Origin of the sequence: Chromohalobacter sp. 296-RDG (assembly GCF_029889885.1) — a bacterium.
In the GTDB taxonomy this organism is placed as follows: domain Bacteria; phylum Pseudomonadota; class Gammaproteobacteria; order Pseudomonadales; family Halomonadaceae; genus Chromohalobacter.
The window spans coordinates 1-56,806 of record NZ_JARANY010000007.1 but is presented as its reverse complement, the minus strand read 5'-3'; the positions used below and the strand labels follow the sequence as shown (position 1 = coordinate 56,806).

The 56,806-nt window shown below is 61.6% G+C and carries 52 protein-coding genes, 1 other RNA gene and 2 pseudogenes (1 of these 55 cut by a window edge); 23 read left to right on the top strand and 32 right to left on the bottom strand.

Annotation, left to right across the window (positions count from 1 at the left end; all coding sequences use genetic code 11):
• On the bottom strand, positions 1-1,247 hold the 5' portion of the coding sequence (dnaK, locus tag OP495_RS04795; protein WP_280567584.1) for a molecular chaperone DnaK. It extends 688 nt beyond the left edge of the window; only the first 1,247 of its 1,935 coding nucleotides appear in the window; its start codon is at positions 1,245-1,247; the stop codon falls past the left edge of the window.
• A gap of 130 nt (positions 1,248-1,377) precedes the next feature.
• The gene (gene grpE, locus OP495_RS04790; RefSeq protein WP_280562603.1) at positions 1,378-2,010 is read right to left on the bottom strand and encodes a nucleotide exchange factor GrpE; all 633 of its coding nucleotides are present in this window, start codon (positions 2,008-2,010) and stop codon (positions 1,378-1,380) included.
• Positions 2,011-2,195: 185 nt separating this feature from the next.
• On the opposite strand from grpE, the gene recN reads away from it, so the two are divergent.
• Positions 2,196-3,869, top strand: coding sequence for a DNA repair protein RecN (recN, locus tag OP495_RS04785; RefSeq protein ID WP_280567581.1), 1,674 nt, complete (start codon positions 2,196-2,198; stop codon positions 3,867-3,869).
• A 107-nt stretch (positions 3,870-3,976) separates the two neighbouring features.
• Here the strand turns inward: recN and fur are convergent, their stop codons facing one another.
• Positions 3,977-4,429, bottom strand: coding sequence for a ferric iron uptake transcriptional regulator (fur, locus tag OP495_RS04780; protein ID WP_280562601.1), 453 nt, complete (start codon positions 4,427-4,429; stop codon positions 3,977-3,979).
• 78 nt (positions 4,430-4,507) lie between these two features.
• Here fur and OP495_RS04775 point away from each other — a divergent pair, with 78 nt between their 5' ends.
• Positions 4,508-4,939 carry an outer membrane protein assembly factor BamE gene (locus tag OP495_RS04775; RefSeq protein WP_280562600.1) on the top strand — a complete coding sequence of 144 codons (432 nt, stop codon included), beginning with the start codon at positions 4,508-4,510 and terminating at the stop codon, positions 4,937-4,939.
• 16 nt (positions 4,940-4,955) lie between these two features.
• Here OP495_RS04775 and OP495_RS04770 read toward each other — a convergent pair whose 3' ends face one another.
• Together OP495_RS04770 and OP495_RS04765 are read right to left on the bottom strand one after the other, a co-directional pair.
• Complete coding sequence (locus OP495_RS04770) at positions 4,956-5,273, bottom strand: RnfH family protein (protein WP_280567579.1); 318 nt, start codon at positions 5,271-5,273, stop codon at positions 4,956-4,958.
• Positions 5,260-5,700, bottom strand: coding sequence for a type II toxin-antitoxin system RatA family toxin (locus OP495_RS04765; protein ID WP_280567576.1), 441 nt, complete (start codon positions 5,698-5,700; stop codon positions 5,260-5,262). The genes OP495_RS04770 and OP495_RS04765 overlap by 14 nt, the downstream gene beginning before the upstream one ends.
• A 137-nt stretch (positions 5,701-5,837) precedes the next feature.
• Between OP495_RS04765 and smpB the strand changes: the two genes are divergently transcribed.
• Both smpB and ssrA read left to right on the top strand, forming a co-directional pair.
• Complete coding sequence (gene smpB / locus OP495_RS04760; protein ID WP_280562598.1) at positions 5,838-6,311, top strand: SsrA-binding protein SmpB; 474 nt, start codon at positions 5,838-5,840, stop codon at positions 6,309-6,311.
• Between the two features lie 122 nt (positions 6,312-6,433).
• Positions 6,434-6,813, top strand: a transfer-messenger RNA (tmRNA) gene (gene ssrA, locus OP495_RS04755).
• Between the two features lie 201 nt (positions 6,814-7,014).
• Here ssrA and OP495_RS04750 read toward each other — a convergent pair.
• Positions 7,015-7,134, bottom strand: a pseudogene (locus tag OP495_RS04750) (IS30 family transposase); the annotation flags it as partial.
• 211 nt (positions 7,135-7,345) lie between these two features.
• Here OP495_RS04750 and OP495_RS04745 point away from each other — a divergent pair.
• Both OP495_RS04745 and ybiO read left to right on the top strand, forming a co-directional pair.
• The gene (locus OP495_RS04745; RefSeq protein ID WP_280567574.1) at positions 7,346-8,503 is read left to right on the top strand and encodes a cation diffusion facilitator family transporter; all 1,158 of its coding nucleotides are present in this window, start codon (positions 7,346-7,348) and stop codon (positions 8,501-8,503) included.
• 685 nt (positions 8,504-9,188) lie between these two features.
• Positions 9,189-11,582, top strand: coding sequence for a mechanosensitive channel protein (gene ybiO / locus OP495_RS04740; RefSeq protein WP_280567572.1), 2,394 nt, complete (start codon positions 9,189-9,191; stop codon positions 11,580-11,582).
• Positions 11,583-11,667: 85 nt separating this feature from the next.
• On the opposite strand, the gene OP495_RS04735 is transcribed toward ybiO, so the two are convergent.
• The 5 genes from OP495_RS04735 to hemC all read right to left on the bottom strand — a co-directional run bounded on the left by OP495_RS04735 (position 11,668) and on the right by hemC (position 17,768).
• Entirely contained in the window at positions 11,668-13,029 is a 1,362-nt protein-coding gene (locus OP495_RS04735; protein WP_280567570.1) for an NCS2 family permease, read from the bottom strand.
• A 199-nt stretch (positions 13,030-13,228) separates the two neighbouring features.
• Positions 13,229-14,458, bottom strand: a complete 1,230-nt coding sequence (locus tag OP495_RS04730; RefSeq protein WP_280562582.1) for a heme biosynthesis HemY N-terminal domain-containing protein — start codon at positions 14,456-14,458, stop codon at positions 13,229-13,231.
• Positions 14,455-16,026: a uroporphyrinogen-III C-methyltransferase gene (locus OP495_RS04725; protein ID WP_280567568.1), complete on the bottom strand. Its 1,572-nt coding sequence runs from the start codon at positions 16,024-16,026 to the stop codon at positions 14,455-14,457. Before OP495_RS04725 ends, OP495_RS04730 begins: the two co-directional genes overlap by 4 nt.
• Before the next feature lie 45 nt (positions 16,027-16,071).
• Entirely contained in the window at positions 16,072-16,827 is a 756-nt protein-coding gene (locus OP495_RS04720; protein WP_280567565.1) for a uroporphyrinogen-III synthase, read from the bottom strand.
• Positions 16,824-17,768 carry a hydroxymethylbilane synthase gene (hemC, locus tag OP495_RS04715; protein ID WP_280562579.1) on the bottom strand — a complete coding sequence of 315 codons (945 nt, stop codon included), beginning with the start codon at positions 17,766-17,768 and terminating at the stop codon, positions 16,824-16,826. The genes OP495_RS04720 and hemC overlap by 4 nt, the downstream gene beginning before the upstream one ends.
• Before the next feature lie 182 nt (positions 17,769-17,950).
• Between hemC and argH the strand changes: the two genes are divergently transcribed.
• From argH to OP495_RS04680, 7 genes and pseudogenes are all read left to right on the top strand, one after another.
• Entirely contained in the window at positions 17,951-19,354 is a 1,404-nt protein-coding gene (argH, locus tag OP495_RS04710) for an argininosuccinate lyase (protein ID WP_280567563.1), read from the top strand.
• 14 nt (positions 19,355-19,368) lie between these two features.
• Positions 19,369-19,464: pseudogene (locus OP495_RS04705) on the top strand (lipoprotein); the annotation flags it as partial.
• 119 nt (positions 19,465-19,583) lie between these two features.
• The gene (gene lysA, locus OP495_RS04700; RefSeq protein WP_280567561.1) at positions 19,584-20,840 is read left to right on the top strand and encodes a diaminopimelate decarboxylase; all 1,257 of its coding nucleotides are present in this window, start codon (positions 19,584-19,586) and stop codon (positions 20,838-20,840) included.
• Entirely contained in the window at positions 20,840-21,673 is an 834-nt protein-coding gene (dapF, locus tag OP495_RS04695) for a diaminopimelate epimerase (protein ID WP_280562576.1), read from the top strand. The genes lysA and dapF overlap by 1 nt, the downstream gene beginning before the upstream one ends.
• Positions 21,674-21,748: 75 nt before the next feature.
• The gene (locus OP495_RS04690) at positions 21,749-22,468 is read left to right on the top strand and encodes a DUF484 family protein (RefSeq protein WP_280567559.1); all 720 of its coding nucleotides are present in this window, start codon (positions 21,749-21,751) and stop codon (positions 22,466-22,468) included.
• Complete coding sequence (locus OP495_RS04685; protein WP_280567556.1) at positions 22,452-23,348, top strand: tyrosine recombinase XerC; 897 nt, start codon at positions 22,452-22,454, stop codon at positions 23,346-23,348. Before OP495_RS04690 ends, OP495_RS04685 begins: the two co-directional genes overlap by 17 nt.
• Before the next feature lie 39 nt (positions 23,349-23,387).
• On the top strand, positions 23,388-24,113 hold the full coding sequence (locus OP495_RS04680; RefSeq protein WP_280567554.1) for an HAD family hydrolase: 726 nt from the start codon (positions 23,388-23,390) through the stop codon (positions 24,111-24,113).
• Here the strand turns inward: OP495_RS04680 and yihA are convergent.
• Entirely contained in the window at positions 24,110-24,739 is a 630-nt protein-coding gene (yihA, locus tag OP495_RS04675; RefSeq protein WP_280562572.1) for a ribosome biogenesis GTP-binding protein YihA/YsxC, read from the bottom strand. The genes OP495_RS04680 and yihA overlap by 4 nt on opposite strands.
• A 267-nt stretch (positions 24,740-25,006) precedes the next feature.
• Between yihA and OP495_RS04670 the strand changes: the two genes are divergently transcribed.
• Both OP495_RS04670 and OP495_RS04665 read left to right on the top strand, forming a co-directional pair.
• Positions 25,007-25,639 carry a thiol:disulfide interchange protein DsbA/DsbL gene (locus OP495_RS04670; RefSeq protein WP_280562571.1) on the top strand — a complete coding sequence of 211 codons (633 nt, stop codon included), beginning with the start codon at positions 25,007-25,009 and terminating at the stop codon, positions 25,637-25,639.
• Positions 25,632-26,450 carry an endonuclease/exonuclease/phosphatase family protein gene (locus OP495_RS04665; RefSeq protein WP_280562570.1) on the top strand — a complete coding sequence of 273 codons (819 nt, stop codon included), beginning with the start codon at positions 25,632-25,634 and terminating at the stop codon, positions 26,448-26,450. The genes OP495_RS04670 and OP495_RS04665 overlap by 8 nt, the downstream gene beginning before the upstream one ends.
• Positions 26,451-26,483: 33 nt before the next feature.
• On the opposite strand, the gene nuoN is transcribed toward OP495_RS04665, so the two are convergent.
• The 13 genes from nuoN to ndhC all read right to left on the bottom strand — a co-directional run bounded on the left by nuoN (position 26,484) and on the right by ndhC (position 41,582).
• Positions 26,484-27,917 (bottom strand): NADH-quinone oxidoreductase subunit NuoN, encoded by a 1,434-nt coding sequence (gene nuoN / locus OP495_RS04660; protein WP_280562569.1) that lies wholly within the window; start codon positions 27,915-27,917, stop codon positions 26,484-26,486.
• Entirely contained in the window at positions 27,914-29,455 is a 1,542-nt protein-coding gene (gene nuoM, locus OP495_RS04655; RefSeq protein WP_280567552.1) for an NADH-quinone oxidoreductase subunit M, read from the bottom strand. The genes nuoN and nuoM overlap by 4 nt, the downstream gene beginning before the upstream one ends.
• Positions 29,456-29,532: 77 nt before the next feature.
• Complete coding sequence (gene nuoL, locus OP495_RS04650) at positions 29,533-31,386, bottom strand: NADH-quinone oxidoreductase subunit L (RefSeq protein WP_280567548.1); 1,854 nt, start codon at positions 31,384-31,386, stop codon at positions 29,533-29,535.
• Entirely contained in the window at positions 31,383-31,691 is a 309-nt protein-coding gene (gene nuoK, locus OP495_RS04645) for an NADH-quinone oxidoreductase subunit NuoK (RefSeq protein ID WP_075369724.1), read from the bottom strand. Before nuoK ends, nuoL begins: the two co-directional genes overlap by 4 nt.
• Complete coding sequence (gene nuoJ, locus OP495_RS04640; RefSeq protein ID WP_280562566.1) at positions 31,688-32,299, bottom strand: NADH-quinone oxidoreductase subunit J; 612 nt, start codon at positions 32,297-32,299, stop codon at positions 31,688-31,690. The genes nuoK and nuoJ overlap by 4 nt, the downstream gene beginning before the upstream one ends.
• 33 nt (positions 32,300-32,332) lie before the next feature.
• Positions 32,333-32,869 (bottom strand): NADH-quinone oxidoreductase subunit NuoI, encoded by a 537-nt coding sequence (gene nuoI / locus OP495_RS04635; protein WP_348521297.1) that lies wholly within the window; start codon positions 32,867-32,869, stop codon positions 32,333-32,335.
• Positions 32,870-32,896: 27 nt separating this feature from the next.
• Positions 32,897-33,883: an NADH-quinone oxidoreductase subunit NuoH gene (gene nuoH, locus OP495_RS04630; RefSeq protein ID WP_280562564.1), complete on the bottom strand. Its 987-nt coding sequence runs from the start codon at positions 33,881-33,883 to the stop codon at positions 32,897-32,899.
• Positions 33,880-36,639: an NADH-quinone oxidoreductase subunit NuoG gene (gene nuoG, locus OP495_RS04625; RefSeq protein WP_280567547.1), complete on the bottom strand. Its 2,760-nt coding sequence runs from the start codon at positions 36,637-36,639 to the stop codon at positions 33,880-33,882. The genes nuoH and nuoG overlap by 4 nt, the downstream gene beginning before the upstream one ends.
• 34 nt (positions 36,640-36,673) lie before the next feature.
• On the bottom strand, positions 36,674-38,014 hold the full coding sequence (gene nuoF / locus OP495_RS04620) for an NADH-quinone oxidoreductase subunit NuoF (protein WP_280567545.1): 1,341 nt from the start codon (positions 38,012-38,014) through the stop codon (positions 36,674-36,676).
• 16 nt (positions 38,015-38,030) lie between these two features.
• Positions 38,031-38,543, bottom strand: a complete 513-nt coding sequence (gene nuoE / locus OP495_RS04615) for an NADH-quinone oxidoreductase subunit NuoE (protein WP_280562561.1) — start codon at positions 38,541-38,543, stop codon at positions 38,031-38,033.
• Position 38,544: 1 nt separating this feature from the next.
• Complete coding sequence (nuoC, locus tag OP495_RS04610; protein WP_280562560.1) at positions 38,545-40,323, bottom strand: NADH-quinone oxidoreductase subunit C/D; 1,779 nt, start codon at positions 40,321-40,323, stop codon at positions 38,545-38,547.
• A gap of 68 nt (positions 40,324-40,391) precedes the next feature.
• Positions 40,392-41,072, bottom strand: a complete 681-nt coding sequence (locus OP495_RS04605; RefSeq protein WP_280567543.1) for an NADH-quinone oxidoreductase subunit B family protein — start codon at positions 41,070-41,072, stop codon at positions 40,392-40,394.
• A gap of 93 nt (positions 41,073-41,165) precedes the next feature.
• The gene (ndhC, locus tag OP495_RS04600) at positions 41,166-41,582 is read right to left on the bottom strand and encodes an NADH-quinone oxidoreductase subunit A (RefSeq protein WP_280567540.1); all 417 of its coding nucleotides are present in this window, start codon (positions 41,580-41,582) and stop codon (positions 41,166-41,168) included.
• 458 nt (positions 41,583-42,040) lie between these two features.
• Here ndhC and thiD point away from each other — a divergent pair, with 458 nt between their 5' ends.
• From thiD to dtd, 3 genes are all read left to right on the top strand, one after another.
• Complete coding sequence (thiD, locus tag OP495_RS04595) at positions 42,041-42,874, top strand: bifunctional hydroxymethylpyrimidine kinase/phosphomethylpyrimidine kinase (RefSeq protein ID WP_280567537.1); 834 nt, start codon at positions 42,041-42,043, stop codon at positions 42,872-42,874.
• Positions 42,875-43,051: 177 nt separating this feature from the next.
• Positions 43,052-43,909 carry a universal stress protein gene (locus OP495_RS04590; protein WP_280567534.1) on the top strand — a complete coding sequence of 286 codons (858 nt, stop codon included), beginning with the start codon at positions 43,052-43,054 and terminating at the stop codon, positions 43,907-43,909.
• A gap of 27 nt (positions 43,910-43,936) precedes the next feature.
• Positions 43,937-44,374 carry a D-aminoacyl-tRNA deacylase gene (dtd, locus tag OP495_RS04585; protein ID WP_280567532.1) on the top strand — a complete coding sequence of 146 codons (438 nt, stop codon included), beginning with the start codon at positions 43,937-43,939 and terminating at the stop codon, positions 44,372-44,374.
• 51 nt (positions 44,375-44,425) lie between these two features.
• Here the strand turns inward: dtd and OP495_RS04580 are convergent, their stop codons facing one another.
• Positions 44,426-46,360: an ATP-binding cassette domain-containing protein gene (locus OP495_RS04580; RefSeq protein ID WP_280567530.1), complete on the bottom strand. Its 1,935-nt coding sequence runs from the start codon at positions 46,358-46,360 to the stop codon at positions 44,426-44,428.
• 65 nt (positions 46,361-46,425) lie between these two features.
• Here OP495_RS04580 and OP495_RS04575 point away from each other — a divergent pair, with 65 nt between their 5' ends.
• The 3 genes from OP495_RS04575 to OP495_RS04565 all read left to right on the top strand — a co-directional run bounded on the left by OP495_RS04575 (position 46,426) and on the right by OP495_RS04565 (position 49,104).
• The gene (locus OP495_RS04575; protein ID WP_280567527.1) at positions 46,426-46,941 is read left to right on the top strand and encodes a TIGR02444 family protein; all 516 of its coding nucleotides are present in this window, start codon (positions 46,426-46,428) and stop codon (positions 46,939-46,941) included.
• 208 nt (positions 46,942-47,149) lie between these two features.
• The gene (locus OP495_RS04570; protein WP_280567525.1) at positions 47,150-47,773 is read left to right on the top strand and encodes a TRAP transporter small permease; all 624 of its coding nucleotides are present in this window, start codon (positions 47,150-47,152) and stop codon (positions 47,771-47,773) included.
• Between the two features lie 47 nt (positions 47,774-47,820).
• Positions 47,821-49,104 (top strand): TRAP transporter large permease, encoded by a 1,284-nt coding sequence (locus OP495_RS04565; RefSeq protein WP_280562548.1) that lies wholly within the window; start codon positions 47,821-47,823, stop codon positions 49,102-49,104.
• Positions 49,105-49,239: 135 nt separating this feature from the next.
• Here the strand turns inward: OP495_RS04565 and dctP are convergent, their stop codons facing one another.
• Positions 49,240-50,265, bottom strand: a complete 1,026-nt coding sequence (gene dctP / locus OP495_RS04560; RefSeq protein WP_280567523.1) for a TRAP transporter substrate-binding protein DctP — start codon at positions 50,263-50,265, stop codon at positions 49,240-49,242.
• A 146-nt stretch (positions 50,266-50,411) separates the two neighbouring features.
• On the opposite strand from dctP, the gene OP495_RS04555 reads away from it, so the two are divergent.
• Entirely contained in the window at positions 50,412-51,149 is a 738-nt protein-coding gene (locus tag OP495_RS04555; protein WP_280567522.1) for an FKBP-type peptidyl-prolyl cis-trans isomerase, read from the top strand.
• A gap of 390 nt (positions 51,150-51,539) precedes the next feature.
• On the opposite strand, the gene OP495_RS04550 is transcribed toward OP495_RS04555, so the two are convergent.
• The gene (locus OP495_RS04550; RefSeq protein ID WP_280562545.1) at positions 51,540-52,031 is read right to left on the bottom strand and encodes a hypothetical protein; all 492 of its coding nucleotides are present in this window, start codon (positions 52,029-52,031) and stop codon (positions 51,540-51,542) included.
• 118 nt (positions 52,032-52,149) lie between these two features.
• Between OP495_RS04550 and OP495_RS04545 the strand changes: the two genes are divergently transcribed.
• A complete protein-coding gene (locus OP495_RS04545; RefSeq protein WP_280562544.1) occupies positions 52,150-53,064 on the top strand; it encodes an AEC family transporter in 915 nt (304 codons plus the stop codon).
• Positions 53,065-53,406: 342 nt separating this feature from the next.
• Here OP495_RS04545 and trmB read toward each other — a convergent pair whose 3' ends face one another.
• The 4 genes from trmB to OP495_RS04525 all read right to left on the bottom strand — a co-directional run.
• Positions 53,407-54,156, bottom strand: coding sequence for a tRNA (guanosine(46)-N7)-methyltransferase TrmB (gene trmB, locus OP495_RS04540; RefSeq protein ID WP_280567519.1), 750 nt, complete (start codon positions 54,154-54,156; stop codon positions 53,407-53,409).
• Between the two features lie 57 nt (positions 54,157-54,213).
• Positions 54,214-55,014: a thiazole synthase gene (locus tag OP495_RS04535; RefSeq protein ID WP_280562542.1), complete on the bottom strand. Its 801-nt coding sequence runs from the start codon at positions 55,012-55,014 to the stop codon at positions 54,214-54,216.
• 79 nt (positions 55,015-55,093) lie between these two features.
• Positions 55,094-55,294, bottom strand: a complete 201-nt coding sequence (thiS, locus tag OP495_RS04530; protein ID WP_280562541.1) for a sulfur carrier protein ThiS — start codon at positions 55,292-55,294, stop codon at positions 55,094-55,096.
• A gap of 56 nt (positions 55,295-55,350) precedes the next feature.
• The coding region (locus OP495_RS04525; RefSeq protein ID WP_348521296.1) for a sodium:alanine symporter family protein at positions 55,351-56,806 on the bottom strand (1,456 nt) is incomplete at its 5' end.

The window sequence follows — 56,806 nt, the reverse complement described above, 5'->3', positions numbered from 1 at the left end:
GTGTTCTTCTCGATCAGCGGCGTCATCACGCCACCCAGAGTTTCGATGCCCAGGGTCAACGGCGTGACGTCGAGCAGCAGCACATCCTTGACGTCGCCGCCCAGTACGCCGCCCTGGATTGCCGCGCCCACGGCCACGGCTTCATCCGGGTTGACGTCCTTGCGAGCGTCCTTGCCGAAGAATTCAGCCACCTTGGACTGCACCAGCGGCGTGCGCGTCTGGCCGCCGACCAGAATCACATCGTCGATCTCGGACGCAGACAGGCCAGCGTCGCTCAGCGCGGTCTTGCATGGCCCCAGCGACCGCTTGACCAGGTCTTCGACCAGCGACTCGAGCTTGGCCCGTGTAATCTTGACATTGAGGTGCTTGGGCCCAGTGTTATCGGCGGTGATGTACGGCAGATTGACCTCGGTCTGCTGCGCGCTGGACAGCTCGATCTTGGCCTTCTCGGCAGCTTCCTTGAGGCGCTGCATGGCCAGATTGTCGCCGGACAGGTCGATGCCACTGTCGGACTTGAACTGGTCGACCAGATAGTTGATCAACGCCAGATCGAAGTCTTCGCCACCCAGGAAGGTGTCACCGTTGGTGGCCAACACTTCGAACTGGGTCTCGCCATCGACATCGGCCACTTCGATAATGGAGATATCGAAGGTACCGCCGCCCAAGTCATAGACAGCGATGGTCTTGTCGCCACGCGACTTGTCCATGCCATAGGCCAGCGCCGCCGCCGTCGGCTCGTTGATGATGCGCTTGACTTCGAGACCAGCGATGCGACCGGCATCCTTGGTGGCCTGACGCTGGCTGTCGTTGAAGTACGCCGGCACGGTGACCACCGCGTCGGTGACTTCTTCCCCGAGATAGTCCTCGGCGGTCTTCTTCATCTTCTTCAGGACTTCCGCACTGACCTGCGGTGGAGCCAGCTTGCTGCCCTTGACCTCGACCCAAGCGTCGCCATTATCGGCCTCGGTGATAGCATAAGGCACCATCTTGATGTCTTTCTGGACGACATCGTCCTTGAACTTGCGGCCGATCAGGCGCTTGATCGCATACAGCGTGTTGCTGGGGTTGGTCACGGCCTGGCGCTTGGCAGCCTGGCCGACCAGCGTCTCACCATCGTCGGTGTAGGCGATGATGGAGGGCGTGGTACGTGTACCTTCCGCGTTTTCGATCACCTTCGCGTCGCCGCCGTCCAGGATGGCAACACAGGAGTTGGTGGTCCCCAAATCAATACCGATGATGCGTCCCATTGGAATACCTCAAAATCGTTGCTTGACTGTTTCGTGTTCGTCGGCGGCATTGCCGCCTCGTTGTTCGTCTATTTGGGGGGTGGGGTCACGCCTTTCAAGGGTATCGACGTCACATCCCTCCCCTGCCACATCAATTGGCGGCTTGGCTGACGACTACCATCGCCGGACGTACCAGACGTCCATTTAACAAATACCCCTTTTGCATGACTTCGATCACGGTGTTGGGCTCAACTTCAGGGTTGGGCGCCATGGTCATGGCTTCATGCACCTGCGGGTCGAACGGCTCACCTTGCGGATCGACAGCTTCCACGCCGAACTTGTTAAGCACGTCGAGCTGCAGCTTCAGGGTCATCGAGACCCCTTCGCGATGCACCTCGCTAGCGCCTTCCTGCATCGACTCCAAAGCCTTTTCCAGGCTGTCGATCACCGGCAGCAGTTCCTTGACGAATTTCTCCAGGGCGAACTTGCGTGCCTTTTCGACATCCTGCTCGGCGCGGCGACGCACGTTCTGCGCTTCGGCAGCGGCACGCGCTGCCTGATCCTTGGACTCCGTCAAGGCTTGCTCCAATTCTTCGACACGCACAGCCAGCGCGTCGGCTTCCGGGTTTTCGAGCGCCTCGGCACCGGCCTCACTGGCCTCGACATCCTCGACGACACCTTCGAGTTCGGTATCGTCTCCAGTGGTGTCGTCCGGCTGGGGTTCGGCATCACGCTCAGCGCGAGCCAGCTCTTCCTCGGTCGGGGTCTGCGGGTCTTTGGCCATGAGTTTCTCCTGACAGCTGGCGCGGCCCGAAGCCGCATCTAATAAGCGATTGCCTCCTATATGGGGATGAGATGAACGATCTCAAGCCACCCATACCGCTTGCGATGACTGGTAATTGAAGCCCTCACCCAACTACTGTATAAACACACAGAGATCAGCTTCGTTTCCGACACCCGGAGGTTTTCATGCTGATACAGCTTGCCATTCGCGACTACGCCATCGTCGAGCGCCTCGATCTAGACCTGCACGACGGTATGACGGCCATCACCGGTGAGACCGGCGCCGGCAAATCGATCATGCTCGGCGCCCTCGGACTATGCCTGGGAGAGCGCGCCGACGTGGGCAGCGTGCGCCACGGCTGTGAACGCGCGGATATCAGTGCGCGCTTCGAAATCGCCCAGCTCGCCGACGCCCGTGCCTGGCTCGCCGAACGAGAACTACCGCAAGACGAGTGCTTGCTGCGGCGCGTCGTCACCGCCTCGGGGCGCTCCAAGGCCTGGATCAACGGCCAACCGGTCACGGTGAGCGACCTGAGAACGCTCGGCGAGCACCTCATCGAGGTCCACAGCCAACACGCCCATCAAGCGCTCTTGCGCGAAGAAACTCACTTGCGCTTGCTCGACACCTATGCCGGCCAGACCGAGGCTGTGGCGACCCTTGGCGAGCACTTTCATCATTGGCGGGCACGCCACCGGCGACTGCGCGAGCTGCAAGAAAGTGGCAATGAAGTGCAGGCACGGCGTCAGCTACTGCGTTACCAGGTCGAGGAGTTGGATCAACTGGCGCTCGCCGAAGGCGAGCTCGAGACGCTGGAGGACGAACAAACCCAACTGGCCAACCTTGAGGAAGTCCTGGGGGACGCCCAGTTCGCCGCCGACTGTTGCGATCAGGACGAGCACGGAGCGCTTTCATTACTGCATCACGCCAACGCCCGCCTGGGAAGCGCCCCCGAAAAGACCCAACGCCAGCTTGCAGACGCCCTGGCCATGCTGGGCGAAGCGCAAATACAAATCGAGGAAGCGGCACGCGAACTACATCGCTTCGTCGACACCACCGAGCTCGATCCTCAACGACTGACGGAGGTCGATGCCCGCCTCGGCGAAGTGCATCGCATCGCACGCAAGCATCATGTCATGCCCGAGGAATTGCGCGACCTGCATCAGCGCCTGAGCGACGAACTGGCGAGTCTCGAAGGTGGTGAACATGACCTGGAAGCACTCACCGAAGAAGTGGAGCAGATCCGCGACACCTACAGACAGCAGGCACGTGCAGTCAGCGAAGCCCGCCTCGAGGCGGCACGCACCTTCGGCGAGGCCGTGCAGGCCCAACTGGCCTTCCTGGGACTGGGCAAAGCGACTTTCGAGGTTGCCATTTCGCCGCGCGAGACACCTCAGACCGAAGGGATCGACCAAGTCCGCTTCATGATCAGTGCCAACCCCGGTCAGCCAGCACGCCCCTTGAACAAGGTCGCCTCTGGCGGTGAGTTGTCGCGCATCAGTCTGGCGATCCAGGTCGTCGCCGCGCAGCACAGCACCGTGCCCAGCATGGTCTTCGACGAAGTCGATGTCGGCATTTCCGGCGCCACCGCCGAGATCGTCGGCCAATTGCTGCGCCGCCTCGGCGCACAAGGGCAGATCCTCACCGTAACGCACCGGCCGCAAGTCGCAGCCCAGGCGCACCACCACCTGCATATCGAGAAGCGCGCCGAGCGCGACACCACACTGACGCACATGGCGTTGCTCGACGACGCCGGCCGCGTACGCGAACTGGCCCGCATGCTCGGCGGCGTCAAACTATCCGACCGTACACTGGCGCACGCTCGCGAAATGCTCGACGCCAGCCAGCACGCCCAGCATTGAGCTAACCTGGCTCCAGCCCTATAGTCGTCCTCAATGATGAGGGGTACGAAACGACGAAACCGGCCATGAAGGCCGGTTTCGTCATTGGTGTACGCTAACTGCTCGGACTACTTCTTGCCAGGCCCCGAGCCTTCTTGACGCGTCACGCTAGAACCCTTGGGGCGTACGTACAGCACCAGCGCATGGTCGACGAGTTCGAAGCCGTGCTCCTCGGCGATCTCGCGTTGACGCCGCTCGATGGTGTCGTCGAAGAATTCGATAATCTCGCCGCTTTCCAGGCACACCATATGATCGTGATGCTCTTCCTGCGACAATTCGAACACGGCATGCCCGCCATCGAAATTGTGACGAATCACCAGCCCCGCCGTCTCGAACTGGGTCAAGACACGATACACAGTTGCCAGACCGACATCGTCACCTGCGTCGAGCAGAGCCTTATAGACATCTTCGGCGCTCAGATGGTGTTGGTCCTGCGTACTTTCGAGAATTTGCAGGATCTTGACACGCGGCAAGGTGACTTTTAGCCCCGCCTTGCGCAGTTCCTGGTTCTGATCGGCCATGGTTGCGGTTGCTCTTCGCAGTATCGTGGTAGGTCAGGTATGATCAATCCACGCAACGATAGTGAATGATAGGCGCAAATGCAAAACTTGATTAAAACAGTCACCTTTTCCGTCGCCCTGGTGCTCGTCAGCGGGTGCAGCTACGTAGGCGTTTACAAACGCGACCTGGCGCAGGGCAATCTCATCACCAAGGACATGGTCTCGCAACTCGAGACTGGCATGACCAAGGAGCAGGTGCGCTATGTAATGGGCAGCCCCTTGCTGCAAGGCCCGTTCGACAAGAATCGCTGGGACTACGTCTTCTACCTCGACGAAGCCTATGGCGATGTGGAAGAAAAACATGTGACGTTGACCTTCCAGAACGACAAGCTGGCCGACATCGAGCGTGAAGGCGACATTGAGGATAATGTCGACATCTCGACTCAGAGTGGCCCCGGCCCGGCAGTGGAAGGTTCCGGGCCAGGCGACGTCGCTCCCGCAGCGGGCCCCAGTTACGCTCCGGAAGAGTAAGCGCGTCACGCTATGCTCAGTCGCCTCCCCGAGCCCGCGCCAAACGCGCTTGCTTGGGGTCGACCGCCAATGGACGATAGACCTCGACGCGATCCCCTTCCACTAGCGTATGTCGTTCCGGTTCGCGCAATGCCTGCCCGTAGATTCCTAGTGGCGCATGACGGAAGAAGTCTGTCCCGCGTTCGGGGAACAGGGTCGGCAAGTCAGCCATCGCGACCACGTCGCGCGCTGAAGTCCCTGAGGGCACCGTGAGCGCGACGATATGCTGGCGATGAGGTTCCGCGAAGGCGACCTCAACGTTGATGTGCGTTTGCGCGATGTCACTGGTGACCATAAAGCGCATCCGCGCGACGCGTGAACGCGTCGACCAACTGGCCGGCAACTTGTTGAAAAAACTTGCCAAACGCCATTCCCAAAAGGCGATTGGAAAATTCAAACTCCATTTCCAGGCTCACCCGACAGGCCGACTCGCCCATCGGCGTGAAAAGCCAGCGGCCATTGAGACGTTTGAAAGGCCCCTCGGCCAAGGACAGCTCAATGCGCTCATAGGGATAGAGGTCGTTACGCGTGGCCAAGGTCTGTTCCACGTTCCCTTTACCCAAAGTCATTTCACCTATTAGATAGCGCCCCTCTTCGTGCTCGATGACCCGTGCACGACGGCATCCCGGCAAGAATTTAGGATAACTCTCGAAATCGTTGACCAGATCGAACATCGCCTTGCATGAATGTCTTACCAAGGCGGACCGGTTGACCGTAGGCATTCATCACTCCGCTGACTTTGTTGCGCCGTGCGCGTATGATGGAAGGTTAACATCAAGTCCTTGAATGATATCACGCCTTCCCCCATGTCATGGGGCTAGCAGATTCGGCGCATAGTGCATAGTAATGTAGAGGTTCCATGGCCAAGAAAAAGGGCAATATCGGCTCGAGCACCATCGCGCAAAACAAGAAGGCTCGCTTCGAATACCATATCGACGAGACCTTCGAGGCCGGCTTATCGCTGGCCGGATGGGAAATCAAAAGCCTGCGCGCCGGCAAGGCGCAGCTCACCGATACCTACATCCTGATCAAGAATGGCGAGGCATGGCTACTGGGCAGTCATATCACGCCACTCAACACCGTGAGTACGCATGTGGTGGCGGATCCCTCGCGGACACGCAAATTACTGCTGCATCGCAAGGAGATTGCCAAGATCTTCTCGCGCACCCAGAATAAGGGACACACCTGCGTGCCGCTGAAACTGTACTGGAAGAAAAACCTCGTCAAATGCGAGCTCGCGCTAGTACGCGGCAAGAAGATGCATGACAAGCGCGCCACGGAAAAAGCCCGCGACTGGGACCGTGAAAAGGCCCGCATCATGCGTGCTCACTAAACGCAGTAAGAGCGCATCGAGAAAGGCTCATCAAGAAAGAAGCGCCTGGCAACAAAAAACCGTCGCGACGGAGTTGAACTAGCCTCGGGCGTCCCAACCTGTTAAACTGCAGAAACGCTTACGGGGGCGACATGGCTTCGACGCCGGTGACAATCCCTGAGGTGCATGCCGAGAGCGTAACGTATCTCGTAAATCCAACGTTACGATAAAATAGTCGCAAACGACGACAACTACGCTCAGGGCGCGCTAGCAGCGTAACAACTGCTAGCTTCTAGTCCGGCCCGGAGGTGATGTGCCCATTCATCACCGATGGGATACGAGCTCAGACTGATGGGATCGCGGCTGGCTTTGTCCTCGCGTCAGCCGCTAAAACTTAGAGGAATCGCGTCGCTGGATCCTGCCCGTCGGAGCCAGAGGCGCTAAACTAAAAGACGGACCTAAGCATGTAGAGCCGATGGGTGAGTGTCGGCGGACGGGGGTTCAATTCCCCCCGCCTCCACCAAACACCGTTAAAAATCAAGCACCTACGGGTGCTTTTTTTCTTGTTTATAGGCCTGAAACGGCCTGTTTTTGCCTTGCCGGGGTCTCGTGTGACAGCGAGGCGCTTGTCGTTTTTGATAACCACTCACCCGCTTACCATTCCTACCACTGAAATGGAAAGGCGAATGCAGTTCCTGAGTGCAACAGATCAATGTAGCGAACCCGATGCGCCATTCATTTTGGCCAGAATCAGGTAGCCGGTGCTGAGCTCGACTAGAGTGCCAACGGCGGAGGCGTTGTTCATGCCCTTGATCAGACCGCCCTCCCAATGGCCCGGCATCACCACGCCATTATGAGCGTTCAGCATCTCCTTGCCACTCACCACGGCGTCGATGGTGGTGCCATGGAGGCCGATCTCGCTAACCCAACACCTGCCAACCAATCAATGGTGATACGTCTTCCAAGTCGCTGCCTTGTACCAATCTGTACCTTTTCGGTACCATTTCCTGCCATCTCATGGTGACCTGCACCATGAAACGCCTCAGGGAACGTTCATGCAGACCAATTTCGCGAAGCATCAGGCGACTCGACGCGTTACTTGCCTGTCCGCGGCGGTCAACGCCCTGCTGGGAGTGGCCAAGATCCTGGTCGGTTGGATCGTCGGCTCCGCTGCCTTAGTCGCCGACGGCATCCACTCTTTCTCTGACTTGGTGACCGACGGCTTTGTGCTTGCCGCATCTCACTATGGCCATCAGGGACCTGATCACGATCACCACTACGGCCACGGTCGTATCGAGACCTTGGCCACACTGTTCTTGGGCAGCATGCTGATCTTCGTCGCCGGTGGTATCGCTTGGTCGAGCCTCGAGCGCCTCATCTTTTCCGCCGAGATCCCGCCGCCCGGCTATTGGGCAATTCTGTTGACCGCTCTGGCGCTGCTATCCAAGGAGTGGCTCTTCCACCTGACTCGCCGGGTGGCACGGCGCATCGTCTCGAAGATGCTCGAGGCCAACGCCTGGCACCACCGCAGTGACGTACTCTCTACCAGCGTGGTGATGGTCGCCTTGGTTGGCAGCCAGTTCGGCGCTACCTGGATCGATACCGTTGCAGCAGTGATCGTCGGCCTGATGGTCGGCAAGGTGGGCTGGGATCTTCTGTGGGAGTCGGGCCGTGAGTTGGTGGATACCGCTCTGCCGGTGGCCACCCAGGAGAAGATGCGCCAGGTGGCGATAAGCGTGGCCGGCGTCGAAGGCATCCACGAGTTGCGTACCCGCCAGTCTGCCGGTCACACCATGCTCGACCTGCACGTGGTGGTGTCGCCGCGGATCAGCGTTTCCGAAGGCCACGAGATCGGCAACGAGGTGAGCCGCCGCCTGCGTAACGCTTTTCCCGCTCTCACCGACCTCACCTTCCATATCGATCCCGAGGACGACGCTGGTGAAGACGAGCCTAGCCGCTTCCCAGGTCTGCCACTGCGCCCCGAAGTCGAGACTGCCCTAACGGCGTGTTGGCGGCAGCTGGACGTCTGGGCGGCGATTCGCGAGATGGAGCTGCACTACCTGGAGGGGGCTGTCACGGTGGTGGTCTGTCTGGATGAACAGTCGCCCTTTGATAGCAACGCCGTGGCCCGACGCCTGGAGGGCTGTGCCCAGAACATTGACTGGCTTTCCCACGTCGAAGTGCGGCGCCTGGCAGATACACGATACGCCTGATGACAGGTGAAAAACGCTAATATCTCCATTTCTGTCACTGTTAGGCAGATAATCTGCTGAGCGCGGCTTATCTTGGTTCCTGCATGGCATCCAGCTGCCCTTTCATGCTGGCCGTCTGCTCGGCGGCTTCCACACGCTGCTGTGCCTGCTCCCGCGTCTGTTGTAGTTCTTGCCGGTGTACCGCCTGATCATCCTGACGGGCTTGCTGTACGTCGTCCGCTACCTTTTTCGTTGTCAGGCCCGAATGATATTGGCCATAAGCGGAGCGTTACGACTCTGGCGGCCACTTCTGGACCATGCCCTTATGTTCCTCGACTCACTGCTTGGCGTTTTCGTCGGGGTCGGATTTTTCTGCCTAGTTCATCAGCATGACTTCAAGCATGCCGAGAAGAGGTATGCGATGCAACTCGAAACGCCGCCGTGCATGAGACAACATCAACTGACCATGCATTGCTAAATCATTAAGCAGCAAAGATTCGTACAAGTATGGTACAAAAAAATACGAAGCCGTTATCATCATGCCAGCGATGGATTATATGCCTTCGTGACGCCTAGCCGTCAAAACGCTGCATGCATCGCTCGACGCTCGGCAATGAGCCACCTAGTGTTAGTATTGCCAGGCAAACTCATCATAAACGATGTGGCTGCATGCCACTCAGTTCATTCCATACAAGGAGGTTACCGCGTGCCGACTCTACGCCTCGATACGTGGCTCAGCCGCTGGTTGTTGCTGTGTCTGCTTTTCGTGATGGCGCCGGCCCTGGCTCAACAGGACACAACGCCCGCGAACGGCGACACCCCTGCCTATTCGAGCCTGGCCGACATGCTCGAAAACGAGCAGACACGCCAGACGATCATCGACCAACTACGCACCCAGGCGGCTCAGGAAGACGCTCTGGGCGTCGCAGGCGCATCCTCTCCCGCAGAAATCGCCGAGGAGGCGCCCAGCGGTCAGACGGCCGAAGAGGTTTCCTTTCCTCGCCGCCTAGCCGATGCCACCAGCCATATAGCAGGCGATCTCGGCGCTCAGTTCAAGGGCCTGGCCGCGGCCGTGGGTGGCTTGTTCAGCAGTAGCAACGCGAGCGCCAGCGGGCCGGGCTTCGATACCGGCGCGTTCCTGATTGCCACGCTCAACTTCGCGCTGGTGGTCATCGGGGCGTTCGTTGCGTTGTTCGTCCTGCGACGTATCGCGTCGCCGCTATTCCGCAAGCTTAGCCAATGGTCATCGCAGCGTACCGGGAAAAGCGCCTTGCTGCGCACTCTTGTCGCAGTCGTGCTAGCCGCTATCGTAGATGTAGCCGTCGTCATACTGGCCTATGTCGTCGGCAATCTAGTAGCGACCTTCGCTATCGGCGAGGCGGGCAGCATGGAGACGCGTTTCTCGCTGTTGCTGAACGCGTTCTTGATGATCGAGCTGTTCAAGGCTGCGCTGCGCATGCTGTTCTCATCGCATTATGATGGCCTGCGCTTGATGCCTATCGCCTCGCCACAGGCTTCGTACTGCAATCGATTCCTCGCACGCCTGGCCGGCTTCATCGGTTATGGCATGCTGGTGGTCGTGCCCATCATCAATTACAACCTGTCACCGGCACTCGGCCAGGGACTCGGCACGCTGATCATGCTGCTGGCGCTGATCTACGCCGCCACGGTGATCCTCCAACACCGCATACCGCTACGCGATGTCCTGATGCAACGCGCCGATAATGCCGACATGAGCGCCACGCGCTTCGTGCTGCGTCTGTTGGGACGCACCTGGCACCTCCTGGCCTTGGCCTACGCACTGGTGGTGTTCGCCGTCACCGTGCTGCATCCGCAGACGGCACTGCCTTTTGTATTACTGGCCACCCTCAAGACCGTTATCATCATCGGCATCGGCATGCTGGTATCGGGCGTCTTCACTCAGTTGATCGGCCGCCGCATTCGCCTTTCCGGGGATATCCAGCGTCGCCTGCCCCTGCTGGAAACACGAATCAACGCTTATGTACCGACTGCCCTCAAGGTAATCCGTGCAATTATCTTGATCGTCGTGGCAATGTGCGTGCTCAGCGCCTGGCAGGTCTTCGACATGGCCGCCTGGTATGCCTCCGAGGCCGGAGCACATGCCGTTGACACCACGCTGAATGTGATCATCATCCTGCTAGTGGCCATCGCCGCCTGGATCGGCCTCGCTAGCCTGATCGAGCACCGCTTGAATGCAGATGCCGGTGCCGGTGAGCCTTCGGCCCGCGCCAAGACACTGCTTTCCCTGTTCCGCAACGCCCTGGCGATCGCCTTGATCATCATGACGGCGATGATCATATTGGCGGAAATCGGCATCAATATCGGCCCGCTGATCGCCGGTGCCGGGGTTCTCGGCCTAGCCATCGGCTTCGGTTCGCAAAAGCTGGTACAGGATGTCATCACCGGGGTCTTCATCCAGTTGGAAAACGCCATGAACACCGGCGATGTCGTCACCGTAGGCGGCACCACCGGGACGGCGGAACGTGTCAGCATTCGCTCGGTGGGTATTCGCGATCTCTCGGGCACCTACCACATCGTGCCGTTCTCCTCGGTGGACACCGTCTCCAACTACATGCGCGAATTCGGTAACCACGTCGGCGAATACGGTATCGCCTACCGCGAGAACATCGATGATGCCATCGAGCAGTTGCAGGCCGCCTTCGAGGCTCTCAAGGAAAGCGAGCATGGCTACAAGCTACTCGAGCCGCTCAGCGTGGCAGGTGTGATCGCGCTGGCCGACAGTTCTGTCAACATCCGCGTGATCATCAAGACCACGCCGGGCGATCAGTGGGCCGTGGGCCGTGCCTACAACCGCTTGGTCAAGATGTACTTCGACGCTGCCGGCATCGAGATTCCGTTCCCGCACACCACGCTCTATTTCGGACAGGAAAAGGACGGCAACGCACCGCCCGCCAACCTGCGCCTCATGCAGCAGGCCTTCAATATCGACGGCAGCCCTGCCGGTCAGCCTAAGGCCCGAGACATTACAGCTGAGGCAGCGCAGACGTCCGAAGCGACCTCCCAACGGCATTCTCAGCCGGACCGTGACAATGATCCCGATCCGGATGAGAGTAGCTGACCTTTCCTCAACCTCGACGCAAAAGGGCCGCCCCATCCGGGGCGGCCCTTTTTTGTCTCAGACCTAGCACCCAAACCACGCTACCTCACTGCATCGTCACCAACATGATCGCGCAGAGTACCGCCGTCATCCACATGGCGGGTTTGATCTCAGCCAGACGCCCCGTACAAAGCTTGATCGCCACGAAGCTCAAGAACGCGAAGGCGATGCCAAGCGTGATCGAGTACGTCAGTGGCATGACGATAATCGCCAAAAACGCCGGGAACGCCTGATCCATCTTCTGCCACTCGATGCGTCCCACCGGTGCTAGCATGAAGACGCCGACCATGACCAATGCCGGCGCGGTGGCAATCGCCGGCACCAGCGACAACAACGGCGATAGGAATAGAAACGGGAGAAACAACAGTCCACAGACGACCCCGACGATTCCCGTGCGCCCGCCCTGGGCGACGCCCACTCCCGACTCGACGAACGTCTGGGCGGCACTGGTCCCCAACGGTGCGGCAATCATCGAGGCAAAGGCATCTACGGTCATCGAGCGTTTGAGGTTACGCGGTTGTCCGTCTTCGTCCTTGAGATCGGCGGCTTCCGAGAGCGCCAGAAAGCATGACAGCGCATCGAAAAAGTTGGTGAACAGCATCACGAAGATGAACGGCCAGTAAGCGACCTTGAGCGCGCCCCACAGGTCCACCTGCCACATGACACTGAAATCCGGCCATGCCGCCAGACCGTTCCATGCCACGATCGCATCCGCGCCCCACAGGCGCCCCATGGGTATCGCCACCAGCGTGGTGATAATGATCCCTAGTACCAGCGCGCCGTTGACACGCAGCGTGACTAGCGTTGCGGTCAGAAGCATGCCGGCGATAAAGGTGATCAACGCCGGCGTCAATTCGCCCAGAGATACTAACGTCGCGCTATTGTCGACGACGAAACCGGCATTCTTGAAGCCAATGAAGGTAATGAACAGTCCAATGCCGCAGGTGATGCCGTAGCGCAGCGAATCGGGAATCGCTTCGACGATCACCTTGCGCACATTGAAAAATGCCAGCAGCGCAAACAGCACGCCCGACCAGAACACACAGCCCAGCGCGACTTGCCAAGGCAGGCCTGCCCCCTGCACCAAGGTATAGGCGAATAGCGCGTTCATACCCATGCCGGGCGCGACGAGTATGGGGTTACGCGCGTACAACCCCATCGCCAGACTGCTGAGGAAGCTGATCAAGACAGTCGCCGAGAGCCCCGCCGAGAAAGGGATACCCGCATCGCTCAAGACCGAGGGATTGACCACGATGATGTACATCGCCGCCAAGAAGGTCGCCAAACCAGCCAACAGCTCGGTGCGCAGGGTCGAGCCATAGCGGCGGATGCCGAAATAACGCTCCAGGGCGCCGTCCTGTTGCGTCGTCGATGACGTGGCAGCACGTCGGTGAGGAGTCTGCGCCATGATGTCGTTCCTGTGTGTGTCATTGTTGTCATGAAGGAAGTCCTAACGTTATCCATATCTTGACCGATTGGACAAGGACGTAGAAACACTAACGGCCCACAGACCACCCCGATAAGGCGCCTGCAAGGCCGCGACTCGCCCCTCATGACGGACGATAAAAAAGGGCGCCCGCAGGCGCCCAGGAGAGCAAAAACGTTAGCTAGCGCGTGCGTTCGCTAGGCTGCGGTAACGCCGGCAACGAGCGATCGAGCAGCTCCACGCTCTGGCGATAGAAGAGCTGGCTCTTCTGATGTTCGCCCAAGTTGGCATAAAGCCGCGCCAGCTCGGCGCATACCACCCCGCTAGGGCGCTGACGCTGACTGGCCTCAAAATACTCCTGCGCTTTGCCCCAATAAGCGTTGCGCAACGATAAACGCCCCAGGCTCAGCAGTAAATCGGGATCGTTGGGACGCTCCTGAAGCCATTTCTCGGCATATGCCAACTGGCGACCGGCATCCACGTTGAGCAAGCCATAACGCAGCACCAGGCGCGTGTCCCAGTGCTCCTTGAGGGAATGACGCAGCAAGCGCTCGGCCATCGCTTCTTCGCCATCCTTGACCAGCGCCTCGGTATACAGGACCACCAACTCGACATCGCTGCGCAGATAGTCGGGCATGTCGGCCCACAGATTACGCACGCGGTTGGCATCAGCATTGGGCTGGCGCTGGACCGCCTGCAGGATCAACTCGTAATAGGCACGCTGCTCCAGTTCACGGCGTTCTTCATCGGTGATCAGCTGCTGCTTATCAAGCTTGGGCAGCAAATGACGCAACCCTTCCCAGTCGTTGACACTGAGATAGGCCTGACGCAGCAGCTTGAGCACCTGCGGATGACTGGGCAGCTGCTTTTCGAGGCGCGTCAGCGTCGCCAACGCCTCCTCGAACTGCTGGCGGTCGAGCATCAGCTGCGCTTGCACCATGCCCACCGCGTTATCGGCGCCCTCGGTACTATGATGAGCCCGCTTGAGTAGCGTATCGGCATGCTCGAAACGCCCCTGATAATGCGCCGCCAGTGCCGCGGAAAGATAATTGACCAGCGGTGTACTGGAATCGTCCGCCGCCTTGACCAGATCCTTCTCGGCACGCTTCCAGCGGCCTTCGGCGAGCGCCACCAGGCCTCTCACGGTACGCTTCATGGCATTACGATTACGCGTGCGGCTATTCCAGACTTTTAGCCGGCTCACCGGACGCCGCAGTCGGTGGAGGACGCGCAGCAGGAAATGCAGGGCCAGAAATACCGCCAGCAATATCACCAGACCCAGCCAGAACGAGGTCTGGATAGAGGTATCACCCACGCGTACCAGCCAGTAACCGGGCATCGACTGCATCAACTGGCCGAATAGCGCGCCGACGGCCAGCCCCACGACGATGAGCAGAATCAGCTTTCTCATGCACTGTCTCCTTCATCGCCGCTCTGACGTTGATCGCCACCACCGCCACCGTTGCCATTCTGGAAACGCTTCTCGATGAAGTCCTTGAGCGTCTGCTGCGACTCGCTGATATCCGGCAATTCGGGGCGGATGGTCTTGTCACGCAACGACTCGAGACGCTCGAGGGAGTTGTTCACCGCATCGCGTTGCGTGTCGTAGTAGCGCTCGATCAGCGTGATCGCCTTGTCGAGGCTGGCCTGGTAGAGCTTGGGCTCGGTCTTGAGCAAAGCCAATTGAGCCTGCTCAAGCAAGAGCCGCACATTCTGACGCAGGTAGGACTCCTGCTCGGGCGTCACCAAGGCCTCCAGCGCCTCATCGTGGCGGCGTATGACGACGAGATCCTTGAGCTCGCCGCCCAGGCGGGAGAGCTGCTGTTGCCAACCGCCCTCGAGCGAGGAATCGTTGCCGTTCTGCGCGGACATCTCTTCCACGTCCTGCTTGAGCGGCAGATCCGCAAGCTGCTCCTGCTGCGCCATCAATGCCAGGTACAGCCCGGTGCGATCCACCGTGGGCACCGAATCCAGTGCCGCCAGTTCGGACTGAATCGCCCGGCGTACCGGAATCAACGCGGGATTGTCGGCATCGGTCAAACGCTCATCGGCGGCCTTGAGCAATGCCTTGGCGCCCTTGACGTCACGCTCGAGCTGCAAGCGCTGATTGGCCAGGCGCAGCAGATACTCGGCCTCGGCGTGCAGCCATTCACGCGGGTCGGCCTCCTGCTCGTCGGCCAGCTCGGAGAGTACCTTATCGAGATTTTTGTCGATGTCTTGACGATAGTCCTGAAAATCGCCCTTAAGCGATTCGAACGCTTGTTGCCGCTGGTCGAGACGCTCACGCAGCGTGTCGATGGTCTGCGCGTTCTCGTCGCCAGCGCTGGCCAGTTCGGCCTGCTGCGCCTGCAAACGCTTCCAGCCATATCCCAGCCCCAGCGCCAAGACGATGGCCACGATCACGGCGATGATCAGCGCCGCGATCGCCAGGCCACGCCCGTTGCCACCGCCACCTTGCGACGCTTGCGCGGGGGGAGGCGAGGTGCCGTTACCGCCGGCTTTACCTGACGTCGTCGTCTTGTCGTGCGAGGCGGCACCCGCCGATGCTCCACCAGCCGACGATGCACGCGTGCCGCCGGCCCGGGTCTTGCCCGTGTTCTTGGCCGGAGTGTCCGTCGCTTTTTGCTGGGACTTGGTACCCTGCTGAGACTTGGCGCCACGCTTGGCGGTGGACGCCGAAGCGCTGGCTCCGGACGTCGTCTCGCTTGCCTGGCGCGACGCAGTGTCCGACTTTTCCTCTGCCTTTGGCGTCGCGTCGGAGGAAGTCCAGGACGCTGCGGCGTCGGTCGTCGATGCCTTGGACGACGCGGCGTCGGCCGCCTTGTCCGAGGCACCGCGCGTCTCGTCGGCTACCTCGCCGTCAGCGTCGGTATCGGCCTTGTGAGTCTCGGAGGAGGTCGGCGACTGAGGCGTCTCGTCGGCAGACGTCGACGCATCGATAGGCGTGTTCTTGTCATCCTGATCCTGTCGTTTGCTCATGTGTCGCTAGCCCTTTTCAAACTCATCGTGATCAACGTCGGCGCGTCATGTGTCGCCTACTTCCTGTACGGCGGTCACCAAGGCCTCGGGTGTCGCACCCTGCGCCACGTGCAGCGAAGCGAAACCCATCGTGTCTGCCAGTGTAGCCAAACGCTGACTGGAAACGATTAGCGGTTTGTTCAACGCCGCCTGTCCGCACCAGATAACCAGATGCTCGAGCAATTCGCCACTGGTCACGGTCATGGCCGTGAAATCGCCCATGGCGAGCCAGCCAGCAGCAGTCGCGTCCGGCGCGGTATAAACGCGCCGATAGAGTGCCAGCTTAGTGGCGCGTGCGCCACGCGCCTCAAGCGTCTCGGAGAGCGCCTGGCGCCCCCCCACTCCGCCGACGAGCAGCGCTCGCTGGCCGTCGAGTCGTGCCAGCGAGCGCATCGCCAACAGCGCCTCGCTGGTCGTGCCCAGGCCGGGATCGGGCAAACTCGCCTTGACACCCAGGCCACGGTAAAGCGTCGCCGCCGTCGCCATACCCAGCGCATAGAAACGCGGCCCCTGCGGCAATTGCGGCCAATAGCGATCAAGCCACTCGACCAGACACTCGGCCGCGAAAGGGCTGGTCACGACCACCACGTCGTACTGATCGACATCCAGCAAGGGAGTGCGTTTGACCTCATCAACGTCGAGCGGCTGCAAGTGCATCAACGCAGGATGGGCGGGCAAAAATCCCGCCTCCGACAAGGCCTTGGCCAGCCGTTCGCCACCCTCACCAGGGCGCGTCACCAGAATACGTGACGCAGCGCTCATTCACCTTGGCCGTAAATATCCGCGAGAATCTCACCGGCCCCCTGCTCGAGAAGCGACTCGGCGATACGCACACCCAGCGCTTCAGGCTCGTCGGCCGAGCCACGCCCCTCGGCGCGCAACACATGCGAACCGTCCGGATCCCCGACCAACGCCCGCAGCCATAACGTGCGGTCGCCATCCTCGAGCACGGCATAGCCACCAATGGGTACCTGACAGCCGCCATCCAGGCGCGTGTTCATGGCACGTTCGGCGCGCACTCGAGTCGCCGTCTGCGAATGATCAAGGGGCGCCAGGACCTCGAGCAGCGCTTCATCGTCATAGCGACACTCGATGCCCAACGCGCCCTGGCCGCAAGCCGGCAAGCTGACTTCCGGCGGCAGCTCCTGCGTGATGCGGTGGCCAAGCTCGAGGCGCTCGAGCCCCGAGGTGGCCAGAATGATGGCCTCGAACTCACCGCTGTCCAGCTTACCCAGACGCGTCTGCACGTTGCCACGCAGGTTGAGCACTTCCAGATCGGGGCGCGCCTCCTTGACCTGCAGGCCTCGGCGAAGGCTCGATGTCCCTACGCGCACGCCCCCGGGCAAGGCATCCAGGGTAGCGTAATCGTTGGAGACGAAGGCATCCGTGGGAGCGCCGCTCTCCAGAATCACCGATAGCCCCAGCCCTTCGGGGAAGTGCATCGGCACATCCTTCATCGAGTGCACGGCGATATCGGCGCGTCCGTCCAGCAGCGCCTCCTCCAATTCCTTGACGAATAGCCCCTTGCCGCCGACCTTGGACAGCGGCGAATCGAGGATCTTGTCGCCGCGCGTCGTCAGGGTGACCAGTTCCACCTCGAGTCCGGGATGTAACGCCATCAGACGAGCCTTGACGTGCTCGGCTTGCCATAACGCAAGGCGGCTCTGTCGGGTGGCGATGCGCAGTGTCTGCATGGCGGGCATTGGACTCTCCTCAATAGGCGCACACCGATTTGGCGGCGAGAATGACTAACATCATAAAGCAGTCCCCGGTCGAGGAAAAATCCCGCCCCCAGCGTTCTCGAGCCCTGTCCCGCCTCGCCAGCAGCGCCGACTCTGGTACACTCAGGGTATCATCATCTCGACCAAGCAGGACGCCACGCCCGATGAGCAATACGACCAACCAATCCTGGGGCGGACGCTTCAGCGAACCCACCGACGCCTTCGTCGCACGCTTCACGGCGTCGGTGGACTTCGACCGGCGCCTCTATCATCACGACATTCGCGGCTCCATCGCCCATGCCACCATGCTCGAACGCGTCGGCGTGCTCACCTGTGATGAGCGCGAGGCCATCGTGCAAGGCCTCGGCGAAGTGGAGCGGGAAATCGACGCCGAGCAGTTTCCCTGGTCGGTGGAACTCGAAGACGTCCACATGAACATCGAGGCCAGGCTGACCGAGAAAATCGGTATCACCGGCAAGAAGCTGCATACCGGTCGCTCGCGCAACGATCAGATCGCCACCGACATCCGGCTTTATCTGCGTGACGAGATCGATATCGTCGCGGCCGAGATCGCCCGCCTGCGCGAGGGGCTAATCGAGCTGGCCACGCGCGAGGCCGACACCGTCATGCCCGGCTTCACGCACCTGCAGACCGCCCAGCCGGTGACCTTCGGCCACCACCTGCTGGCCTGGCAGGAAATGCTCACCCGCGACCACGAACGCCTGCTGGACTGCCGGAAGCGCGTCAACGTGATGCCGCTGGGGGCCGCCGCGCTGGCCGGCACCACCTACCCCATCGACCGTCACGTCACCGCCGATTTGCTGGGCTTCGAGCGCCCCGCCGAGAACAGCCTCGACGCGGTCAGCGATCGCGACTTCGCCATCGAGTTCGGCGCCTTCGCCAGCACCCTGCTGATGCACCTGTCACGCATGAGCGAGGAGCTGGTGCTGTGGACTAGCGCCCAGTTCGACTTCATCGACCTGCCCGACCGCTTCTGCACCGGTTCGTCGATCATGCCACAGAAGAAGAACCCTGATGTCCCCGAGCTGGTACGCGGCAAGACCGGGCGCGTCTACGGCCATCTGATGGGGCTTTTAACGCTGATGAAGTCGCAGCCGCTGGCTTACAACAAGGACAACCAGGAAGACAAGGAGCCGCTTTTCGACACCGTCGACACCGTGCAGGGCTGTCTCAAGGCGTTCGCCGACATGGTGCCGGCCATCGAGGCCAAGGCAGGCAATATGTTCGAAGCCGCGCGCAAGGGCTTCTCCACCGCCACCGATCTGGCGGACTACCTGGTGCGTGCCGGCGTGGCCTTCCGCGATGCCCATGAAATCGTCGGCCAAGCCGTGGCGCTGGGCCTGCGCGAGCAGAAGGACCTTTCGGAGATGTCTCTCGACGAATTGCGCCAGTTCTCTGACGCCATTCAGGCCGACGTCTTCGAAGTGCTGACGCTGGAAGGCTCGGTGGCGGCACGCAACCACATCGGCGGCACCGCACCGGATCAGGTCCGCGCGGCTGCCCAACGTGCTCGCGATGCGCTCGCCACGCTGCAACAGGAGGCATGATGCGCTTACTTCCCATGACAGCCGCTCTCGGCATCGCCCTGCTCACGCTCGCCGGTTGCGGCCAAAAGGGCCCGCTCTACATGCCCGATGACGAACAGGCCAGCGAGCAGTACGATCCGGCGGACGCTTATGAAGACGACGCCGACCAGAGCCAAGATGACACTGACCAGAGCCAAGACGACGCCGCGCGCGACGCTTCTTCTCAATCCGACAGCGACGCAGACTGACGATGGATCATTTCAACTACCGCGACGGCCAACTCCATGCTGAAGACGTCCCTCTGGCCGATATCGCCGAGCGTTTCGGCACGCCCTGTTACGTGTATTCACGGGCAACCTTCACGCGCCACTTCAAGGCCTACAGTGACGCGCTGGGCGAACATCCGCACCTGATCTGCTACGCGGTGAAGGCCAATGCCAACCTTGCCGTGCTCGATTTGTTGGCGCGCCTCGGCGCGGGGTTCGACATCGTTTCCCAAGGCGAACTCGAACGCGTGCTGGCCGCCGGCGGCGACCCCGCCAAAGTGGTGTTTTCAGGTGTCGCCAAGCAGGCCGACGAAATGGCCCGCGCGTTAGAGGTCGACATCAAGTGCTTCAACGTGGAATCGCTGCCGGAACTCGAACGCCTGGACCAGGTGGCGGGCGAATGCGGCCAGGTGGCGCGAGTCTCATTGCGCGTCAATCCCGACGTCGACGCCCGGACGCATCCTTACATTTCCACCGGACTCAAGGCCAATAAGTTCGGTATCGCCGTCGACGACGCCTTCGAGGTCTATCAGCGGGCCGCCGAACTGCCGAATCTCGAGGTCGTCGGCCTGGATTGCCACATCGGTTCGCAGCTCACCGAACTGGCGCCCTTCCTCGACGCCCTGGACCGCCTGCTGGTACTGCTCGACCGCCTGCATGAGGCGGGCATCACCGTCGAGCATCTCGACCTGGGCGGTGGGCTCGGCGTGCCTTATCAGGACGAGCAACCGCCCGCCCCCTACGATTACGCCCGGGCCCTGCTCGAGCGCCTCGACGGTCGCGATTTGACGCTACTCTTCGAGCCGGGCCGCTCGATCGCCGCCAACGCTGGCGTGCTCGTGACCCGCGTCGAATACCTGAAGCCCGGCGAGACCCAACATTTCGCCATCGTCGACGCCGGCATGAACGACCTTATTCGCCCCGCGCTGTATGAAGCATGGCAACGCATCGTCCCCGTCGATACCCGGACACCCCGCGAGACGGCACTCTACGACGTGGTCGGCCCAGTCTGTGAAACCGGCGACTTCCTCGGCAAGGCGCGCGAACTGGCCATCGCGCCAGCCGACCTGCTCGCAGTGCGCTCGGCCGGGGCCTACGGCTTCGTGATGGCCTCCAACTACAATAGCCGGCCGCGTCCCGCCGAGATCATGGTCGACGGCGATAGTACGCAAGTCGTGCGCGAACGCGAGACGCTCGCTGCCTTGTGGGCCGGCGAGCACTGCCTGGCGGAGACCTCCTGATGCTGCTGCATTTCACCAAGATGCACGGGCTCGGCAACGACTTCATGGTGGTCGACCTGGTCACCCAGCGCGCGCGGCTCGACACCGAGCGCATCCAGCAACTGGCTGATCGGCATCTCGGTATCGGTTTCGATCAGTTGCTGCTGGTCGAACCACCGCGCGACCCAGAGATGGATTTCCGCTACCGCATCTTCAATGCCGACGGCCACGAGGTGGAGAATTGCGGTAACGGCGCCCGCTGTTTCGCGCGTTTCGTGCGCGAAGCGCGCCTGACCCACAAGCGCGAGATTCGCGTCGAAACCCAGGCCGGGCCCCTGACCCTGCGCGTCGAGGAAGACGAGCGAGTTCGCGTGAACATGGGCGTGCCGCGTTTCGCGCCCGAAGCCGTGCCCTTCGACGCTCCGACCGAGGCGCCCACGCATACCTTGGAAGTCGACGACGCACGTTGGGAGATCGGCGTGGTCTCGATGGGCAACCCCCATGCCGTCCTGGTGGTCGACGATGTCGATACCGCGCCGGTGGCACACCTGGGGCCGCTCATCGAACGCCATGTGCGCTTCCCCCGGCGCGTCAATGTGGGCTTCCTGCAGGTCGTCTCGCGTCACGAGGCGCGCCTGCGGGTCTTCGAACGTGGCAGCGGCGAAACGCTGGCCTGCGGCACCGGCGCTTGCGCGGCGGTGGCCAACGGCATCCGGCGTGGGTTGTTCGAGAGTCCCGTCGATGTTCATCTACCCGGTGGCACACTCACCTTGGAGTGGCCCGCCGAGGACGCCCCCATGGTAATGATCGGCCCCGCCATCAGCGTCTTCGAGGGGCGTATCGCGCTGCCTTAGCAGCATTGCCGAGTGCCCGGAGAACCTTCAAACAACGACACGGCACGCAAGACGGAAACACAGGAGAACATACGCATGTCCCAAGCCCAGGCGCCCGAGCCGCGCACGACGCTCGACCCCGAGCGTGTCGCACATTGGCTGGCCCGTCATCCCGACTTCTTCGTCGGCCGAGAGGGACTGCTCCAACAGCTAAAGGTGCCGCATCCCCAGACTCAAGGCGCGATTTCGCTGCTCGAACGTCTCGTGCACGACCTGCGCGAGCGCGCCGAGACCGCCGAATGGCGCCTCGAGCATCTGTTGGAGACGGCGCGCTACAACGAGGCGCAGTACCAGCGCACACGCTCGCTGATCCTGGCGCTGCTCGAGGCGGAAAACGTCGACGCGCTAGGCGAGGCCTTATCAACCCAACTCAGTGAGCGATTTCGCACCCAAGCGGTCGCGTTGTGGCTAGACTCGCCCCACGATGGCAGCGCCGTACAGCCTCCCCAGTTGCGTCTCGATGATGCCGCGCGCGCGACACTAGAGGAGCTACTCGATGGCCACAACAGCCGCTGCACCCAGCTTTCGCGAGACGCGTGGCGTGAGCTCCTCCCGCATTCCGAGCCACCCGAGAGCAGCGGTTCATGCGCCGTGACGCGCCTGACCATGGGCGAACCGCTCGGCTATCTGCTGCTTGCCAGCCAGGAGAGCGAGCACTTTCGTGCCACGCTCGATACCCTGTTCACCGATTACCTCGGCGAAATCGTCGGGCGCTTGCTGAGCCGACTGGATACCGCGCATGCACGCCGCGATTGAAGATTTCCTGCGCGCCCTGGCGGGGCATTCCAGCCCCGCGACGCTGGATGCCTATCGGCGCGACTTGGCCGCGCTGGCGCATTTTCTCGAGGCGCATGACATCGACGACTGGTCCACGCTGGATGCCGCCCTGGTGCGTCGTTTCCTGGGCGCCGAGCGCACCCGAGGTCTGGCCCCGCGCAGCCTCGCCCGGCGCCGCGCCGCGCTATCGCGTTTCGCCGATCATCTGGTACGCAGCGGCGTACTTGCCCACAACCCCGTGGCCTTGACCCAGACCCCGCGTCAGCCTCAGCACCTGCCGCGTCCGGTGGATGTCGATCAGTTATCGCGCTTTCTGGATACCCCGCACGACGACACCCCGCTCGCGGTGCGCGATCAGGCCATGCTGGAATTGTTCTATTCCTGCGGGCTGCGCCTGGCGGAATTGACGGCGCTGGACGTCACGGACCTAGAGACTCGGCGTGTGCGGGTCGTAGGCAAGGGCAGCAAACCGCGCCAGATGCCCCTCGGCGGCCGTGCCCAGGCGGCGCTGACGGCATGGTTCAAGGTCCGTGGCCAACTGGCCGACGCAGAAGAACGCGCGCTGTTCGTCGGTCAACGCGGCGCACGACTCGGGCATCGCGCGGTACAGAAGCGCCTCGTGCATCTTGCCCGCGAGCGCGGCCTGCCCGAACATCTGCACCCGCATCGCCTGCGTCACTCCTTCGCCAGCCACCTGCTCGAATCGAGCCAGGATCTGCGCGCCGTGCAGGATTTGCTGGGGCATGCCAACCTGTCCACCACGCAGATCTATACACGCCTCGACTGGCAGCATCTCACCGACGCCTACGATCAGGCACACCCGCGCGCCCGGCGTCACGACACATCCGGTGAGGACTGAGACTCACGGTTCTGACTCACGGCTCTGGAGACGACCCCGATGGCAATAACCGCGCTGACCTTCGATCTTGACGATACGCTGTGGAACAACCGTCCTGTCCTGGAGCGCGCCGAGACCGGCCATTATCAGTGGCTCAGCGACGCCCTCGCCGCTGCCTCACCAGACACCGCTCGTACGTTCATGACTGACTACCCGTTGAGCGCGTATCAGCAATACCGTCTCGACGTGGCGCAGCGCTTTCCGCTCAAGCGCGGCGATTTCACCTGGATTCGCGAACGTGCATTATTCGAGATGGTGGAAGCTTACGGGCTGTCTCGCCTTAGGGCGCGCCTGTGGGCGGCACACGCCATTGCGCATTTCCTCGACCTGCGCCATGACCTCACGCCCTACCCCGAGGTGGTGGCCATGCTCGACACGCTGCGCCGTGGTTATAGGATCGCCGCGATCACCAACGGCAACGCCGACCTCAAGCGTCTGGACCTGGCCGAGCATTTCAGCGTCATGATCGCTGCAGGCGAGCTGCATGCCCCCAAACCCGACCCGCGCGCCTTCCTCGCGGCGCTGGCAAGGCTCGACGCCCAGCCGGCGCAAGGTCTCCATATCGGCGACTCCTGGCGCGAGGATGTGCTACCAGCACAGCGCCTGGGCATGCAGGTCGCCTGGATCGACGCCAAGCACGAAGGCCCGTGCGAGCTGCTCCCCGGCGTACATCGCCTCACGCACGTGCGTGAACTGCCCACCCTACTCGCTAGGCTGGCAGGCTAGGTTGACGCGTCATCCCTATCGCATAGCCAGGCATCCATGCGCGCGCATGCTTCGTCGACACCTTGCCGCTTGAGCGCCGAGAACAGCTGCACGCTGACCAGATCTTCCCACTCGGCGAGCTGGCGGCGCACCGCCAGAAGCGAAGACTTGGCCGCTCCGGGCTTGAGCTTGTCGGCCTTGGTCAACAGGATGTGCACGGGCATCGCTTTCTCATCAGCCCAGCCCAGCATCATCTGATCGAACTCGGTCAGCGGGTGGCGTACGTCCATGACCAACATCAAGCCCCTGAGCGTCTCACGCTGATACAGATACTCGCTCAAGTGACGCTGCCACTCCAGCTTGACCTGATCCGGCACCTTGGCGAAGCCGTAACCGGGCAGATCCACCAACCGGTACGCCTCGTCGTTTGCGAGGGTGAAGAAGTTGATCAGCTGCGTGCGCCCCGGCGTTTTGGAGGTGCGCGCCAACGCCTTCTGCTGAGTGAGCGTATTGATCGCGCTCGACTTACCGGCGTTGGAGCGCCCGGCAAACGCCACTTCCGCGCCCGTGTCAGTAGGGCACAAGGCCAGGCGCGGCGCGCTGATTAAAAAACGCGCGGTCTGGTAGTTGATCTTGCCATCTTGCATGCTGGTTCTCGACTGAGCTGCCGCCTATACGCGGCGAATGATCCATGAGGGACGTTTGCGCCACAGTGTATCATTGCGTGGACGTCACGCATGCTGGCAAAGCCTCACCGATAGCCCTCGCGCCCTTTCCATATCGTGGCTTGGAGTGGTATCACTAACGCATGCGTTCACATTGGCCGTTCGGGAACCCCGGTTGCCGACGCGGTTCAAACGTTCATCAAAGGCGGCGACGCTTAAGCACCGTCCGTTTTTATCAAGGAGAATTGCATGTTGAAGTCGTTGTTAGTACTGGTCGCCGGCCTGGGTATGTCAACGCTGGTCATGGCCGCCCCCCCGGTCGCAGGAGAGGATTACAAGGTACTCGACGAGCCGGTAAAAACCGAGGTACCGGATGGCAAGATCGAGGTCAACGAGGTGTTCTGGTACGGCTGCCCGCACTGCTACGCCCTTGAAGGGCCGCTCAATGCGTGGGTCGACGAACTGCCCGACGACGTGGCCTTTCAGCGCATCCCAGCCACCATGGGCGATACCTGGACCAAGCATGCGCGCGCCTTCTACGCCGCCAAGGCGTTAGGCATCCAGAAAGACATGCACAGTGACTTCTTCGATGCCATCCACGAGAAAGGCCAACGCCTCACCGAACCGAACGACATCGCCGAATTCTTCACTCACTATGGCGTCAGCAAGGACGACGCGCTCGATGCCCTCGAGTCCTTCGGCGTGAAAAGCCAGATCAATCGCGCCAACGCCAAGATGCGTAGCTACAAGATCATGGGAGTTCCCGCTCTGATCGTCGACGGTCATTACGTGATCACACCCAGCAGCGCTGGCTCGCTGGAAAACATGCCCAAGATCGCCGATGCCCTGATCGACAAGGTACGCAGCGAACGCAATGAGTAACGCCACCGCCGCGGCGCCTGCCTCCCAGGCGCCCCGCTCGCTACGCCTTCTGACCTGTAATCTGCAGGTCGGTATTCATACTTCGGCCTACCATCATTACCTGACGCGCAGTTGGCAGCATCTGTTGCCGCATCCCAAGCGCCAGGGGCGCCTCGACCTTATCGGCGACATGCTGCGCGGCTACGATATCGTCGGCCTTCAGGAAGTCGATGGGGGCAGTTTCCGCTCGGGGCACGTCAATCAGGTCGAGTATCTCGCCACGCGGGCCGAGTTGCCTCACTACTACCAGCAGCTCAACCGCAACCTGGGGCGTGTCGCCCAGCACAGCAATGGCCTGCTGTCGCGTCTTAAACCGCACCAAATAGACGAGTATCGCCTGCCCGGCACGTTACCGGGTCGCGGCGCCATTCATGCACGCTTCGGCGACGGACCGGATGCCTTGCATCTGGTCGTGGCGCACCTGGCATTGGGGCATCGCGCGCGTACCCGGCAGCTCGACTACTTGAGCGAGCTCATTCAACCGCTACGCCACGTGATAGTGATGGGTGATCTCAACTGCACGCCGGATCAGATCAACGCCCACCAGCGCTTCTGTCATGCGCTGCCACTGCATCCTGCGGCAATGCCGTTGTCATATCCCGCCTGGCAGCCGCGCCGCGCGCTCGACCATATTCTGATCTCCGACGCCTTGCACGCCGAACGCTTCGAGGTGCTCGACCGATTGTTTTCCGACCACCTGCCGGTGGCGGTGGATATTCAACTACCCACCGCCTGCCTGCGCAGCATGCCCAACGACAATGCCGCCTCGTGAGCAAGCAGCAGCACATCAGCACAGTCGCGACGCTTACGTCGCGGCCATGAGCCGCACCCAGTCGATCATCGGCGCAGGATAGACCCCCAACAGCACGACCAAGGCCGCCAGCGCCAGCACCACCACGCCGCCGGCACGTTGCGCCCAGTCGGTAGTCGCGTCACGGCGCTGCATGCCCGGCTCGGGCAAAAAGAGCGTCACCATCACGCGTAGATAGTAGTAAAGGCCGATAGCACTCCCCGCCACCACGGCGCCGACCAGCCACCAGCGGCTGGCTTCGACCCCCACCGCGACGATGTAGAACTTGCCGATAAAGCCGGCGGTCAAGGGGATCCCTGCCAGTGACAGCATCATCACCGTCAGTACCGCCGTCAGATAGGGCCGCCGCCAGAACAAGCCACGGTAATGGTGCAAGCGGCTAGCATCGGCGCCGCCGTAGGGGCTCGACAGCAGCGTCACCACGCCGAAAGCGCCCAGCGTCGTCAGCACATAGGTCACTAGATAGATACTCGCGGTTTCCACCGCCATCCCCTCGTTGATCACCAGTGCCACCAGCAAATAGCCGAAATGCGCGATCGAGGAATAGCCCAGCAGGCGCTTGAGATCTTGCTGCATCAACGCCAGCAGGTTGCCGGTCAGCATCGTCACGAAGGCGAGTACAGCGAGTAGGCTGTGAAACCAGGCATCCTGGATCGCCGGAGCGGATTGCAGAAGACGCAACAAGACGACCAGTACCGCCACCTTGCTGGCCGAGGCCAGGAAAGTGGCCGCCGGGGCGGGACTGCCTTCGTAGACGTCCGGCGTCCACAGATGGAAAGGCACGATGGAGAGTTTGAAGCCCAGCCCGATGAGCATCATGCCCATGCCAGCCAGCAGCCATCCATCGCCACCTGCCGACGCCAATGCCCCACCCAATCCGGCGAAATCGAGATGCCCGGTACGCGCGTACAGAAGCGCCATGCCGAACAGCAAGAAGGCTGAGGCTGCCGCGGAAAGCACCATGTACTTGACGCCCGCTTCTAGGGCACCCCGCTCGCGATAGGTGTAGGCCAGCATGCCGTAAAGCGGCATCGATAATAGTTCCAGGCTGAAGAACAGCGAGGCCAGGTGGCGACTGCTTACCAGCGCAATCCCACCGGCGGCGGCACACAGCAGCAGCAGATAATACTCCTCGCGTGGACCACGCGCGCCTTCGAGGTAAGCATGTCCCAGCGTGGCGCAGGCCAGCGTGGCGATGAGAATCAGCACGCCGCCGAAGATCGACAGACCGTCCACCGTTATCAGCGGCGTCACATCGAGTGGCGCCTGCCACCAGGCCAGAAGCTGTGCCGCCAGCGCCAGATTGAGGCCGACCACGGTCAACGTGGCCGTCAGGTCGTGATGCCGACGCCACGCAATGGTCAACATGACCACGATAGCCGTGGCACAGACGAGGATTAGCGGTGAAAGAGCAAGCAACGACGTCATGGCGTCTCCTCAGGCATGGCAGGCGTTTCTTCCAGCGTCATGATGCGCTCGACGTTTTGCATCGCCGCCTCCGAGGTATCCAGCAACGGGCCAGGATAGAGCCCGACCCACAACACCAGGACCAGCAGACCGAGCATCATCACGATCTCGCGGCCATCGAGCCCGCCCAGAGGGGTATCTTCCTTGGCCGGACCGAAGTAGACGCGTTGCATGATGAATAGCGAATAGATCGCCGCCAGTACGAAGCCGCTACTGGCAACCACGACCACCCAGGGCCAAGTACCGAAGGTGCCGAACAGCACCAGGAACTCACCCACGAAGTTGGCCGTCCCCGGGATGCCCATCGAGGCCGCCACGAAACACAGCGCAATGCCCGGCAAGCCCTTGATGCGGCCCCACAGGCCGCCCATCAAACGCATGTCGCGGGTATGCAGGCGCTCATAGAGTTGGCCACTGATAATGAAGAGCCCCGAAGCCGAGAAGGCATGCGCGACCATCAGCACCACCACGCCCTGCAGGGCCAGCTCGGTACCACTGTAGATACCGATCAGCACGAACCCCATGTGGGAAATGCTGGAATAGGCCACCAAGCGTTTCAGATCATGCTGGCCACACGCCAGGATCGCGCCGTAGAAGATCCCCAGGATGCCCAGCCCCATCGCGACCGGTGCGAAAGCCTGGGAAGCCTCGGGAAATAGCGGCAAGGCGAAGCGCAACATACCGTAGGCGGCCGTCTTGAGCAGAATCCCCGCCAGATCGACGCTCCCCGCCGTGGGCGCCTGGGCATGCGCGTCGGGTAGCCACCCATGCAGCGGCACCACCGGCATCTTGACCGCGAAAGCGATGAAGAAGCCCAGCATCAGCCACCATGCCATCTGGGGGGAGAGCTCGTTCTGGGCAGTATGGCGCAACGCCTCGTAGCTGAAGCTGTATTCCCCGGTGGCGGCGTAATGTGCAAACACCAGGCCGAGAATGGCCACCAGCATCAAAAGCCCGCTGGCCTGTGTGTAGATGAAGAATTTCGTCGCCGCCTGGATACGCGTGTTGCCCGTGGAACCGCTATGCCCCCACAACGCAATCAGGAAGTACATGGGGACCAGCATCATCTCCCAGAAGAAGAAGAACAGGAACAGATCGATGGCCAGAAAGACACCGACCACGCCCCCCAGAATCCACAACAGGTTGAGATGGAAAAAACCGATGCGACGCGAGATCTCGTGCCACGAGCACACCACCGCCAGCACGCCGAGTAGCCCGGTGAGCGCGATCATGATCAACGACAGGCCATCCAGCGCCAAGTGGACCTCGATGCCGAAACGGGGGATCCACGCGGCGCGCCACTCGAGGGCCCAGTCCGCAGCGCCCTGCGCGGCATTCAAGCCATAATCGCCATGCCACCACACGCCCAAGACCAGCGCCAACTCGAGCAGCATGGTACCCAGGGCAATCCAGCGCGGCGGTTGCTCGCCGAAACGCTCGGCTTGCCAACACAGCAACCCACCGATGAAGGGGATCAGAATCAAACAGACCAGAATCATCAGCGCTGCGCCCCCTCAGCTTGCCACGTTAGCCTTCTATCCCCGCCACCGGTGTCTTTCTTCAAGTCGTACATCGCTTACCCCAAAGCCAGGAAGATCAGCACCACGGTCGCGCCCAGCGTCATCGAAACGGCATAGTGGCGCAGCCGCCCCGTCTGGGATCGCGTCAACAGCCAGCGCAGGCCGCGCGCCAGCAACGGCACCAGATTGCACAATCCGTTGATCCAGTCGCTACGCCACAGCCACACCAGGCCACGGAACGGCTTGACCAGCACTGCGTCAAACAGGGCATCGAAGCCCCAGGCGTGATGCCAGAGGCGCCACAGGCGCGCGCCTTCCGGTAGAGCGACCAGGCGCGCCACCAACTCGCGTCGCCACGCGAACAGCCACAGCGCTACGGCCACACCGCCCACGGCGATCAGCATGGCACCGATCTCCAGCGCATGGCGCCCGGTTTCCTTCGCCGCGCCGGGGCTCGCCGGCAGCACCTCGTCGAGTGGAGGGTGAATCCAGGCGCCGACCAGCGTCGAGAGTACGATCAGCACGACCAATGGCAGGCCATGCACCAGACCGCGTCCCCCCTCGGCATGCCGGCTATGATCGCTCCCCGACGTACCGTGGAAAGTGCCGACGATCAAGCGCACGGTATACAGGGAGGTCAGCAGCGCGCCGACCAGACCCGCCATCAGCAAGCCGATATGCCCGGACGCCAGCGCCTCCCAGAGGATCTCATCCTTGCTGTAGAAGCCGGCCGTCACCAGCGGCAACGCCGCCAGCGCCGAGCCACCGACCACGAACCCAGCATAGGCCAGCGGCAACTTTCGCCACAGCCCGCCGAGGCGTCGCATCTCCTGCTCATGATGACAGGAGATGATCACCGACCCCGCCGAGAGGAACAGCAACGCCTTGAAGAAGGCGTGAATCATCAGATGGAAAATGGCCGCATCGAAGGCCCCAACACCTAGCGCCAGGAACATGTAGCCGATCTGGCTCATCGTCGAATAGGCCAGCACGCGCTTGATGTCCGTCTGCGCCAGGGCGGCAAACCCAGCCATCAATAGCGTCACCGCGCCGATCCAGCCCACCAGCGTCAGAACATCCGGTGCCAGCAGGAACAGGCCATGCATGCGCGCGATCAGATACACCCCGGCGGTGACCATGGTGGCCGCGTGGATCAGCGCCGATACCGGCGTGGGGCCGGCCATGGCATCAGCCAGCCAGGTGTGCAGCGGCAACTGCGCGGACTTGCCCAGCGCCCCGCCAAGCAGCATCAACGTGGCCAGTTCGACCATCAGGTCGCCACGCGCCCAGACTTCGGGCGCCCGCGCCAACAGCGTCTGAATGTTCAGCGTGCCCAGCTCGACGAACAGGATGAATAGCCCGATCGCCATCAACACATCGCCGATACGCGTCACCAGGAAGGCCTTGAACGCCGCCCAGCCATTGGCCGAGTCATGGTAGTAATAGCCGATCAACAAATAGCTGCACAGGCCGACGCCTTCCCAACCGAGATACAGCAGCAGCAGATTGTCGCCCAGCACCAGCAGCACCATGCTGAACACGAACAGATTCATGTAGGCATAGAAACGGCGAACCCCTGTGTCGCCGCGCATGTACCAGGCCGCAAACAGATGGATCAAAAAGCCCACGCCGGTGATCACGCCGAGCATCGTCAGCGACAGCCCATCGACCAACAGCCCCATCGACGACTGGAAATCGCCCACGTCGATCCAGGTCCAAAGCGCCATGACCTGCGCCGCCGAGCCGTGTTCAAGAAAATCGAGGGCCACCCACACGGTCGTGGCCGCCGCCAGTCCCAGCGCAGTGACCCCCACCGTCGCCGCGCCACGCAGCGACAGGCGGTCACCGCTCAGCGCCAGGACGAGACACCCCAACAGGGGAAACAAGAATGTCAGAGTGAGTAGATTCATCCGCGCAACCTGCTTGCCGCATCGATATCAAGGGTCTTGAAGCGCCGATAGAGCTGCAACAACAGCGCCAGTCCCACGCTTGCCTCGGCCGCTGCCAGGGTAATCACCAGCAGGAACATGACCTGGCCATCGGGCTGCCCCCAGCGCGTCCCCGCGACGATGAAGGCGAGCCCCGCCGCATTCATCATGACTTCCAGGCTCATCAGCACGAACAGCATGTTACGCCGCATCATCAGCCCCACCAGCCCCAGCGCGAAGAGGATCGACGCCAGGATCAGGCCGTGTTCCATGGGAACGCCATTCATCGTGAAGTCTCCTCGCTTGAGGTGTCGTCACCGAGCGAGCGCTCGCTGGCGGCGCGCCCGCGGCCATCTGCAGTGCGTTTGCTCGGCACTTGGTGTACTGCGTGTGCCTCGTCATGCGACTCGCTGCGCCCCAGATGAGACGCCGCCACCAATGCCGCCAGCAGCAGCATCGCGGCAAGCTCGACGACGATCAGGTAAGGTCCGAACAGCAACGTACCCACCGCCTTGGCGGTCAAGGTCTCGCCCTCGATACGTCCGCCTACATCGGCACCGATCAATGTCGCCAACAGCACCAACAGCAAGACCCCGCTGAGTATCGCCGGCCCCAGCCAGGTACGTGGGCGCAACCAGGCACTCTCTTGCTGCGCGGCGGCCTCGCCGAGGTTGAGCATCATGACCACGAACACGAACAACACCATGATCGCGCCAGCGTAGACGATGATTTCCAGTGCCCCGGCGAAGGGTGCCCCCAACGCAAAGAACACCATCGCCACCGCGATGAGCGAGACGATCAGGTAAAGCAAGGCATGTACCGGGTGCCGCCCGGTAACCACCCCAAGCGTCGCGAGCACGGTGACCACGGCGCTGAGATAGAAGGCGATTTCCATGGTATCTCCCTATTCTGGTAAGGGCATCCCTGATCAGGGCATCAACGACTTGACGTTGATCGGCTCGGCTTCGTTCTGCGCCTCGCCCTTGTCTTTTCCGGCGATCGACAGCCCCGCCACGCGATAGAAGTTGTAGTTATGATCCTTGCCCGGGCCGGAGATCAGCAAGTCTTCCTTCTCGTAGACCAGTTCCTGGCGCCGAAACTCGCTCATCTCGAAATCCGGCGTCAGTTGGATCGCCGAGGTCGGGCAAGCTTCCTCGCACAGTCCGCAAAAGATGCAGCGTGAAAAATTGATGCGGAAGAATTCCGGGTACCAGCGGCCATCCTCTTGCTCGCCCTTCTGCAGCGAGATACACGCTACCGGGCATGCCACTGCACACAGATTGCACGCCACGCAGCGCTCCTCGCCGTCGGGGTCGCGGGTCAGCACGATACGTCCACGATAGCGCGGCGATAGATAGACCGATTCTTCCGGATATTGCAGGGTCTCGCGCTTGCGGAAAGAGTGCATGAAGACCATGCCCATCGTCCGTAGCTGCGATCCGGTCCCCGCGAGCAGTGATTTAATCTTCACGGTATCCTCCAGTCTCGACGCTTAGCCACCGGCGGGGCTGAATACGAGAATCAGCGCACCGGTCACCAGTAGATTGATCAGGGTCAATGGCAGGCATATCTTCCACCCGAAGCTCATCACCGCGTCATAGCGGGGACGCGGCAGTGCCGCACGCAGCAGCACGAAAAAGCCCACGAACACGGCAGTCTTGAGCAGGAACCACACGATAGGCGGCAGCCACGGGCCGTGCCAGCCACCCAAGAACAGCGTCACGATCAGCGTCGATACCAGTACGATGCCCACGTACTCGCCGATGAAGAACATGCCCCATTTCATGCCCGAGTACTCGACGTGATAGCCATCGGCCAGCTCCTGCTCGGCCTCGGGCTGGTCGAACGGGTGACGGTGCGTCACAGCGATGCCGGCGACCAGAAAGGTACAGAAGCCGAAGAACTGCGGCACGATGAACCATACCGTTTCCTGGGCGGCAACGATCTCGCGCATATTGAACGAACCGGCCATGGCCACCACCCCCATCAGCGACAAGCCTATGAAGACTTCATAGGACAGTGTCTGCGCCGAGGCGCGCATCGCCCCCAGCAAGGCGTACTTGTTGCCGCTCGACCATCCACCGAAGAGCACTGCATAGACGTTGATGCCCGCCATGGCGAAGAAGAAAAGCAAACCGATATGCAGATCGGCCACCCCCCAACTGGGCGTAATGGGAATGACCATGAAGCTCAGCAACAGCGATGCCATGGCGATGGCCGGCGCCAGCACGAAGAAGGTACGATTGGCGAACGGCGGGATCCAGTCTTCCTTGAAGAGGATCTTGAGCATGTCGGCGAGAAGCTGCATCACCCCGAACGGCCCAACGCGATTGGGGCCGTAACGATCCTGCCATAGGCCCAAAAGACGCCGTTCCAGCATGGTCAGCAGCGCCCCTGCACCCACCGCAGCGATCAGGATCACCAGTGCTTGAAAAAGCGCGAACGCGATCGCCTCGACCTGTGGCGTCCACCAGCTCATGCGCTCACCTCCTGGGGTTCGAGATGGGCCCACTCAGGCTCGGCCAAGGGCAGTCCCGACTGATCCGGCACGCCGATCATGCCATCGGGCCACGCATCGCTGATCGCCACCGGTAGCGTTAGATGTCGTTCTCCCAGGTTGAGCGTCAACGTGGCATCCGGCGATATCCGCAACCGCTCAGCGGCCCCGCGCGACAGGGTGAAGCGTGTCGCGGCCATGCGCGCCTGGATCGGCTCGGCCCGCGCCGAGGTCTCGTCGCCCCCGAACAACCGCGCCTGCGGTACCGCCAGCCATTGGTCGTCACGCGCAGCGAAGCTTGACGGCAGCGTTCGCGCATAGTCGTAATCCCCGGGCAGTGGCCCCAACAACCGCACACCGGGATCGCCAGCCCGCAGATGTCCACCGACCTCGTCCTGGAACTTGTTCCATGCTTGCGGCGAATTCCATCCCGGCGCCCAGGCAAACGCCACTTCGCGGCGTGGCTCGGCGTGACCGGAATAGCCCTCCATGGAGAACGCGAACGGTGTGTCGGCGTCCTGCGGCGCACGGGGTTCGCTGACATCGAGGTTGGCACGCATCGCCGTGCGACCGCTATAGCGGTGAGGCTCGCGCGCCAGACGCAGCCCATGCACACGATAGGCGGCGCTCAAACCGGCATCGCCGGCCGGCGCTAGGGCGGGATACGTCATGGCCATGTCACGCGTCACTTCATCGAGCGTGAGTGGCGTCATCGCCTGACGTTCGACGCTGACCTTGAGCGCGTTGAGCCACCGCCAGCTTTCGCGGATGCGCGTTTCGGGGCGGATATAGCTGGGCTCGAAGACCTGATAGAAACGCTGAGCCCGGCCCTCCAGGCTGACCAGAGTGCCATCGCTTTCGGCAAAGCTCGCCGCCGGGAGTCCGATGTCCGACTTGTCCCAGGTCGCGGTGCGCTGATGATCGAGCGTGACGATGCAACCGGCACGCTGCAGGGCGGCGTCGACCTGACCCGCATCGGCCCGCGCATACAGGTCATTCTCGAGAATCACCACGCCATCGGCCTCGCCGCTAGTCAAGCATTCCAGAGCCCAATCCAGCGATTGTCCACCCAGCAGCGACAGGCCGGTGCTATTGGCCTCACGGCGCACCAGCGACAACGCCCCGGGCCGTGTCCGCCGCGCCAGGGCGCGCGCCACGTTGCCGGCCGCCTCGAGCACCGCTGGCGTCCCCAACGTGCCACCCGAAACCACCAGCGGACGCTGGGCCGCCATCAAGGCCTCGGCAATACGGCTTGCAAGCGCTGTGGTCACATCGTCGAGGGCGTCCGGGCACGGCGCCTCGGGGTCGATGTAGTGCGCCACGGCGAAGCCGAATCGCGCGATGTCATCCGGGGCGGCGTGATAGGTCCGCTCCGCCAGCTCGTCCAGTTCGGTGGCATCCGGCGTGGCCATGAACAGTGGATGACGTTCATCTTGGGCTATGGTCTTGACTGCTTCGGCATTCCAGGATGGGATACCACGCTCGGCGGCCAGCGCCTCGCCCTTGGCGTTGACCGCCTGGCGAATGGCCAGGGCCATGCGCGCGGCGCTATTGATGAGGTCCTCGCCGAGCACGAACACCGCATCGCAGTGCTCGATCTCGCGCAGACTCGGCGACGGCAGGCCACAGCGAGTATTGAGCTCGTTCATGCGGACCAGCAACTCGAGTTCACGGGCGGCGATGCCGGTAGAGAAGTTGGCATCCCCCACCAGCGTGCGCAGCATATGGTTGCTCTCCAGGCTCGCCCGTGGAGAGCCGATGCCGATCACACGACGCGCATTGCGCATGCCATCGGCGGCACGGTCCAGCGCATCGTCGATTTCCAGACTGATGGTGCCGGCGACCACGCCCGAATCGCCCCCAGCGGCGACACGCTGGCGCTCGCGCCATTCGGGTACGCGCGGACGATCCTCGCGGTTCACGTAGCCGTATCCGAAACGCCCGCGGTCACACAGGAAGTAGTGATTCACTTCACCGTTGTAGCGGTTCTCGATCCGCCGAATATCGCCGTAACGCTCGCCGGGGCTGATATTGCAGCCTACCGCGCACTGATGGCAGACGCTGGGCGCGAACTGCAGGTCCCACTTGCGGGTGTACTGCTCGGAGTGGGTCTGGTCGGTGAACACCCCGGTCGGACAGACTTCGGTGAGATTGCCGGAGAAGGGGCTCTCCAGCGTGCCTTCCTGAAAGCGCCCGAAATAGACGTTGTCGTGCGCCCCGAAGGCACCCAAGTCACCGCCGCCGGCATAATCCTGATAGAAGCGCACGCAGCGATAGCAGGTGATGCAGCGGTTCATCTCATGGCCGATGAACGGCCCCAGGTCCTGGTTCTTGTGGGTACGCTTGCGGAACCGGTAACGACGGCTATCGTGGCCGGTCATCACCGTCATGTCCTGCAGATGGCAGTGGCCGCCTTCCTCGCAGACCGGGCAGTCATGCGGGTGATTGATCATCAACCATTCGATGACGTTTTTGCGAAAGGCTTTGGCTTCGTCATCCTCGATGGAGATGTAGGCGTCCTCCTGTACCGGCGCCATGCACGACATCACCAGTATGCCTTGGGTGTCGTCGGCATTCTTGTACTGCTTGACCGCACACTGGCGACACGCACCGACACTGCCCATGGCCGGGTGCCAGCAGAAATACGGAATATCCAGCCCTAGCGACAGGCACGCGTGCAGCAGATTGTCGGCGCCGTCGACCTCGTAATCCCGGCCATCAACGTGAATCGTTGCCATTATCGCTCCTCGCCCGTCGTCATCGTCACGTCGTTCATACGCTACCTACCGGGATCGGGTCGGCATGCGCCTTACCCTGGCCACGCGTGACGCCACGCTCGAATTCATCGCGGAAATAGTGAATCGCCGACGCCATTGGCATGGCCGCGCCTGGCGCATGCGCGCAGAAAGTGCGCCCTGGCCCCAGGTCCACCGCCAGCGATTCCAGCAAGTCGATGTCTCCTCGCTCGCCCTCGCCAGCCTCCAGGGCCTGCAGGAGTTTGACGCTCCACGGCAATCCATCGCGGCACGGCGTACACCAGCCACAGGACTCGCGGGAGAAGAATTCCTCCAGGTTGCGTGCCAGTGACACTACGCTCTGATCGTCGGCAACCACCGCGATGAGCCCGGTGCCCAGACGGCTGCCGGCATTGCCGATGGTGTCGAAATCCAGGGCCAACTCGAGATGCTCGGGCAGCAGAAAGCCGGTACTCCCGCCACCGGGTAGCCAGGTCTTGAGTGTATGGCCATCGCGCATGCCGCCGGCACGCTCCATCAACTCGCTGCCCGTGGTGCCCATCGGCAACTCCCACAGGCCTGGGTGCTTGACCTTGCCCGAGACGCCGTACAGCTTGGTGCCGCCATCACCGCTCTTGCCCTGGGACAAGCCTTGATACCAATCCGCCCCGTGCAGCACGACGGATGGTACGTTGCACAGCGTCTCGACGTTGTTGACCACGGTGGGCTTGCCCCAGGCCCCACTTTGCCCCGGAAAGGGTGGTTTGGCCCGCGGGTTGGCACGCTTACCTTCCAGCGAGTTGATCAGCGCGGTTTCCTCGCCGCAGATATAACGCCCGGCGCCGGTATGCAGGACGATATCGAAGTCCCAGCCGCTACCGGCCACATCACGCCCCAGCCAGCCATTGGCACGCGCTTCTTCCAACGCGCGCTGGACCGTGCGCGCGGCATCGACGTATTCGCCGCGCATGAAGATATAGCCCTGGTAGGCATTGTTGGCGAAGCCGGCGAGGATCATGCCCTCGATGAGCAGATGCGGCTGCTGTTCGAGCAACAGACGATCCTTGAAGGTGCCGGGCTCCATTTCGTCGGCGTTGCAGACGATATAGCCGCGCGGGATGCCCTCGCCCTGCATGGTCAGGCTCCACTTGAGCCCGGCGGAGAACCCACCACCACCGCGCCCACGCAGATTGGCGGTCTTCAACTCGTCGATCAGCGCCTTCGAGGTCAGGTCTCGAAAGGCGCGTTCGACGCTGGCGTAGCCCTGCTGCTCGCGATAGGCGTCGAGCATTACCGGCGTGCCATCATCGTTGAGCCGAAAGGTCAGCGGGTGCGTTTCAGGGCGGCGTTCGTCGCGGTCTTGCAGAATCCGGCTCATGCCTCGTTCTCCCAATTCATGCGTACCCCTCCAGCAGCGTGGGGATCTCCTCGGGCGTCACCGGCCCGTAGGTATCGTCACCGATCATCAGCGCCGGGCCGCGATCGCAGGCGCCGAGACAGCACACCGGAAGCAGCGTGAACCGGTCATCCGGTGTGGTCTGCCCGAAGCCGATGCCCAGATGCGCAAAGAAGGCATCACGCAGGACTTCGTAATCGGTGAGAAAGCAAGAACTGCTGTCACATATCAGGATCACGTGGCGCCCCACCGGCTGGCGGAAGATCAAGCTATAAAACGTCGCCACTTCCTCGACGCTTGCCGGCGCTACGCCAAGCTCGCGCGCGATGGCGTCAATGGCGGCGTCCGGCACCCAACCATGGCGCTTCTGCACGATCTTGAGCGCCTCGATGCTGGCCGCCTGCGGCTGCGGGTAATGCTCGCGCTCATGAGCGATGGCCGCCCGATCCTCGTCGTGCAGCACGAAGCCGTCGGTGGCAATGGGCGTGGAAGTAGTCGAAGCGTGTGTCATGTCAGCGGTCCACGTCGGCCATCACGAAATCGATACTCCCCAGATGGGCGATCAAGTCCGGTACCAAGGCACCGCGCACCGCTGCAGGGATCTGCTGCAGATGCGGGAAACTGGGCGTGCGGACGCGCGTGCGATAGCTCATGGTGTTGCCATCCGAGGTCAGGTAATAGCTATTGATGCCCTTGGTCGCCTCGATCATCGACAGCGACTCGTTGGGCTTGAGCACGGGGCCCCAGGAGACCTGCAGGAAATGCGTGATCAGGGTTTCGATGTGCTGGAGCATCTTCTCGCGCGGCGGCGGCGTGGTCAGCGGATGATCGGCCTTGTAGTCGCCGGCCGGCATATGATCGACGCATTGCTGGATAATGCGCAGGCTCTGGCGCATCTCGTCGATGCGCAGCTGGCCCCGGTCGAAGGCATCGCCGTTGGCCCCTAGCGGCACCTCGAAATCGAAATTCTCGTAGCCGGAATAAGGGCGCTTCTTGCGTAGGTCGAAGTCGCAGCCGGTGGCGCGCAGATTGGGCCCGGTGACGCCCCATTCGAGCGCCTCACGGGTGGTGAAGGCAGCCACCTGTTTGGTGCGCTCACGAATGACGGCATTTTCCATCATCGCGCGCTCGTATTCGATGAGTCGCTTGGGCATCCAATCGAGGAAGCCCTGAACCAGCTTGTCCCAGCCATTGGGCAGGTCGTGCGCGGTGCCACCGATGCGATACCACGCCGGGTGCATGCGAAAGCCGGTAATGCCCTCGATGACCTCATAGGCCTTCTGGCGATCGGTGAAGGTGAAGAACACCGGCGTCATCGCACCCAGGTCCTGCAGATAGGTGCCCAGGAACAGCAAGTGGCTATTGATGCGGAACATTTCCGCCATCATCACACGAATGGTCTTGGCGCGATCGGTCACCTGAATACCTGCCAGCTTTTCCACCGCCATCACATACGGCAGGTTGTTCATTACCCCGCCGGTGTAGTCGATACGATCGGTGTAGGGAATATAGCTGTGCCAGGACTGACGCTCGGCCATCTTCTCGGCGCCGCGATGGTGATAGCCGATATCGGGGACGCAGTCGACCACGACCTCACCGTCGAGCTGCAGGACAATGCGGAAGGCACCATGCGCGGAGGGGTGATTGGGCCCCAGGTTGAGAAACATGTAGTCCGTGTTCTCGTCCTTACGTTTCATGCCCCAGGATTCGGGGTCGAAACGCAGCGCTTCCTGCTCGGTATCCTGCCCTTCCACGGTCAGCGTATAGGGATCGAACTCGGTAGCGCGCGCCGGATAATCCTTGCGCAGTGGATGCCCATGCCAGGTAGGTGGCATCAGCAGACGCGTCATGTGCGGGTGTCCGCGGAAGTCGATGCCGAACATGTCCCAGACTTCGCGCTCGTACCAATTGGCATTGGGGTAAAGACCCGCGACGCTGGGCACCTCGAGGTCGCGCTCGGAAAGCGCCACCTTGAGCATCAGATCTCGGTTTCGCGACACCGACATCAACTGATAAAAGACCGTGAAATCCGCAGGGGGCAAATCCGCGCGATGGCTACGCAGACGCTCGTCGATGGCATTCAAGTCGAAGAGCATCTCGAAGGGCTCGGGCATGTCCCGCAGGAAGCCGAGCACCTCGAGCAGGTGCTCGCGGTCGAGCCACAGGACCGGCATGCCGGTGTACGTCGACTGCTCGGCGAACACGTGGTTACCAAAGCGCGCGAATAACGCCTGGACCACCGGGTCATCGGCGTGCAAGTGATTGGCGTATGGCGATTGAACTGCGCTCATGATCGGTTTTCATTCCCCGGCAAGGTGGATCGACTTCGGATGACAGGCGATGGCATCAGGTACTGGACCTACACCTCATCCGGGGAACGCAGTTCCGTCACGGCGATACGCCGATCGCGATTGGCCTCGCGTTGCGAAGGCATTTCGGCTTGATACACCCCCTGGTCACCAACCACCCAGGAGAGCGGACGACGTTCTTGCTGGATGGAGTCCTGAAGCAGTTGCAGCCCTTGTAGAAACGCCTCGGGACGCGGCGGGCAGCCCGGCACGTAGACGTCTACAGGGAGAAACTTGTCGACGCCCTGCACCACCGAGTAGATGTCGTACATGCCCCCGGAATTGGCGCACGACCCCATCGAGATCACCCACTTGGGTTCGAGCATCTGATCGTAGAGTTGCTGGATGACCGGCGCCATCTTGATGAAGCAGGTGCCGGCGATAACCATGAAATCGGCCTGGCGCGGGGAAGCGCGGATGACCTCGGCCCCGAAACGGGCCACATCATGTGGCGCGGTAAAGGCAGTGGTCATTTCCACATAGCAGCAGGAGAGGCCGAAGTTGTACGGCCACAGGGAGTTTTTGCGCCCCCAGTTGACACTATCGTTGAGTACATCTTCCAGCTTGCCGGTGAAGACGTTGCGATGAAGCTGCTCTTTCATCGGGTCATCGGTGGTTTCGCGCTTGTCCAGCGGATAGCTTGCGCTATCCGGCGCCGGTTCGCTATCCGCTTGCGTCAGGGTATATTGCATGATGCGCCTCGAAGCTCTGAAAAAGAAAATTCGGGTATCTGGCGCTATGCCGGTCTTCGCCGGCTCAAGACCGCCTCCAGGACGGTACGCTCATCAATCCGTCACGATATCGGGCGATTGACCGCGTTTGCGCGGTGCCCACTCAAGGGCACCGACACGACTATCGTAGATCAATCCCGCCAGCAGGATGAAAATGAAGACAGCGGCGCCCGCAAAGCCTTCCCAGCCCACCTCACGGACCGATACGGCCCAGGCGAACAGGAACACGGCTTCGATATCGAAGATCACGAACAGCATCGCAACCAGATAGAACTTGACGGAAAAGCGTTGGCGGGCATTGCCAGTACCGACAATGCCAGACTCGAAGGGGAGGGACTTGCTACGGCCACGACTACGACCACCGAGCAGACTCGCGGCACCGATCATCAGGGCACATAACGTGAAAACGGCTATTATGAATAGCCCCACGGCCCAATATTCAGCGATCAGCGCGGTTGCCTCATCGGTCATTGCCATGCCTCACAAGCAGCGGATAGCGCGGTAGGGCGCTACCCCAATATTCGTTATCATCGAGGTGCGCACACCTCGTAGCGCCATTCACGTTGCCTGCGTGTGACGAGTCCCTACAATTCTAGGGGATTTAGCAGCGCCTGTCAGGAAGACCAGCGATAAAGTTAGTAAGTTAACGCCATGTCGAACTCCATGATCACCACTCGCCGGACTTGTTCGGTAAGTCATCACTTACGCTGGAAGCTTTGTTCAGTAAAGAGTGTTTTAAGACGAAATGATCCTGCGAGGTAGCCTCGCCTCTCGCCAGGCGTCAACGAAAGTCTCAGTTACCCAGATACATCCCGATTTGCTTCATCACATCCTGTTCGCCGAACGTTTTGCCGGTATCCTACGCTCCACGCAAGCGCCCAAGCCACCACAATGGGCGCGCACTACGCCTGAACACTGAAGGTTAGTTCATGTCCACCGCTCAGACACCGCCCAATGTCCTCACCATCGCCGGCTCCGATCCTTCGGGTGGCGCCGGACTACAGGGGGATATCAAGACGTTTTCAGCGTTGGGCGCTTACGCCACAAACGTCATCACGGCAGTGATCGCCCAGAACACGCAGGGCGTAAGTACCGTGCACCCGATCCCCGCCGAGATGATCGCCGAGCAACTCGACAATCTGCTCGGCGATGTGCGTATCGATGCAGTCAAGATCGGCATGGTGGCGAGCATGGATGTCGCCACGACGATTCGCGACGCTCTGACCCGCTACCGGCCACGCTGGGTCGTGCTCGACCCCGTGATGGTCGCCAAGAGCGGTGACATCCTGGTCGATCGTGCCGGCATTCGCGCGGTGCGTGATGTGCTGGTTCCCCTGGCCGATGTGATCACCCCCAACCTGCCGGAGGCAGCGGTGCTGCTGGATGTCGACACCCCACGCACCACGCAGGCGATGGCAACATTGCTCCCCGAGCTGACGCGCATCGGCGCCCCGTATGTGGTGCTCAAGGGCGGGCATCTCAGCGGTAACGCCTGCCCGGATCTGCTTGCAACTCCGCAGGGTGTGGAATGGCTCGAGGCACCGCGCATCGCCACCCAGAACCTGCATGGCACCGGTTGCGCACTGTCTTCGGCGGTGACCGCCTATCTGGCCCACCTGCCGGCAGAGGCCAGTGCCCATACCGATATTCACGCGGCGATCGGCGACGCCAAACGCTGGCTGCATACGGCATTGGACGCCAGCGTGCATCTCGATGTCGGCCAGGGGCGGGGGCCGGTGCATCATTTTCACGCCTGGTGGTAAGCGCGCATAGGCATACGCTGCGCTTATCGTGACCGCGTACTTGCAGAGAGCGCCGGGGGCAACCATGCTTTGCTTCACCGCAATGCTCCCATGACGTAGCGGTCACTACCATCCGGCTCGACGTCAGCGCGGTGTCGCCTGCATTCGCACGCCGCCTTCTCGCAGGAGGGACGTATCATGCCTCAGACCTTATTACTGGCTTGCGACCTGTCCGCCGAAAACCGTGCCGCTTTCGCACGTGCCGTGAAACTAGCCCATGCCCAGGGCTGCCGCTTGGACATCCTCCACGTCCTCGATCCCTATCTGCCACATCAGGCGCTGCACGACCTGGAGGCCGGCGTCGTCCACGAGCTCGAGCGTCAGTTGACCGACATTCGCGAGGATTACGCGCTTACCGCGCCCGAAACCTTGATACAGACGGTCACCGGGGCGCCCTATGCCGAAATAATCCGCGAAGCGCATGACCGCGATGCCACCATGATCGTGCTCGGCACCCACCGTAAACGCGGCCAACACGCGCTGGTCGGCGGCACGACCCTGGCCCGAGTGATGAGCCGCGCGCCATGTCCGGTGCTCACCGTCAGCCACAGCCCCGAGCAGACATGGCAAGATGTGCTGGTGCCGGTGGATTTTTCGCTGGCCAGTCGCCACACCCTGCGTGACGTTCTGACCCACTTTCCACAAGCACGCCTGACGCTACTGCATGCCTGGCACTTACCCGGCGACGATGAAATGGGCTCCGATAGCGGCTATGCCCGCTGGCGTGAGCGTGAGCTCGCCGCGCGACGTATCCGCCTGGAAGCGGAGATCGACAAGCTCATGGAAGAGGTCGGCGACGTGCCGGAGCTCGAACTGGTCCTCGAGCAAGGCGAACCCGGCGAGGTGCTGATGGATTATCTGCGTCGTCAACCGCCCGATCTGCTGGCACTCGGACATCAGGACCTGGCGCTCTTCGGCCGACATCAACCGGCGCCCTTGATCGAACGCCTGCTTGCCGAAGTGCATGTGGACATGATGGTATGCCGAGCCTGGTAGCCACTCACGCCCCCAAGGATCCTCACCATGAAAGCCGTCATTCAGCGTGTCCGCCATGCCAGCGTCGACGTCGACGAGCGTACGACGGGCAGCATCGAACAAGGCGTGATGGCCTTGATCGGCGTGGCGCCCGAGGATACCCAAGCTCACGCCGACAAGATGTTGCAGAAACTGCTCAAGCTGCGCATATTCGGCGACGAGGCAGGCAAGATGAACCTCAACGTACAGCAGGTGGAAGGCGGCGTGTTGCTGGTGCCGCAATTCACCCTCATGGCCAATACTTCCAAGGGCCTGCGGCCGGGCTTCGATGGCGCCGCGACACCCGCCCACGGCGAGGCAATGTTCGATTACCTGGTGGCTCAAGCACGGCAGGCGTGGTCGCGCGTCGCCACCGGTGAATTCGGCGCTGACATGCAGGTCTCGCTACTCAACGACGGGCCAGTGACCTTTATCGTCGAGACATAATGGTCGCCGGCCCGCGCTCATGCGTCCGGAACGGGCACCCGCTTCCGGGGTTCAGGCGTCATCCGTCAGCGCCGCTTCGCGCTCTTCGATGGCCTCTTCGGCCTCCAGCCAGCGCTGTTCAAGCGTCTCGAGACGACTCTGCGCATCGCCCTGGCGCCCCAACAAGTCGGTCAGCTCTTCCTTGCGCGCACTGTCCTGGTACAAGCCTTCATCGGCCAGCGCCGTTTCCAGTTGCTCCAGCTCTGCCTGAGCCTTGCTCATGTCACGTTCGACGTTGTCGCGCTCGCGCTTGAGCGGCCGCAACTTCTCACGCAACTCGGCGGCGGCGCGGCGCGAGGCCTTGCGATCACCCTTGGGGATATCTGCGGCGGTCTGACGCTCGGCCTTTTCCTGGCGCGCATCGCGCCGTTCGCCCTCGAGGCGCTCCTTGAGCCAGGCACGATAGTCGTCAAGGTCGCCATCGAAGGCAGTGACACCGCCATCCACCACATGCCAGAACTCATCGACGCTGGCGCGCAGCAGGTGGCGATCATGGGAGACGATGATCACCGCTCCCTCGAACCCGGCCAAGGCTTGGGTCAGGGATTCGCGCATTTCCAGGTCGAGGTGGTTGGTCGGTTCGTCGAGCAACAACAGGTTGGGTTTTTGCCAAGCGATCAACGACAGCGCCAGGCGTGCCTTCTCCCCCCCGGAGAAGTTCCCCACGCTGGCGAAGACGTCATTGCCGTGAAACCCGAAGCCACCCAGGAAGTTGCGAATCTCCTGGTCGCTGGCCGTGGGCGACAGCCGCTGGATGTGCACGAACGGCGTCGAGCTCACGTCGAGATGCTCGAGTTGATGCTGGGCGAAGTAACCGATCGCCAGGTTATCGCCGGGCACGCGCTTGCCCTCCAGCAACGATTGCTGCGCCGTTAGCGCCTTGATCAGCGTCGATTTGCCCGCCCCGTTGGCACCCAGCAGCCCGATCCGCTGTCCCGGCAAGATGCTCATGCTGACGTGCTTGAGCAACGGTGTTTGACCATATCCCAGCGTGGCGTCATCGAGCACCAAAAGCGGCGAGGAGGTCTTGTCGGCACTGGGCAGGGTGAAGTGAAACGGCGAATCGGCATGCGCGACGGCGATGGTTTCCATGCGTTCCAGCATCTTCAGGCGACTCTGTGCCTGACGCGCTTTGTTGGCCTGGGCGCGAAAGCGCGCCACAAAGCGCTCGATCTCCTCGCGCCGAGCTTGCTGCTTAGCCGCTTCGGCCTGGGCACGCGCCTGACGCTCGGCCCGCGTGTGCTCGAAGCGCGAATAGTTGCCGCGATACAGCGTCAACTGGCGTTGTTCGAAGTGCACGATGTGATCGCACACCGCATCCAGGAAGTCGCGGTCGTGGGAAATCAGCAACAGCGTGCCGGGATAGCGCGTCAGCCACTGTTCGAGCCATAGCAAAGCGTCGAGATCGAGGTGGTTGGTCGGCTCGTCGAGCAGCATCAGATCGGACGGCATGAACAGCGTCTGCGCCAAGTTGACGCGCATCCGCCAGCCCCCCGAGAAGTCCGACAGCGGACGATACAGGTCAGCCTGCGTGAAGCCCAGCCCAACCAACATTTGCTCGGCACGCGGCCGCGCGGTGTAACCTTCGAGCGCTTCGATCTCGCCATGCAACTCGGCCTCGCGATGGACCGCACCACTGGCCTGCGCCTCGGCCAGGGCCTGTTCCGTCGTGCGCAATTCGGTGTGGCCATCGAGGACATGCTCGACCAATGCTCGATCGAGCGCTTCCACCTCCTGCGCCATATGCGCAATGCGCTGCCCACCGGAAAGCTCTACCGTGCCGTGCTCCGGGGTCAGTTCTCCCAGCAACAGCTTGAAAAGACTCGACTTACCCGAGCCATTGGCACCCACGATACCCGCCTTGGTGGCATCGTGCAGCGTGAGGTCGGCGTTCTCGATCAGCGGCTGGATCCCGCGTTGCAGCGCGAGTTGGCGAAATGCGATCATGCCCGCTCCGGTGGTAATTCAGTGAGTTCCGCCGCCATGCCCGCCAGGACGGCTGGAGAATGACCATGCATTCTACCCAATTGTGCGATGTCCTGCGGAATCCACCGCTTTGGGATTATGCCTTGACGTTGTATCAGCGCCCCGAAGTCGCCGATGCCTGCTTACAGCTACAAGATACGGCAGGGGCAGATGTCTGCGAATTGTTGTGGCGCTGTTGGCTCGATCATCATGCGCTTGTGCCCACCGAGAAGGCGCACAACGCGTTGGATGAAGTTCGCGCCTGGCAAGCCGAGGTCACACAACCGATCCGTCATCTACGTCGCATGCTCAAGCCACGTGCGCGAGACGAACATGACGTGGCGACGCTGCGCGATCATCTCAAGGAAGCCGAGCTACTCGCCGAACACGAAACACTGCGCCAGTTTCAGGCCATCAGTGAGACGTCGCATGCCATACGCAAGCATCGAGCCGACGACGCCAGCCTGACAATGCAGCTGACACGCTGCCTGGTCATGCAAGGGCCAGCGCAGGAAGCCGCACTGGCAACGCTGACCACCCAACACACGGCGCACCATCCGTAAGACGTTGTCTCTTCGCAGCCAGCTCAACGTCCGAAAGCGTCTATCACGCATGTGTGGAAACACCATTGACGAGTGGCGCTCACCCCGCAAACTCTGTAGGTTTTATAGAAGCCAGTCCGATTGACCGTGACACCTTCACGACGGTACGGACGTCGAGATCCATGCCATTCGCACGCCGAATCGGCCATCACAAAAAGGACTCTACGACATGACACCTTCACAGCCTGGCAATAGCGATGAAAAAACTGAATCACGCAGTGCCTTGCTTCGTGTACTGGGCACTATCGATCATGGCCTGGGCATCATCGAGCGCGTGATCATCGCGGGGGGCATACTCGCCATGGCCGCGCTCATGAGCGGTCACGTCGTCGGCAATCTGCTGTTCGAGCAAGGTATCCCCGGGACCTACGAAGTGACCGAGATGCTGATCGTGGTGATCACCTTCGTCGGTGTCGGCTATGCAGCCCGCAATGCCCGCCATATCAGCATGTCGGCAATCTATGATCAACTCAGCGGCCGCTGGCGCAAGGCACTTCTCATCCTGATTTGTCTGGGCACTGCAGTGTTGATGTTCTATTTCGCCGACAAGTCCATCGACTATGTCATGACCATTCACGATCGCGGTCGCAGCAGTGCGTCACTGAGTATTCCACTCTGGATTGTCTATCTCGCCCTCCCCGTCGGTTTCATTCTAGCCGGCGTGCAATACCTGCTCACCGCCGTGCGCAACTTGGTCAGTGACGATATCTACCGTGCCTTCAACCAAAAAGAGGCATACGACGAAGTGCCCCCGGAAGCGGAAGAAGGCAATGACGCACGTCGCGATGCCTGAATTTCTTCTCCGCAACACGACCGCCATCAACGCGAGGACGTAAAACAATGCTAACTTGGCTAGCCGTGATCATGCTGGCACTGCTACTGCTCGGGTTCCCGATGATGGTTCCCCTGGCGGCGGGAACGCTTTTCATGATGTTCACAGACATGACGTTTTTCGGACCCGACCAGGCCGTGAGCTGGATGATCAACGGCATCGGCAGTTGGGTGCTCGCCGCCGTCCCCATGTTCATCTTCGCCGCTGACATCCTGACCAAAGGCCATACCGCCAACCGTCTGCTCGATGTCGTCGACGTCTTCACTCGCCATGTCCGCGGGGGCTTGCCCATCACCACCGCCGCCTCGTGCGCCCTATTCGGGGCCGTCTCGGGCTCCACGCAAGCCACCGTGGTCGCCATGGGCGGACCGATGCGTCCTCGTCTCCTGGCACGAGGCTATCCTGACAGTTTCGCTCTGGCCCTAATCATCAACGCCAGCGATATCGCGCTGCTGATTCCGCCCAGCATCGGTTTCATCGTCTACGGCGTGGTCATGAAAACATCGATCGGCGATTTGTTCCTCGCCGGTATCCTTCCTGGCCTTCTGATCCTGGCCATGTTTGCCGTGTACTGCTATATCAGCGCACGCCTGAGAGGCATCGACCCCGAGCCACGCGCCACCTGGGCGGAACGCTTCAAGGCGGTGCGCAGAGTCATTCTGCCGATGGGATTTCCGGTGCTGGTGGTCGGCGGTATCTACGGCGGCTTCTTCAGTGCCGTCGAGGCCTCGGCAGTCGCAGTGGCCTATGCTTTTCTTCTAGAGGTCGTCATCTACCGTCAGGTATCGATCCGTGACCTCGGTAGCCTGGCACTCTCCACCGGCATGATCACCGCCGTGGTCTTCATCCTCGTCGCCATCGGCGCGGCGTTCTCGCAGACCCTGGGCACCGCCGGCGTGCCGGAGCAGATCCTCGGCCCCATCATCGACGGTATCGGCGACAACCAGTTCCTGGCATTGCTGCTGATCGCTGCGGCCTTCTTTGTGGGCTGCATGTTCGTCGACCCAATCGTGGTCATTCTGATTCTGGTGCCGATCTTCAAACCACTGGTCGACGCCACCGGACTGGACCCGGTGCATGTGGGCGTGATCGTTACCCTGCAGGCGGCCATCGGCTCGGCCACTCCACCGTTCGGCTGCGATATCTTTACCGCCATCGCGGTATTCCGCCGCCCTTACATGGAAGTAATTCGCGGCACACCGCCATTCATTGCCATCTTGGCATTGGCAACGATCATCTTGATCATGTTCCCGCAGATATCGCTGCTGCTTCCCTCGCTCGGCGGTGACTGAGTGCAACCGGCCCGGCCCTCGTCGGGCCACATTTCATGCCACTACCGACGGCCAAACGTATAAAAACCCCGGAAGCTCAACGCTTCCGGGGTTTTTCATGCGGTCTTTCAGTACGTCAGTCGTTGACGGTCAAGCTTATTCCGCCTTGTCGTCAGACCGATCGACATGGTCCAGCACGATGTCCAATGCTTTCTGACCACGTTCGCCGACCATATCGACGTAGGCCTGACGCACCGGCTCGGCCAGCTTACGGAAAGCATTACGCTCATTCTCGTCCAAATGGACGATGCTGATGTCGCTCTTGTCCTTGATGGTCTCGAGACGTTCGGAGTTGAACTGGGTCTGAATATCGTGACCCTTCTGGACCATCTCGTCGAGCGTGGACTCGAGCATCTCGCGCTGATCGTCGGACAGGTCGTCGTACCACTCCTCGTTACCGATGAAGTTGGCGATGAACTGCGACTGCTCGGCAAAGATCATATAATCCTGCACTTCATAGAAGCCCATGTTCTCGTGGGCGAAGACCGGCTGGATGTTGCCTTCCGCCTGGCCTTGCTGCAGGGCGCTGTAGAGCTCACCGTAGGCGATGGTGATGGGCGAGGCGCCATAGGCCTCATAGGTCGAGCGCAGCAGACTGTTATCCATGACCCGGATCTGCAGGTTGTCCATATCCTCCGGGGTACGAATTTCCTTGTTGGCCGTCCAGACCTGGTACCCTTCGGGCAAGGCCCCCAGCGGCACCAGCCCGCGCTCACGGAACGAGTCCTGCCAGGCATCACTCTTGAGGAAGTCGTCGGAGTTGAGAATCTCGGCCGTCTCCATCTGGTCGTTCGGCATGACGTAGTTGAGACTCATCAACTGGCTTTCCGGGACGGTACCGCCCAAGAAGCCGGAGCCGAAGCCGAGCGGAATGGCGCCGCTCTGGATGGCGTCATACAACGCCGAGTAGCTTGACCCCCAGGAACCATACGGCAGCAACTCGACCGTAATGTCGCCGTCGCTCTTTTCCTCGATCAATTTCTTGAACTCTTCCGCATAGCCGTACTGCACGCTACCTTCGGTCTCCTCGAGACCAAAACGCCAGGTATCGGCAGACGCCGTGGAGGCGACACCGACTAGGCCTAACGCCGTGATACTCAGAACGATATTGCGCAGTTGCATAGAGTTCCCTCTTTCTTATCAATGTAGATTCAGAGAAGAGCAAAGTCGCGTCGATGTCAAGTCGTCCCCCTTCGCGCGGGTGCGCAACGGCACCGGTACTGGTACAGTCGAGGAGCGGTGTTTGTTTATTTTGCTAAGGAGTTTTCATGAAACGTTTGATGACAGCTGTGGCTTTCGGCGGCCTCGTAGCGACGCCGCTGCTGACCATGGCTGCCCCGCAGAGCGACGAAGCCAAGCTCAGCTATAGCATTGGCGCGACTCTCGGCCAAAGCATTAAGCAGGACATCTCGGATCTCGATACCGACGCCTTCACCCAAGCGGTCAAGGACGTTTACGCCGGCGACGACCTGCAGATGAGCGATGACGAAATCGCCACCACGCTCTCTGACTTCAAGAAGCAGAAGATGGCCGAGCAAAAGAAGAAGATGGCTGAGCAGAAGAAAGAAAAGGCGCAGTCAGCCGAAGAGAACCGCAAGGCCAGCGAGGCGTTCCTTGAAGAGAACGCCAAGAAGGACGGTGTGAAAGTCACCGACTCGGGGCTGCAGTACAAGGTACTCGAATCCGGCGACGGTGAAACACCCAGTTCCGACGATACCGTGAAGGTCAACTACGAAGGCAAACTGCCCGACGGTACCGTGTTCGATAGCTCCTACGAGCGCGGCGAACCGATCACCTTCCAGGTTGGCCAGGTCATCGAGGGTTGGCAGGAAGCACTACAGAAGATGCAGGTAGGCGATACCTGGATGCTCTACGTACCCGCCGATCTCGCCTATGGCCAGGGTGGCACCGGTGGCCCAATCGGTCCCAACCAGGCACTTACCTTCAAGATCGAGCTGCTGGGTATCGAAGCCGGCGACGACCAAGAGGCGTCGGCCGACGAGTAAGCGCTCGTCACGCCAGGTGCCTCGCGAGGCGCCTGGCATTTCTCTTCATGCTGTTCTCGCCTTGCTGCGCATTGCCTTCTTTCCGGACGCTTCGCTGTGCGTTTTCCACACCCCTATATCCATCACTACCTGTGGATAGTTTTGTGGAGCGTCTGTGGCTTGGCGGTGAAAACCGGCTTTCCTGACCTCATGGCGCCCTTTCATGATGCTCGCCTGCCGTCCAGCACGCCTCGCAGTCACATCAAAATAATCATCAAATTATTGTTTTAACTGATTTTTTTAAAAATTCGCCATCTAGAGAAGGGTGCAGAGTAAGCGTTGGCTTACCCACAAGCCGCATGGCAAGGGCGATTGCTATAATGTGGACAAATGTTACTAGGCATGCCGCACCTAGCGGTGAATATCGAAATCGAACCAGCTTCCCTCTTGCCCCTCAGGGGTCTCGAGAATCACCTGTGCTCGCCACGGCATGACCGTTTCCGTGCAAGGACGGAGTTCGCCCACGCCCCGGAAGTGGCCATCACCGACTTCTTCCAACGCGACCCGAGTAAGGCCCATATTCATGTCACGTCCGACGAACTCCACGACCGCGGACTCCACGTCGATCCCGGATGTCTGCACATCCAGCGTCAACGGCTCGTACGAGGCGAAATCGCCGTGTATCTCGAAACGCAATGTCCCGCTCAAGCCGATATCGGTACGGCACGCCCCGTCGCGCAGATCGCAATGCATGCGCGGGGGGTACCAGGTGACGTTCTCGCGCGAATCACGCAGGTAATAATCGGCGAGATAACCAGCCGCTACCAGCACCGTCACCAGCGTCACTAGCGTGAGTAGATTGAGCAGCGGAGATCTTACCGGGTCTTCATCATGATGTTGCATATCGTTAGGTCGAATCCCATCACCCAGGGGCATCGCGCTAAGCTTACCAGTTCGTGTCCCGGCGAGCTTGGCTGCAGTCAGCGTCCGGTGTCCATGAAGTTACGCAAGCGGAGGCACAATGAGCGGTGTCACTGGGGCCCTGGGCCCTCTGTTTTTACTGATTCTACTCGGCGCCCTGCTGGGTTGGCGGCGTTTTCCCGGAGGCGATTTCTGGCCCGCGATGGAACGGCTGATCTACTTTCTGCTATTCCCCGCAATGCTGGTCTCGACGCTGGCCACGGCGGATGTCGCGCAGGTGCCGGTTCTCCGTCTGGCCGTGGTATTGATGGGCACCATGGCGCTGTTCGCGCTGGGACTCTGGTGCGCACGTCATCGCCTGGCGCTGGCGCCGCCGGCGTTCACCTCGGTGCTGCAAGGCACGCTGCGCTTCAATACCTACGTAGGTGTCGCCGGCGCCGCCGCGCTGCACGGCCAGGCCGGAGCGACGGTGGCGGCGGTCGCCGTGGCATTGATGGTCCCGCTGGCCAACATTCTCTGCGTGAGCGGTTTCATTGCCGCAGGCACGCTGGGATCTTCCAGTCTGGGGCGCAGCCTGGCCGCGCTGCTGCGTAACCCCCTGATCCTGGCCTGTGTGCTCGGTATCGCCCTCAATGTTACCGGCATCGGTCTGCCGGGCTGGCTGGGCAGCGCCGTCGAACTCACCGGCCGTGCCGCACTCCCGCTAGGGTTGATTGCCGTAGGCGTGGCCCTGCGACCCAATGCCCTTGCCGGCAGCGGGCACGCGTTCTGGTACTCGGCCACGCTCAAGCTCGGCGCCACTCCCGTGGTCGTGCTGGCCCTGGCCTGGCTGACCGGGCTCGACCCAGTGAGCCGCGACATCGCACTGCTGTTCGCCGCCCTGCCCACCGCCACCTCGGCCTATATCCTTGCCCGCCAGCTCGGTGGCGACGCCGAGCTGATGGCGGCGCTTATTACCGGCCAGACGCTACTGGCCATGGTGACGCTGCCGGCGTGGATGGCACTGGCAGGCTAAGCCTCTTGATACATACTAAGTGAAAAATATTCTCGTTACGCTTGACGACTCAAATGAGAATGGTTTACCTTAACAACCGTGGCGCTGCCAAGCGCCACTGACCTAAGCAGCGAATGTCAGGTTCCTGCCCATGGTTATCTCCTCATCAAGCTAGTCACGGTCTTTAAGCCGCCCACCCGGGCGGCTTTTTTTACGCGCATCCGGTCCGGCGCCAAGGGAGGCGGCACTTTGTCAGCATCTTGTCAGCCGTGTCGTGATTCAGATCAGCCAGAATCGAAAAAACCGCCAAGCAGCGGTTTTCGTGGGAATCAGCGTTCTGTAAGAGCGGTGCTGCAGCGTGCACTATCCGTCCTCACGGGCATAGATCAGATCCCAGACCCCATGGCCGAGCTTTTCGCCACGGCTCTCGAACTTTGTCAGCGGGCGAAATTCCGGTCGCGGTACGTAGGGCGAGCTCTCGGCCAATGCCGTATTGCGATAACCCGGCGCCGCCTCCATGATCTCGACCATATGCTCGGCATAGGCCTCCCAATCGGTTGCCATGTGCAGATAGCCACCAGGCGCCAGACGCGTGCGCACCTGTTCGACGAAGGCCGGCTGCACGATCCGCCGCTTGTGGTGCTTTTTCTTCGGCCAAGGATCGGGGAAGAACAGCTGCAGCCCCGCCAGGCTCGACTCGGGCAAGCACTTGTCGAGCACTTCCAGGGCGTCTTCACGGTACACACGCAGGTTGGTCAGACCGCGCTTATCCGCCTCGTCGAGCAACTTGCCGACCCCCGGCGCATGCACCTCGATGCCGATGAAGTCGGTCTCGGGATGCGCGCTCGCCTGTTCGACCAGCGACTGGCCCATGCCAAAGCCGATCTCGACGACGCAGGGCGCCTGTCGACCGAAGAGCGTCTCCAGCGACTGACGGCCATCGGCAACGCTCAGCCCCAGGCGCGGCCAGACCTCCTCAAGCCCCCGCGACTGGGCAACGGTCATGCGCCCGGCGCGCAGCACGTAGCTCTTGATGCCGCGCGGTGGGCGTGTGGATGATGCCGAGGACGTCTCAGAGACGTTCTCGGAGGAAGACGATGGTGAATCACTCATGGCAAGTCTGCGTTATCGATCACATGGCGAAAGCGGCCACGTGGGCCGCATGAAAATTCAGGCATTGATGCGCCCGGCGAAGGGCGAGGATGGGCTCGCGGAGGCGCGGCGTGGCATGCGCTCGGCCAGATACGCTTCACGTCCGGCCTCAACCGCTAGCTTCATGGCATGCGCCATGCGCGTCGGTTGCTGGGCCTGAGCGATGGCCGAGTTGACCAACACACCGGCACAGCCCATTTCCATGGCCAGGGCGGCATCCGAGGGCGTGCCGATACCGGCATCGACCAGAATCGGCACCTCGGCATTGTCGAGGATGATCTCGAGCGTTGCCGGATTGAGCAGGCCGTGCCCCGAGCCGATCAACGACCCCAGCGGCATCACCGCACAACAGCCGATGCGCTCCAACTCCTTGGCAACGATAGGATCATCGCTGGTGTACACCATGACATCGAAACCGTCGTTGACCAGCGTTTCGGCGGCCTTGAGGGTCTCGACTACATTGGGGTAGAGCGTGCCATCGTCGCCCAGCACCTCAAGCTTGACCAGGTTATGACCATCGAGCAGTTCGCGTGCCAGCTTGCAGGTCCGCACCGCCTCCTTGGCGGTATAGCAACCCGCCGTGTTGGGCAGGATCGTGTAACGACTCGTCGGCAAGGCGTCGAGCAGATTGGGCTCATCGGGATTCTGGCCCAGATTGGTGCGGCGCACCGCCACGGTGACGAGTTCAGTGCCACTTGCCTCGACGGCTGCGGCGGTCTCGTCGAAATCACGGTATTTGCCGGTGCCCACCAGCAAGCGTGAGGAGAAGACGCGACCGGCGACGGTCAATGGAATGTCCTGGCGCTGATCAGCGGGCATGACGAACCTCCTGGCGTAAAGGGAGCCGCCGACACACTCGGGCCGCTATGCGGCCCCGCGCGTCGGCGAGCGAGTAACATCAGCCGCCGCCGATGGCATGCACGATTTCCACACGATCGCCCGGGGACAGGCGGATCTCGGCATGCTGGCTGCGCGGCACGATTTCCTCGTTGACTTCGACGGCGATGCGGCGCCCGGTCAATGCGAGTTGCTCGATCAACTCACTGATCGTCAGCTGGGACGCGAGCTCGCGCTGATCGCCGTTGAGCTGAATGTGCATGACGGCCTCTCACGTTAGGTGGGGAGAGACCATCATTATAACGCCAAATGCCGTGTTCAAGAATCCTTGGGCGGCCATACGTCGTCATCGACTTGTTCGGGTCGCTTGAGCACCTTGGGATCGAAGCGCGGCTCGCGCACGCCCTCGCGCCGCTGGCGCTCGTAATCCTTGAGCACGCGCATGGCGATCGGCGCCAGAATCAGGATCGCGATCAGGTTGGTGGTCGCCATCAGGCCCATGGAAAGATCGGCGAAGTCCCATACGAAGGTCAGTTGTGACACCGAGCCGATCATCACCATGGCCAGCACGGCCAGGCGCAACGCTTGTACTGCGCCCTTGGCATGGCGTTTGAACATGTACTCGATATTGACCGTGGCGAACGAGAAGTTGGCGATGATCGAGGTAAAGGCGAACAGTAGAATGGCAACGGCGATGAAGATCTCGCCGAAGCCGCCGAAGTGATCCGCCATGGCGTCCTGAGTGAGCTGGATGCCCACGATGTCCTGTCCCGGCGAATTGGCCATCAACTTCTCATAGACGCCGGAAAGCAGGATCACCACCGCCGTGCAGCTGCAGATCACCAGGGTATCGACGAACACGCCGAACGACTGTACCAGCCCCTGCGCAGCGGGGTGCTTGACGTTGGCCTGGGCCGCCGCGTTGGGCGCCGAGCCCATGCCCGCCTCGTTGGAAAACAGGCCACGCTTGATGCCATTCTCCATCGCCGTCTTGATAGCATAACCGGCCGCGCCGCCCACTGCTGGGCCATAGCCGAAGGCGCTCTTGACGATCAGCGCCAGCATCTCAGGCACCGCGGTGATATTGAGCGCCAGCACCACCAGCGCCACCAGCAAGTAGGCGACGGCCATCACGGGCACGATCTTTTCCGCCGTGCGCGCGATGGACTTGAGCCCGCCGTAGATGACCACGGCCACGACACCGACCAGAATCAACCCGGTGACCCAGTTGGGCATGCCGAAGGCCTGGTTCATGCCTTGGGCGATGGTGTTGGCCTGGGCACCGTTGAAGGCCAGGCCATAGGCCACCAGCAAAAAGAAAGCGAACAGCAGACTCATCCAGCGCCAACCCAACGTGCGTTCGATATAGTAGGCGGGACCGCCGCGATACACACCGTCTTCATGACGCTTCTTATAAGTCTGCGCCAGAGTCGACTCGACGAACGAGGTGGCGAACCCGACCAGCGCGGTGACCCACATCCAGAAGATCGCGCCCGGGCCACCGACCCACAAGGCGATGGCCACGCCGGCCAGGTTGCCAGTCCCCACGCGCGCCGCCAGCGACGTGGCAAACGCCTGAAAGCCGCTGACGCCTTCGCCGGCGCCCCGGCTGTTGAAGGTCACGCGTGCCATATGCCCGAACAGGCGAAACTGCATGCCGCGTGTCAGCACGGTGAACAACACCCCCGCGCCCAACAAGAGATAAACGAGAATATACGACCAGATGAAATCGCTGACAGGTGTCATCACCGCATAGATGGCGTCATGCAGCGGT

Excerpts from the sequence above, each read along its gene's own strand:
- grpE (WP_280562603.1), bottom strand. The coding sequence starts at position 2,010 with ATGGCCAAAGACCCGCAGACCCCGACCGAGGAAGAGCTGGCTCGCGCT.
- recN (WP_280567581.1), top strand. The coding sequence starts at position 2,196 with ATGCTGATACAGCTTGCCATTCGCGACTACGCCATCGTCGAGCGCCTC.
- fur (WP_280562601.1), bottom strand. The coding sequence starts at position 4,429 with ATGGCCGATCAGAACCAGGAACTGCGCAAGGCGGGGCTAAAAGTCACC.
- OP495_RS04775 (WP_280562600.1), top strand. The coding sequence starts at position 4,508 with ATGCAAAACTTGATTAAAACAGTCACCTTTTCCGTCGCCCTGGTGCTC.
- OP495_RS04770 (WP_280567579.1), bottom strand. The coding sequence starts at position 5,273 with ATGGTCACCAGTGACATCGCGCAAACGCACATCAACGTTGAGGTCGCC.
- OP495_RS04765 (WP_280567576.1), bottom strand. The coding sequence starts at position 5,700 with ATGCCTACGGTCAACCGGTCCGCCTTGGTAAGACATTCATGCAAGGCG.
- smpB (WP_280562598.1), top strand. The coding sequence starts at position 5,838 with ATGGCCAAGAAAAAGGGCAATATCGGCTCGAGCACCATCGCGCAAAAC.
- OP495_RS04745 (WP_280567574.1), top strand. The coding sequence starts at position 7,346 with ATGCAGACCAATTTCGCGAAGCATCAGGCGACTCGACGCGTTACTTGC.
- OP495_RS04735 (WP_280567570.1), bottom strand. The coding sequence starts at position 13,029 with ATGGCGCAGACTCCTCACCGACGTGCTGCCACGTCATCGACGACGCAA.
- OP495_RS04730 (WP_280562582.1), bottom strand. The coding sequence starts at position 14,458 with ATGAGAAAGCTGATTCTGCTCATCGTCGTGGGGCTGGCCGTCGGCGCG.
- OP495_RS04725 (WP_280567568.1), bottom strand. The coding sequence starts at position 16,026 with ATGAGCAAACGACAGGATCAGGATGACAAGAACACGCCTATCGATGCG.
- OP495_RS04720 (WP_280567565.1), bottom strand. The coding sequence starts at position 16,827 with ATGAGCGCTGCGTCACGTATTCTGGTGACGCGCCCTGGTGAGGGTGGC.
- hemC (WP_280562579.1), bottom strand. The coding sequence starts at position 17,768 with ATGCCCGCCATGCAGACACTGCGCATCGCCACCCGACAGAGCCGCCTT.
- argH (WP_280567563.1), top strand. The coding sequence starts at position 17,951 with ATGAGCAATACGACCAACCAATCCTGGGGCGGACGCTTCAGCGAACCC.
- lysA (WP_280567561.1), top strand. The coding sequence starts at position 19,584 with ATGGATCATTTCAACTACCGCGACGGCCAACTCCATGCTGAAGACGTC.
- dapF (WP_280562576.1), top strand. The coding sequence starts at position 20,840 with ATGCTGCTGCATTTCACCAAGATGCACGGGCTCGGCAACGACTTCATG.
- OP495_RS04690 (WP_280567559.1), top strand. The coding sequence starts at position 21,749 with ATGTCCCAAGCCCAGGCGCCCGAGCCGCGCACGACGCTCGACCCCGAG.
- OP495_RS04685 (WP_280567556.1), top strand. The coding sequence starts at position 22,452 with ATGCACGCCGCGATTGAAGATTTCCTGCGCGCCCTGGCGGGGCATTCC.
- OP495_RS04680 (WP_280567554.1), top strand. The coding sequence starts at position 23,388 with ATGGCAATAACCGCGCTGACCTTCGATCTTGACGATACGCTGTGGAAC.
- yihA (WP_280562572.1), bottom strand. The coding sequence starts at position 24,739 with ATGCAAGATGGCAAGATCAACTACCAGACCGCGCGTTTTTTAATCAGC.
- OP495_RS04670 (WP_280562571.1), top strand. The coding sequence starts at position 25,007 with ATGTTGAAGTCGTTGTTAGTACTGGTCGCCGGCCTGGGTATGTCAACG.
- OP495_RS04665 (WP_280562570.1), top strand. The coding sequence starts at position 25,632 with ATGAGTAACGCCACCGCCGCGGCGCCTGCCTCCCAGGCGCCCCGCTCG.
- nuoN (WP_280562569.1), bottom strand. The coding sequence starts at position 27,917 with ATGACGTCGTTGCTTGCTCTTTCACCGCTAATCCTCGTCTGTGCCACG.
- nuoM (WP_280567552.1), bottom strand. The coding sequence starts at position 29,455 with ATGATTCTGGTCTGTTTGATTCTGATCCCCTTCATCGGTGGGTTGCTG.
- nuoL (WP_280567548.1), bottom strand. The coding sequence starts at position 31,386 with ATGAATCTACTCACTCTGACATTCTTGTTTCCCCTGTTGGGGTGTCTC.
- nuoK (WP_075369724.1), bottom strand. The coding sequence starts at position 31,691 with ATGAATGGCGTTCCCATGGAACACGGCCTGATCCTGGCGTCGATCCTC.
- nuoJ (WP_280562566.1), bottom strand. The coding sequence starts at position 32,299 with ATGGAAATCGCCTTCTATCTCAGCGCCGTGGTCACCGTGCTCGCGACG.
- nuoH (WP_280562564.1), bottom strand. The coding sequence starts at position 33,883 with ATGAGCTGGTGGACGCCACAGGTCGAGGCGATCGCGTTCGCGCTTTTT.
- nuoG (WP_280567547.1), bottom strand. The coding sequence starts at position 36,639 with ATGGCAACGATTCACGTTGATGGCCGGGATTACGAGGTCGACGGCGCC.
- nuoF (WP_280567545.1), bottom strand. The coding sequence starts at position 38,014 with ATGAGCCGGATTCTGCAAGACCGCGACGAACGCCGCCCTGAAACGCAC.
- nuoE (WP_280562561.1), bottom strand. The coding sequence starts at position 38,543 with ATGACACACGCTTCGACTACTTCCACGCCCATTGCCACCGACGGCTTC.
- nuoC (WP_280562560.1), bottom strand. The coding sequence starts at position 40,323 with ATGAGCGCAGTTCAATCGCCATACGCCAATCACTTGCACGCCGATGAC.
- OP495_RS04605 (WP_280567543.1), bottom strand. The coding sequence starts at position 41,072 with ATGCAATATACCCTGACGCAAGCGGATAGCGAACCGGCGCCGGATAGC.
- ndhC (WP_280567540.1), bottom strand. The coding sequence starts at position 41,582 with ATGACCGATGAGGCAACCGCGCTGATCGCTGAATATTGGGCCGTGGGG.
- thiD (WP_280567537.1), top strand. The coding sequence starts at position 42,041 with ATGTCCACCGCTCAGACACCGCCCAATGTCCTCACCATCGCCGGCTCC.
- OP495_RS04590 (WP_280567534.1), top strand. The coding sequence starts at position 43,052 with ATGCCTCAGACCTTATTACTGGCTTGCGACCTGTCCGCCGAAAACCGT.
- dtd (WP_280567532.1), top strand. The coding sequence starts at position 43,937 with ATGAAAGCCGTCATTCAGCGTGTCCGCCATGCCAGCGTCGACGTCGAC.
- OP495_RS04580 (WP_280567530.1), bottom strand. The coding sequence starts at position 46,360 with ATGATCGCATTTCGCCAACTCGCGCTGCAACGCGGGATCCAGCCGCTG.
- OP495_RS04575 (WP_280567527.1), top strand. The coding sequence starts at position 46,426 with ATGCATTCTACCCAATTGTGCGATGTCCTGCGGAATCCACCGCTTTGG.
- OP495_RS04570 (WP_280567525.1), top strand. The coding sequence starts at position 47,150 with ATGACACCTTCACAGCCTGGCAATAGCGATGAAAAAACTGAATCACGC.
- OP495_RS04565 (WP_280562548.1), top strand. The coding sequence starts at position 47,821 with ATGCTAACTTGGCTAGCCGTGATCATGCTGGCACTGCTACTGCTCGGG.
- dctP (WP_280567523.1), bottom strand. The coding sequence starts at position 50,265 with ATGCAACTGCGCAATATCGTTCTGAGTATCACGGCGTTAGGCCTAGTC.
- OP495_RS04555 (WP_280567522.1), top strand. The coding sequence starts at position 50,412 with ATGAAACGTTTGATGACAGCTGTGGCTTTCGGCGGCCTCGTAGCGACG.
- OP495_RS04550 (WP_280562545.1), bottom strand. The coding sequence starts at position 52,031 with ATGCAACATCATGATGAAGACCCGGTAAGATCTCCGCTGCTCAATCTA.
- OP495_RS04545 (WP_280562544.1), top strand. The coding sequence starts at position 52,150 with ATGAGCGGTGTCACTGGGGCCCTGGGCCCTCTGTTTTTACTGATTCTA.
- trmB (WP_280567519.1), bottom strand. The coding sequence starts at position 54,156 with ATGAGTGATTCACCATCGTCTTCCTCCGAGAACGTCTCTGAGACGTCC.
- OP495_RS04535 (WP_280562542.1), bottom strand. The coding sequence starts at position 55,014 with ATGCCCGCTGATCAGCGCCAGGACATTCCATTGACCGTCGCCGGTCGC.
- thiS (WP_280562541.1), bottom strand. The coding sequence starts at position 55,294 with ATGCACATTCAGCTCAACGGCGATCAGCGCGAGCTCGCGTCCCAGCTG.